The organism is Bittarella sp. HCP28S3_D9, assembly GCF_052065655.1.
Classification (GTDB): domain Bacteria; phylum Bacillota; class Clostridia; order Oscillospirales; family Ruminococcaceae; genus Bittarella; species Bittarella massiliensis.
The window spans coordinates 1-57,671 of the sequence record NZ_JBQHTP010000006.1; the positions used below are offsets into that span (position 1 = coordinate 1).

49 protein-coding genes, 3 tRNA genes, 1 pseudogene and 1 riboswitch (1 of these 54 running past the window's edge) are annotated in these 57,671 nt (G+C 58.8%); of the genes and pseudogenes, 23 read left to right on the forward strand and 30 right to left on the reverse strand.

All coding sequences use genetic code 11. The features are described 5' to 3' along the window. Window positions 1-82: 82 nt before the first annotated feature. From ACTNAU_RS04780 to ACTNAU_RS04790, 3 genes are all read right to left on the reverse strand, one after another. Window positions 83-3,469 (reverse strand): YDG domain-containing protein, encoded by a 3,387-nt coding sequence (locus ACTNAU_RS04780; protein ID WP_441097731.1) that lies wholly within the window; start codon window positions 3,467-3,469, stop codon window positions 83-85. 480 nt (window positions 3,470-3,949) lie between these two features. Further along, window positions 3,950-4,366, reverse strand: coding sequence for an NUDIX domain-containing protein (locus tag ACTNAU_RS04785; protein ID WP_207721259.1), 417 nt, complete (start codon window positions 4,364-4,366; stop codon window positions 3,950-3,952). A 118-nt stretch (window positions 4,367-4,484) separates the two neighbouring features. Next, the gene (locus ACTNAU_RS04790; protein ID WP_441097732.1) at window positions 4,485-5,414 is read right to left on the reverse strand and encodes a nucleoside hydrolase; all 930 of its coding nucleotides are present in this window, start codon (window positions 5,412-5,414) and stop codon (window positions 4,485-4,487) included. A 208-nt stretch (window positions 5,415-5,622) separates the two neighbouring features. On the opposite strand from ACTNAU_RS04790, the gene metG reads away from it, so the two are divergent. The 3 genes and pseudogenes from metG to ACTNAU_RS04805 all read left to right on the forward strand — a co-directional run bounded on the left by metG (window position 5,623) and on the right by ACTNAU_RS04805 (window position 8,430). Continuing rightward, on the forward strand, window positions 5,623-7,578 hold the full coding sequence (metG, locus tag ACTNAU_RS04795; RefSeq protein WP_441097733.1) for a methionine--tRNA ligase: 1,956 nt from the start codon (window positions 5,623-5,625) through the stop codon (window positions 7,576-7,578). Window positions 7,579-7,655: 77 nt separating this feature from the next. Next, window positions 7,656-7,769: pseudogene (locus ACTNAU_RS04800) on the forward strand (TatD family hydrolase); the annotation flags it as partial. A 100-nt stretch (window positions 7,770-7,869) separates the two neighbouring features. Then, window positions 7,870-8,430 carry a TatD family hydrolase gene (locus ACTNAU_RS04805; RefSeq protein WP_441097734.1) on the forward strand — a complete coding sequence of 187 codons (561 nt, stop codon included), beginning with the start codon at window positions 7,870-7,872 and terminating at the stop codon, window positions 8,428-8,430. A gap of 94 nt (window positions 8,431-8,524) precedes the next feature. Here ACTNAU_RS04805 and ACTNAU_RS04810 read toward each other — a convergent pair whose 3' ends face one another. The 7 genes from ACTNAU_RS04810 to ACTNAU_RS04840 form a co-directional block, all read right to left on the reverse strand. Next, a complete protein-coding gene (locus tag ACTNAU_RS04810; RefSeq protein WP_185915581.1) occupies window positions 8,525-9,349 on the reverse strand; it encodes a hypothetical protein in 825 nt (274 codons plus the stop codon). Between the two features lie 11 nt (window positions 9,350-9,360). Then, window positions 9,361-10,611: a glutamate-5-semialdehyde dehydrogenase gene (locus ACTNAU_RS04815; protein ID WP_185915580.1), complete on the reverse strand. Its 1,251-nt coding sequence runs from the start codon at window positions 10,609-10,611 to the stop codon at window positions 9,361-9,363. Then, window positions 10,608-11,399: a glutamate 5-kinase gene (proB, locus tag ACTNAU_RS04820; protein ID WP_185915579.1), complete on the reverse strand. Its 792-nt coding sequence runs from the start codon at window positions 11,397-11,399 to the stop codon at window positions 10,608-10,610. Before proB ends, ACTNAU_RS04815 begins: the two co-directional genes overlap by 4 nt. A gap of 370 nt (window positions 11,400-11,769) precedes the next feature. Then, window positions 11,770-12,123 (reverse strand): thioredoxin family protein, encoded by a 354-nt coding sequence (locus ACTNAU_RS04825; protein ID WP_216400819.1) that lies wholly within the window; start codon window positions 12,121-12,123, stop codon window positions 11,770-11,772. 11 nt (window positions 12,124-12,134) lie between these two features. Further along, the gene (locus ACTNAU_RS04830; RefSeq protein ID WP_441097735.1) at window positions 12,135-13,097 is read right to left on the reverse strand and encodes a permease; all 963 of its coding nucleotides are present in this window, start codon (window positions 13,095-13,097) and stop codon (window positions 12,135-12,137) included. 32 nt (window positions 13,098-13,129) lie between these two features. Beyond that, window positions 13,130-13,417, reverse strand: a complete 288-nt coding sequence (locus ACTNAU_RS04835) for an ArsR/SmtB family transcription factor (protein WP_441097785.1) — start codon at window positions 13,415-13,417, stop codon at window positions 13,130-13,132. A gap of 1,546 nt (window positions 13,418-14,963) precedes the next feature. Continuing rightward, window positions 14,964-15,040, reverse strand: a tRNA-Arg gene (locus ACTNAU_RS04840). A 282-nt stretch (window positions 15,041-15,322) separates the two neighbouring features. Between ACTNAU_RS04840 and ACTNAU_RS04845 the strand changes: the two genes are divergently transcribed. Then, complete coding sequence (locus ACTNAU_RS04845; protein WP_185915576.1) at window positions 15,323-16,702, forward strand: TrkH family potassium uptake protein; 1,380 nt, start codon at window positions 15,323-15,325, stop codon at window positions 16,700-16,702. 56 nt (window positions 16,703-16,758) lie between these two features. Here the strand turns inward: ACTNAU_RS04845 and ACTNAU_RS04850 are convergent, their stop codons facing one another. Further along, window positions 16,759-17,187, reverse strand: a complete 429-nt coding sequence (locus ACTNAU_RS04850) for an RNHCP domain-containing protein (protein ID WP_441097736.1) — start codon at window positions 17,185-17,187, stop codon at window positions 16,759-16,761. A gap of 323 nt (window positions 17,188-17,510) precedes the next feature. Here ACTNAU_RS04850 and ACTNAU_RS04855 point away from each other — a divergent pair, with 323 nt between their 5' ends. Next, window positions 17,511-18,137 (forward strand): hypothetical protein, encoded by a 627-nt coding sequence (locus ACTNAU_RS04855; protein WP_441097737.1) that lies wholly within the window; start codon window positions 17,511-17,513, stop codon window positions 18,135-18,137. 78 nt (window positions 18,138-18,215) lie between these two features. Beyond that, a complete protein-coding gene (locus tag ACTNAU_RS04860; RefSeq protein ID WP_154668936.1) occupies window positions 18,216-18,368 on the forward strand; it encodes a hypothetical protein in 153 nt (50 codons plus the stop codon). Between the two features lie 442 nt (window positions 18,369-18,810). On the opposite strand, the gene ACTNAU_RS04865 is transcribed toward ACTNAU_RS04860, so the two are convergent. The 5 genes from ACTNAU_RS04865 to ACTNAU_RS04885 form a co-directional block, all read right to left on the reverse strand. Continuing rightward, on the reverse strand, window positions 18,811-19,386 hold the full coding sequence (locus tag ACTNAU_RS04865) for a flavodoxin family protein (RefSeq protein ID WP_441097738.1): 576 nt from the start codon (window positions 19,384-19,386) through the stop codon (window positions 18,811-18,813). A gap of 31 nt (window positions 19,387-19,417) precedes the next feature. Beyond that, window positions 19,418-20,752, reverse strand: coding sequence for an amidohydrolase (locus tag ACTNAU_RS04870; protein WP_441097739.1), 1,335 nt, complete (start codon window positions 20,750-20,752; stop codon window positions 19,418-19,420). 171 nt (window positions 20,753-20,923) lie between these two features. Next, window positions 20,924-22,240, reverse strand: coding sequence for a glycoside hydrolase family 10 protein (locus ACTNAU_RS04875; RefSeq protein WP_441097740.1), 1,317 nt, complete (start codon window positions 22,238-22,240; stop codon window positions 20,924-20,926). A gap of 94 nt (window positions 22,241-22,334) precedes the next feature. Next, a complete protein-coding gene (trxB, locus tag ACTNAU_RS04880; protein ID WP_441097741.1) occupies window positions 22,335-23,258 on the reverse strand; it encodes a thioredoxin-disulfide reductase in 924 nt (307 codons plus the stop codon). 201 nt (window positions 23,259-23,459) lie between these two features. Further along, complete coding sequence (locus tag ACTNAU_RS04885) at window positions 23,460-24,182, reverse strand: Crp/Fnr family transcriptional regulator (protein ID WP_441097742.1); 723 nt, start codon at window positions 24,180-24,182, stop codon at window positions 23,460-23,462. Window positions 24,183-24,323: 141 nt separating this feature from the next. Here ACTNAU_RS04885 and ACTNAU_RS04890 point away from each other — a divergent pair, with 141 nt between their 5' ends. The 4 genes from ACTNAU_RS04890 to ACTNAU_RS04905 all read left to right on the forward strand — a co-directional run bounded on the left by ACTNAU_RS04890 (window position 24,324) and on the right by ACTNAU_RS04905 (window position 27,978). After that, window positions 24,324-25,856, forward strand: a complete 1,533-nt coding sequence (locus ACTNAU_RS04890) for a YjjI family glycine radical enzyme (RefSeq protein ID WP_441097743.1) — start codon at window positions 24,324-24,326, stop codon at window positions 25,854-25,856. Then, window positions 25,850-26,695, forward strand: a complete 846-nt coding sequence (locus tag ACTNAU_RS04895; RefSeq protein WP_441097744.1) for a YjjW family glycine radical enzyme activase — start codon at window positions 25,850-25,852, stop codon at window positions 26,693-26,695. Before ACTNAU_RS04890 ends, ACTNAU_RS04895 begins: the two co-directional genes overlap by 7 nt. 104 nt (window positions 26,696-26,799) lie before the next feature. Beyond that, the gene (locus ACTNAU_RS04900) at window positions 26,800-27,756 is read left to right on the forward strand and encodes a D-2-hydroxyacid dehydrogenase (RefSeq protein ID WP_441097745.1); all 957 of its coding nucleotides are present in this window, start codon (window positions 26,800-26,802) and stop codon (window positions 27,754-27,756) included. Between the two features lie 133 nt (window positions 27,757-27,889). After that, a tRNA-Ser gene (locus tag ACTNAU_RS04905) sits at window positions 27,890-27,978 on the forward strand. A 54-nt stretch (window positions 27,979-28,032) separates the two neighbouring features. On the opposite strand, the gene ACTNAU_RS04910 is transcribed toward ACTNAU_RS04905, so the two are convergent. The 9 genes from ACTNAU_RS04910 to ACTNAU_RS04950 form a co-directional block, all read right to left on the reverse strand. After that, entirely contained in the window at window positions 28,033-29,106 is a 1,074-nt protein-coding gene (locus ACTNAU_RS04910) for an N-acetylneuraminate synthase family protein (protein WP_185915566.1), read from the reverse strand. A gap of 79 nt (window positions 29,107-29,185) precedes the next feature. Further along, window positions 29,186-30,829 carry a cytidylyltransferase domain-containing protein gene (locus ACTNAU_RS04915; protein ID WP_216400809.1) on the reverse strand — a complete coding sequence of 548 codons (1,644 nt, stop codon included), beginning with the start codon at window positions 30,827-30,829 and terminating at the stop codon, window positions 29,186-29,188. A gap of 28 nt (window positions 30,830-30,857) precedes the next feature. Beyond that, entirely contained in the window at window positions 30,858-32,276 is a 1,419-nt protein-coding gene (locus ACTNAU_RS04920; protein WP_185915564.1) for a lipopolysaccharide biosynthesis protein, read from the reverse strand. A gap of 55 nt (window positions 32,277-32,331) precedes the next feature. Continuing rightward, window positions 32,332-33,423: an alpha-2,8-polysialyltransferase family protein gene (locus tag ACTNAU_RS04925; RefSeq protein ID WP_216400808.1), complete on the reverse strand. Its 1,092-nt coding sequence runs from the start codon at window positions 33,421-33,423 to the stop codon at window positions 32,332-32,334. 17 nt (window positions 33,424-33,440) lie between these two features. Then, entirely contained in the window at window positions 33,441-34,961 is a 1,521-nt protein-coding gene (locus ACTNAU_RS04930; protein WP_441097746.1) for an O-antigen ligase family protein, read from the reverse strand. Window positions 34,962-34,972: 11 nt separating this feature from the next. Next, window positions 34,973-36,130, reverse strand: coding sequence for a UDP-galactopyranose mutase (gene glf / locus ACTNAU_RS04935; protein ID WP_185915561.1), 1,158 nt, complete (start codon window positions 36,128-36,130; stop codon window positions 34,973-34,975). Window positions 36,131-36,149: 19 nt separating this feature from the next. Beyond that, window positions 36,150-37,145 (reverse strand): glycosyltransferase family 2 protein, encoded by a 996-nt coding sequence (locus tag ACTNAU_RS04940; protein WP_185915560.1) that lies wholly within the window; start codon window positions 37,143-37,145, stop codon window positions 36,150-36,152. 10 nt (window positions 37,146-37,155) lie between these two features. After that, the gene (locus ACTNAU_RS04945; protein WP_441097747.1) at window positions 37,156-38,157 is read right to left on the reverse strand and encodes a glycosyltransferase; all 1,002 of its coding nucleotides are present in this window, start codon (window positions 38,155-38,157) and stop codon (window positions 37,156-37,158) included. 14 nt (window positions 38,158-38,171) lie between these two features. Beyond that, window positions 38,172-39,014, reverse strand: a complete 843-nt coding sequence (locus ACTNAU_RS04950) for a glycosyltransferase (protein WP_441097748.1) — start codon at window positions 39,012-39,014, stop codon at window positions 38,172-38,174. Between the two features lie 610 nt (window positions 39,015-39,624). Between ACTNAU_RS04950 and ACTNAU_RS04955 the strand changes: the two genes are divergently transcribed. Then, window positions 39,625-41,040: a LysM peptidoglycan-binding domain-containing protein gene (locus ACTNAU_RS04955; protein ID WP_441097749.1), complete on the forward strand. Its 1,416-nt coding sequence runs from the start codon at window positions 39,625-39,627 to the stop codon at window positions 41,038-41,040. Between the two features lie 147 nt (window positions 41,041-41,187). Here the strand turns inward: ACTNAU_RS04955 and ACTNAU_RS04960 are convergent, their stop codons facing one another. Next, complete coding sequence (locus tag ACTNAU_RS04960; RefSeq protein WP_441097750.1) at window positions 41,188-41,328, reverse strand: hypothetical protein; 141 nt, start codon at window positions 41,326-41,328, stop codon at window positions 41,188-41,190. 145 nt (window positions 41,329-41,473) lie between these two features. On the opposite strand from ACTNAU_RS04960, the gene ACTNAU_RS04965 reads away from it, so the two are divergent. The 5 genes from ACTNAU_RS04965 to ACTNAU_RS04985 all read left to right on the forward strand — a co-directional run bounded on the left by ACTNAU_RS04965 (window position 41,474) and on the right by ACTNAU_RS04985 (window position 46,207). Then, window positions 41,474-42,679, forward strand: coding sequence for an amidohydrolase (locus ACTNAU_RS04965; RefSeq protein WP_369680672.1), 1,206 nt, complete (start codon window positions 41,474-41,476; stop codon window positions 42,677-42,679). Then, complete coding sequence (gene eno, locus ACTNAU_RS04970) at window positions 42,672-43,958, forward strand: phosphopyruvate hydratase (RefSeq protein ID WP_185915554.1); 1,287 nt, start codon at window positions 42,672-42,674, stop codon at window positions 43,956-43,958. The genes ACTNAU_RS04965 and eno overlap by 8 nt, the downstream gene beginning before the upstream one ends. A gap of 92 nt (window positions 43,959-44,050) precedes the next feature. After that, window positions 44,051-44,716: a manganese catalase family protein gene (locus ACTNAU_RS04975; RefSeq protein ID WP_185915553.1), complete on the forward strand. Its 666-nt coding sequence runs from the start codon at window positions 44,051-44,053 to the stop codon at window positions 44,714-44,716. A 362-nt stretch (window positions 44,717-45,078) separates the two neighbouring features. Then, the gene (locus ACTNAU_RS04980; protein ID WP_441097751.1) at window positions 45,079-45,411 is read left to right on the forward strand and encodes a hypothetical protein; all 333 of its coding nucleotides are present in this window, start codon (window positions 45,079-45,081) and stop codon (window positions 45,409-45,411) included. Further along, the gene (locus tag ACTNAU_RS04985) at window positions 45,365-46,207 is read left to right on the forward strand and encodes a nuclease-related domain-containing protein (protein WP_216400803.1); all 843 of its coding nucleotides are present in this window, start codon (window positions 45,365-45,367) and stop codon (window positions 46,205-46,207) included. Before ACTNAU_RS04980 ends, ACTNAU_RS04985 begins: the two co-directional genes overlap by 47 nt. 192 nt (window positions 46,208-46,399) lie before the next feature. On the opposite strand, the gene ACTNAU_RS04990 is transcribed toward ACTNAU_RS04985, so the two are convergent. Then, window positions 46,400-46,840: an EamA family transporter gene (locus ACTNAU_RS04990; protein WP_207721257.1), complete on the reverse strand. Its 441-nt coding sequence runs from the start codon at window positions 46,838-46,840 to the stop codon at window positions 46,400-46,402. Window positions 46,841-47,024: 184 nt separating this feature from the next. Between ACTNAU_RS04990 and ACTNAU_RS04995 the strand changes: the two genes are divergently transcribed. Next, window positions 47,025-47,098, forward strand: a tRNA-Gly gene (locus tag ACTNAU_RS04995). A gap of 113 nt (window positions 47,099-47,211) precedes the next feature. On the opposite strand, the gene ACTNAU_RS05000 is transcribed toward ACTNAU_RS04995, so the two are convergent. After that, window positions 47,212-47,583 carry an iron chaperone gene (locus ACTNAU_RS05000; protein WP_441097752.1) on the reverse strand — a complete coding sequence of 124 codons (372 nt, stop codon included), beginning with the start codon at window positions 47,581-47,583 and terminating at the stop codon, window positions 47,212-47,214. A 189-nt stretch (window positions 47,584-47,772) separates the two neighbouring features. Continuing rightward, window positions 47,773-47,978: riboswitch (cobalamin riboswitch) on the forward strand. A 147-nt stretch (window positions 47,979-48,125) separates the two neighbouring features. Between ACTNAU_RS05000 and ACTNAU_RS05005 the strand changes: the two genes are divergently transcribed. The 5 genes from ACTNAU_RS05005 to ACTNAU_RS05025 all read left to right on the forward strand — a co-directional run bounded on the left by ACTNAU_RS05005 (window position 48,126) and on the right by ACTNAU_RS05025 (window position 55,617). Further along, window positions 48,126-50,576, forward strand: coding sequence for a hypothetical protein (locus tag ACTNAU_RS05005; protein ID WP_441097753.1), 2,451 nt, complete (start codon window positions 48,126-48,128; stop codon window positions 50,574-50,576). A gap of 97 nt (window positions 50,577-50,673) precedes the next feature. Then, a complete protein-coding gene (locus ACTNAU_RS05010; protein ID WP_441097754.1) occupies window positions 50,674-52,014 on the forward strand; it encodes a DUF4430 domain-containing protein in 1,341 nt (446 codons plus the stop codon). After that, window positions 52,011-52,910 (forward strand): energy-coupling factor transporter transmembrane component T, encoded by a 900-nt coding sequence (locus tag ACTNAU_RS05015; protein ID WP_441097755.1) that lies wholly within the window; start codon window positions 52,011-52,013, stop codon window positions 52,908-52,910. Before ACTNAU_RS05010 ends, ACTNAU_RS05015 begins: the two co-directional genes overlap by 4 nt. Then, entirely contained in the window at window positions 52,883-54,589 is a 1,707-nt protein-coding gene (locus ACTNAU_RS05020; protein WP_441097756.1) for an ABC transporter ATP-binding protein, read from the forward strand. Before ACTNAU_RS05015 ends, ACTNAU_RS05020 begins: the two co-directional genes overlap by 28 nt. Next, window positions 54,508-55,617 (forward strand): ECF transporter S component, encoded by a 1,110-nt coding sequence (locus ACTNAU_RS05025; RefSeq protein ID WP_441097757.1) that lies wholly within the window; start codon window positions 54,508-54,510, stop codon window positions 55,615-55,617. The genes ACTNAU_RS05020 and ACTNAU_RS05025 overlap by 82 nt, the downstream gene beginning before the upstream one ends. Window positions 55,618-55,677: 60 nt before the next feature. Here ACTNAU_RS05025 and ACTNAU_RS05030 read toward each other — a convergent pair whose 3' ends face one another. Further along, window positions 55,678-55,938 (reverse strand): zinc ribbon domain-containing protein, encoded by a 261-nt coding sequence (locus ACTNAU_RS05030; protein ID WP_185915545.1) that lies wholly within the window; start codon window positions 55,936-55,938, stop codon window positions 55,678-55,680. A gap of 363 nt (window positions 55,939-56,301) precedes the next feature. Here ACTNAU_RS05030 and ACTNAU_RS05035 point away from each other — a divergent pair, with 363 nt between their 5' ends. Continuing rightward, complete coding sequence (locus ACTNAU_RS05035) at window positions 56,302-56,766, forward strand: hypothetical protein (protein ID WP_441097758.1); 465 nt, start codon at window positions 56,302-56,304, stop codon at window positions 56,764-56,766. 660 nt (window positions 56,767-57,426) lie between these two features. Here the strand turns inward: ACTNAU_RS05035 and ACTNAU_RS05040 are convergent. Continuing rightward, window positions 57,427-57,671: the 3' portion of a hypothetical protein gene (locus ACTNAU_RS05040; RefSeq protein WP_441097759.1), read on the reverse strand. The gene runs 46 nt beyond the window's last position; the window shows 245 of its 291 coding nt (coding positions 47-291); the start codon falls outside the window, past its right edge — the gene reads right to left on this strand; the stop codon is at window positions 57,427-57,429.

The window sequence follows — 57,671 nt, forward strand, 5'->3', positions numbered from 1 at the left end:
CCCCCGCGCCCCCCCCCCCCCCCCCCCCCCCCCCCCCCCCCTCTCTCTTTATCTGCAAAAAGCGCTATTCAGATCCCTTCGCCTACGCCTCGCGGCGGCGCTTGCCCGCGACGGCCATCACCAGGCCGCCCAGGGCTGCCAACAGCCCCCAGCCCAGGGGGGAAGAGGCGTCGCCGGTGTACACCACCAGGGCCTCGATCCTCTCCCGCAGGGCCGGGTCCATCATCTCTTTTTGGTGCTCGCTGAGCTGGCTGTACCGGTCCAAAATGTCCTTCTGCTCCTCTGAAGTGGCGTCGCGCAGGTCCTCCGGCAGCTGGCGAACATCTTCCTCCAGCTGCTCCACCTCCTCCACTTCACCGATGGCGTCTTCCAGCTGGTCGACCAGGTCCTCCAGTTCCTTTCGCTCCTCCTCGGTCAGGTGGCTGTCCTCTTCGTCCAGCAGGTCCTCGATCTTGTCCACCACCTGCTGGGCGTCGTCCTTGTTCTCCTTGTCCACCGCACCGGGGTCCAGAGGCTCGCTGCCCCCGTCCGGCTTCTTGACCTCTTCGATCTTCTCCTTCACCTCGTCCAGCTTGTCCAGCAGCTCGTCGCAGTTGTCGATGATCTCCTGCAGCTCCTTCTTCTGCTCCTCGCTGGCGTCGGGGTCGTTTTTCACCTCTTCGGCCTTCTCCTTGACCGACTCGATCTCCTCCCGGTCGTCGCCGGTGACGGTGTCGACGGTCACGTCCTCGATGGGGGCTGGGATCTCGCCGATGGGGCGGGTGGACACCTTGTACTCGGTCACGTGTCCGGCCTTGTCATAGGCCAAAACGGTGTAATCCGCCGGCTCCTCGCCGCTGGGCAGGGTCAGGTCGACCCGCTCCTGTCCCTGGCCGGCCGTCGCCTGGTGGACGATCACCCCGTCCTGGATGACGATCACCTGCTGCAAGTTGAAATCGCTCACCTGCAGGTCTTTTTTCACGTAGTAGATGCCGCCGTTCTGCGCGCCAGAAACTGCCGGCGGGGTCAGGTCGACGAGCAGCGGGCAGGCCACAACCGTCTCGTTGCCGGCCACGTCCACCGCCTTCAGGTAGACGATCCCCCGAAAGTCGCTGGTAAAGGGGATGGCGATCTTTCCACTGCCGTCGGGGGTCAGGTCGCTGCGCCACTCCTGGGCGGCGGGGGTGTAGACCTCCGCCGGGTCGGCGGTGGCGTGCAGCGCGTACTGGATGGAGGCCAGCCCGCTGGTGGCGTCGGCGGCGTGTACCAGCAGGTCGATGGGGGTGTTGTACACCCGCTCAAACCCGTCCATGGGGGGCAGGACCGGATGGCTCTTTCCGTCCCGGTAGGCAGTCGAAATGTCCCGGTCTTCATCCAATACAGGGGCGGTGGCGTCGATTTTCACCACCTCGTCGGCCGGGTCGGTCACCGCGCCGGTGTCCTCTTTTTTCAGCTGCAACTGCAGCTGGTGAAGGCCGTCTCCCGTGATGATCTGCTCGCTCCCCCAAACGGCGGGGCTCCCCGCCAGCAAGTCGGCGATCTGCCGGTAGTCGCTCTCGGCGGTGGGGGCAGCGGTCACCGGGCCGGTGAACCAGCCGCTGTTATTTTTGCGCTCGCCGGTGATTTGGTACTCGCCCTGGTCCTGGGTGACCACCACGGTGGCCGGGTTGACCAGGTGCACCTGGTAGTTGGGGTTTTGCCAGATGTCGCTTCCGTCGGTAAAACCCACCACGCAGAGGTAGTAGGTGCCGGCCGGGCTGGTCTCGCTCAACTCTACCCCGGCGCTGTTCTGGCAGGTGAAGGAGGGGGTGCCCAGGTCGCTCACCGGGCGGGCAAAGGGGTCTGCCGCGGCGGTGCGGGCACTCGGCTTTTGCAGCCACTGCACCCCGTAGCGGGGGATGGCCTCCCCCACCTTTTTCTCGCTCGGGTCGGCAGTGGGGCCCACCCACACCTCCCGCGGGGTGATGGAGCCGGTCACCTCCAGGCGGTCGGGCTCCAAGGTGTAGTTGCCCGCGTCCGCCCCGGCCAGGGTCAGGCCGGTGAGGGTGATGGTGTCGGCGTCCGCCACCTCGGGCGAGTTGTAGCCCGAACTGCTGTCAAACTGGACGGACAGCTCGTCCCCCGCCACGGCGGCGGAGATGCTCACCGACCCCAAAAACTGGTTGGTGCCGTCATAGGGCTTGACGGTGGGGGAGATGCCCAAATCAGCGGCGGTGATCACCTTGGGGTAGATGGTGAAGGTCTTGCTGGAGCCGGTGTAGGTGGCGTCGTCCGGCTTGGTCACCTCCACCTTGTAGGTGCCGGCGTCGCTGGGTGCCCCATCGATCTTGGCAAAGCTGCCGTCCGGCTGCTTTTTATAATAGGTATAGATTACCTCTTCCTCAAAGGGCTTGCCGTTGACGTTGGTGCTGGGGACGACCGCGCCGCCGTAGGTGATGTCGGAGCAGTTGACCCCCAGGGTCTTGCCGGTCATGTCCAGGGCCATATCGGTGGTGCTGGAGGTGTCGGTGATCCCCTCGCTGTCCCCCTCCAGCCCGCCGAACTCCACCACATAGGCGCAGTTGGTGTCTTTGGAAAAGTCGTTCCATTTCCCCTGCTGGCTAGAGTAAAAGTGCATGCACTGCTCGCCACCTGAATTGTTGGGCTCACCGGTGGACCAGTTGGTGTACATCTTCGAGCTCTCCGGGTTGTTGGAGTTTGTCTGCTTATACGCACCCGACCACATCAACTGCCCGGCCTCCGGCCCGGTGACCCAGTAGTAGTCCGCCTTGGCAGACCCGTAGCTGCCCGGGTGGCCGGTGTACTGATCCAGACAGGTGGCGCCGGTCCAACAGTTGGTGCCGATCAGGGAGTAGACAAAGTCGTGCTCGGCTTGAGAGGTGACGGTCACCAGGTACCCCTGCCGCCCCAAATAGCTCTGCTGGGAGGCCAGCTGATAGGCGGTGGGCCAGTTGACGGCGGTGGGCACGGCCAGGTAGTAGTGGCCGTTGTCCTCGTTGTAGTGGTAGACGCTGTTGAGCTGCTCCACACTCACCGAGAAGCGAAGGCTGCGCACCACGGCCGAGGTGTTGGTCAGGCGCACCTGCAGGTTTTGGCGCAGGTAATCCTGCCACTGCTGGGCGGTCAACCCGCTGGCGCTGGTGAGGACGCAGTTGGTCACCCAGCCCCCGGCGCTCACCGAGGTGATGCCCGCCGCGGCCGGGTTTGCCGCCTGGATGGCGTCCCCGGACTGGATGGCCCGCGAGAACTGCACCACCACGCTCTTGATGGGCTGGTTGCCCGGCTGGGTCACCTCCAACTCGGGGAAGGTGTAGGTGTGGTAACCGTTTTGGTACCCGCTCTCGCCCTGCTGTATCTCGTTTGCGTAGCCCGGCTCGATGCCGATGGTGGAGGTGACCGAAGGCTCGCCCTCCGCCAGGACAACCGGCAGGTTGCCCACCGCCAAAACCAGAGCCAGCGCGATGCAGAGCAACCGCTTTTGCATCTTCATGGCAAATTCAACTCCTCAATTCAAATTTTCCAGTTTGAAAGGTGTGCTTTTTCGTTCATTTCAATTTTTTGAATTTGTGCACAAAAAAAGCAGGTCTGTCCTAGACAGACCTGCTAAAAAACCGTGCTCTTTTCTCGATTTCATCCGCGAATGAAAAGCTACGCCTTAATTTGTTAATAGTATAACGCGCTTTGTAAAGAATTGCAACAAATATATCTCAATTGAGCCAATCTTTTACCGCTTTTGCGCTATTTTTCCTTCTTTTGCCCATCCCCGCCGCGGAATTGGGGCATCCTCTCCCCATCTACGGCCTGCACAAAAAAAGGGCGGGGGAGGGCCGTTTCCCCTGCTCTCCCCGCCCTTTTCACCGCAGGGGGCCGCGCCGGACGCAGCCTCCCCTCCCGAAAAGCCGTTCAAACGGGACACGTGGCACGCAAGATGAAGCCCGCCCCTCTTTGCGCCTCCGCCCCTCTCTGAAATTCAGGCCAGTCCCAACCGATCCCAGACGTCCCAGCGCTCCAAATCGGCCAGGATGGAGGTGGGCAGCAGCTCTCCCAGCTCCTCCCGGGTGGCCCAGCGGGCCTCCTGGTGCTCCTCCGACAGGGCCACCTCGCCCCCCGTCCAGTAGCAGGCATAGCTGAGCAGCACGATCTGCCGGTGGGGGGCTGGGTGGAAGGTGGTGGCGTAGAGCAGTTCCCCCGGCTCGACGGCCAGGCCGCTCTCCTCTTCGATTTCCCGCAGAAGGGCCTCCTCCAGCTCCTCCCCAAAGCGGATCTTGCCGCCGGGGAACTCCCAGGTCCCCGGCCCGATCTCGTCGCTGTCCGAGCGGCGGAGGACGAGTATCCTCTCCCCCCGGCGCACGATCCCCTTCAGCGCAGTGCGGATCTCCCATTCCACAGCCATTTCCTCCCTCTATCCGTTTGTCGCGGCATCCATCCGCCGGTCCCAACTTGTTCGCAGCGATCGCAGGGGCGAAGCCCGGCGACCAGCGGGTCAAGCCCCCGCCCGTTCTCTCTCACGCGATGGCCTCCAACAGCCGCCGCTTCATGGCGGGGATGTGGATGGCGCGCACCACCGCGGCGTTGGCGGGGCGCTCGGCGGCGCCGGTCCAGTCGAATACCAGCTGGCCCCTGTCCAGCCCCTCGCCGGTGTTGACATAGGAAAAACAGGGCAGACTCTCCTTGACGAGCTCCGGCCAGAGGGCCACCGCCATGGCCACCGGGTCGGCCATGTCCAAACAGGGGGAGCCAAAGCGGCGGGTGTTGAGCTCCATCAGGCAGCGGTTGCAGCGGATGCACAGCTGGGCGCAGGGGCTGCCCTCCGCCAGCACCCCCTCGATCTCCCCCTCGGTGAGGACGGCCTCGCCGCAGCAGAGGTCCCACCCGGCGTAGAGCTGGGGGATGCCCGCGCGCAGCACCACGGCACAGGCCTCGGGATCGGCCCAGATGTTGAACTCGGCCGTGGGGGTGACGTTGCCCGGGCCAAAGCCGGCCGAGCCCATCACCGTCAGCTGTTTGATCCAGCCGGCCACCCGCGGCTCCCGCAGCAGGGCCAGGGCCAGGTTGGTCAGCGGCCCCAGGGCCACGATCTCCAATTCCCCGGCAAAGCGCCGGGCCAGCTCAATGATGACGTCGGCCCCGTGGCCGGCGGCCAGGGGCATCTGCGGGTCGGGGATGCCGATGTCCCCCATCCCGTCCCGGCCGTGGGTCTCGTAGGCGTAGGTCAGCTCCCGCAGCATCGGCCCGCCGCAGCCCAGGTAGACCGGCGGCCGGGCCGGGCCCGCCCACTCCACGGCGATGCGGGCGTTGCGCCCGGCCTGTTCCAGCGGGACGTTGCCCGCCACGGCGGTGATCGCCTCGACCCGGACCCCCGGGCAGTGCAGGGCCATGACGATGGCCACCGCGTCGTCGGAGCCGGTGTCGGTGTCAATGAGGATGTGTCGCACGGCATTTCCCTCCTCGCTCGTTTTTTCCATCATATCACCCCCGGGGAGATCCTGCAATCGGCCCGCCCAAAAGGCGGGCAAATCCGCCCCCATTTGCAAATTGCCGCGCTTTTTCTGCCCGATACACCTTTCTTGCCCGCCCAAATTCTGCTATAATAACAAATTAGACACACATCAAATCCATTACACATCTAAAGGAGGATATAAAATGAGTCAGAAGAACACATTTTATATTACAACGCCCATCTACTACCCGTCCGACAAACTGCATATCGGACACAGCTACTGCACCGTCGCCACCGACGTCATGGCGCGGTACAAGCGAATGCAGGGGTTTGATGTGATGTTTTTGACCGGCACCGACGAGCACGGCCTGAAAATCGAGCAGAAGGCCAAGGCCGCCGGGGTCACCCCCCAGCAGTATGTGGACGAGATCGTCGCCGGGATCCAGGACCTGTGGAAGCTGATGAACATCTCCAACGACCGCTTCATCCGCACCACCGACGACTACCACGTGGAGTCGGTGCAGAAGATCTTCCGCAAGCTCTACGAGCAGGGCGACATCTACAAGTCGGTCTACAAGGGCAAGTACTGCACCCCCTGCGAGTCCTTCTGGACCGAGAGCCAGCTGGTGGACGGCAAGTGCCCCGACTGCGGCCGGGAGGTGGTGGACGCCGAGGAGGAGGCCTACTTCTTCAAGCTGTCCAAGTACGCCGACCGGCTGGTGAAATACTACGAGGAACACCCCGACTTCATCTCCCCCGAGTCCCGCCTCAACGAGATGGTCAACAACTTTATAAAGCCCGGGCTGGAGGACACCTGTGTCTCCCGCACCACCTTCAGCTGGGGCGTCCCGGTGGACTTCGACCCCAAACACGTGGTCTACGTCTGGATCGACGCCCTCTCCAACTACATCACCGCCCTGGGCTACGGCAACGACAGATACCACGACTTTGACAAGTACTGGCCCGCCGACGTGCAGTTTGTGGGCAAGGAGATCACCCGCTTTCACACCATCATCTGGCCGGCCATGCTGATGGCGCTGGACCTGCCCCTGCCCAAAAAGGTGTACGGCCACGGCTGGCTGCTCATCGACGGCGGGAAGATGAGCAAGTCCTTCGGCAATGTGGTGGACCCGGAGATCCTCTGCAACCGCTACGGGGTCGACGCCCTGCGCTACTTCCTGATGCGGGAATTCCCCTTCGGCTCGGACGGCAACTTCACCAACGAGCTGCTCATCAGCCGCATCAACGCCGACCTGGCCAACGACCTGGGCAACCTGGTCAGCCGCACCGTGGCCATGGTCGAGAAGTACTTTGGCGGCAAGCTGCCCGCCGGGCGGCAGGCCGACCCGCTGGACGACGAGCTCATCTCCCTGGCCACCGGCCTGAAGGCCGCCTATGAGGAGCAGATGGAGCAGTACGCCTTCCAGTCGGCCCTGATCGAGGTCTTCAAGGTGGTCAGCCGCACCAACAAGTACATCGACGAGACCGCCCCCTGGGTGCTCTGCAAGGACGAGGCCAACCGGGACCGGCTGGCCACCGTCATGTACAACCTCCTGGAGTGCATCCGCATCTGCGCCCAGCTGCTGACCCCCTTCATGCCCCAGACGGTGGAGAAGATCTTCGCCCAGATCGGCGCGGGCGAGGCCGAGACCAGCTACGACAAGGCCGGCGTCTTTGGGGCCCTGCCCGCCGAGGTGCAGGTGCACAAGGGCGAGACCCTCTTCCCCCGCATCGACGCCAAAAAGGAACTGGCCGCCCTCGAGGCCGAGCAGAAGGCCAAACAGGCCGCCGCCCCGGCGGAGGAACCCGCCGCGGAAAAGGGGGAAAAGGTCCCCGGCGTCATCACCATCGACGACTTTGGCAAGGTGCAGCTGCTGCCCTGCAAGGTGCTGGACTGCCAGCCGGTGAAGGGGAGCGACAAGCTGCTGAAATTCCAGCTGGACGACGGCGGCAAGGGCCGCCAGGTGGTCTCTGGGATCGCCAAGTGGTACCGGCCCGAAGAGCTCGTCGGCAAGACGGTGCTGGTGGTCGCCAACCTCAAACCGGTCAAGCTGCGGGGCGAGATCAGCGAGGGGATGATCCTCTCGGCGGAGAAGGGCGACTCGATCCAGGTGCTCCTGCTGGGCGACAACATCGCCCCCGGCTGCAGCGTCTGCTAGCAACTAACACCCCAGAACGGGGGGCGGGCGTTGGTGCCCCCCCCCTTCTCTTGCAACAACTGTCTGGAGGATCGACTGTGCAACCGATTTTTGATTCACACGCCCACTACGACGACGAGCGCTTTGATCCCGACCGGGAGGAGCTCATTGCCTCCCTGCCCGGCAGCGGGGTGGAACTGGTCCTCAACGCCGCCTGCGACCTGCCCTCCTGCGAGAGCTCCCTCGCCCTGACCCGCCGCTGGCCCTTTTTCTACTGCAGCGTGGGGGTGCACCCCCCACCCCGCGCAGGAGGTGGCGGGGAGCGACTACCTGCGCTACCTGGAACGCGCCGCCCGGGAAAACGAAAAGGCGGTGGCCGTCGGGGAGATCGGGCTGGACTACCACTACGACTTCTCCCCCCGGGCGGTGCAGAAGGCCGTCTTTGAGGAGCAGATGGCCCTGGCCGAGGCGCTGGACCTGCCGGTGATCATCCACAGCCGGGAGGCGTCGGCCGACACCCTGGAAATCGTCCGCCGCCACCGCTGCCGCGGGGTGGTCCACTGCTTCTCCGGCTCGGCCGAGACCGCCCGGGAGTACCTGAAGCTGGGCTACCACATCGGCTTCACCGGCTCGGTGACCTTCAAAAACGCCAAAAAGCCGGTGGAGGCGGCGGCCCAGGTGCCCCTGAAGCGGCTCCTCGTCGAGACCGACTGCCCCTACATGGCCCCGGTGCCCCTGCGGGGCAAGCGCTGCGACTCCCGGATGATCCCCCACACCGCCGCCCGGCTGGCTGAAATCAAGGGGGTGGAGGTGGAGGAAATCCTGCGGGTCACCAACGAAAACGCCCGTCGCCTCTTCGCCATCCCCGAATAAAAGTATAAGTTATATACTTTAATACAATTTGTAATATTCAATTGTCAAAAAGAGCAGGGCCCGCCGGATCGGACCCTGCTCTTCTATTCCTCTGTCAGGCAGCGGCAGGGGCTGCCGCCTCCCCGCTGGTGGTGTCCTCCTGGGGGCTGTTCTCGGTGCCGGGGGCGGGGGTGGTGCCATCCCCCGCGGCGGGGGCGCTGGAAGAGGCGCTGCTGCTCCCCTTCTTCTGCTCATTCTTGACCGCCTCATCCTCGGCCGCCTCGGCGATGGAGTGGATGACATAGCTGCCGTCGCTGGTCTTGGCGAGGGTGTAGATCATGGTCTTGTCGACCTCGGGCTGGTAGATGTTTCCGTCGGCGTCGCCGGTCCAGGCGCTGCCCGCAGCCACATAGCCCACCGTCAGGCGGATGATCTTCCCCCGCTTCTCCATCTTGGAGACCAGGGGGGTGTAGTAGCCCATCAGGCCGGTGGCGGGCAGCCGGTAGCACTGGGTGGCGGTGTCGTACTGAAATTTCATGGTGTCGTCGCCAAAGCTCTTGTGCTCCAGCTTGATGTCGCTGCCGTAGAGCTTGGCGCCGTAGAGGTCGACGTCGGCCGCCGGCAGCAGCACAGCGCCGGTCTGGTCGGTGGCGTAGCGGCTGGTGTCCTCGTTTTTTAGCACCGCCCAGACCGCCGACTGTAGCAAAAAGTCGGGGTTTGCTTGGTCGGGGGAGTCAAAGGGGACCGGGTCGAGCATGACCACCGGCTCGATGAACTTCTGGTACTCCAGCCGCTTGTCGCTGTCGTCTAAGAGGAACTGCACCCCTTTGGTGCCCAAAAACACCAAAAAGGCAACCCCCAAGACCGCCAGGCCGAGGATGGTGTACCCCGCCAGGCGGGCTTTTCCCTTCTTGGAAAGCTTGTGTTTGCGTGCAGACAAAAGATCAGCTCCTATCGAATTTGGCCGTCACCCTGCAGGATGTACTTGTGGGTGGTCAGTTGTTCCAGCCCCATGGGCCCACGGGCGTGCAGCTTCTGGGTGGAGATGCCGATCTCCGCCCCCATGCCGAACTCCCCGCCGTCGGTAAAGCGGGTCGAGGCGTTGACGTAGACCGCCGCCGCGTCGATCCGGCGGCAGAAGGCCCGGCTCTTCTCGTAGTCCCGGGTGACGATGCACTCGCTGTGGCCGGTGGTGTATCGCTGAATGTGGGCGACAGCCTCTTCAAAGCCGTCCACCACCTTGATCGCGACGACGTAGTCCAAAAACTCGCGCTCCCAGTCGCTCTCGACGGCAGGAACGGCCCGCTCGCCCAGGATGGCGCAGGTCTCGGGGCAGCCGCGGATCTCCACCCGGGGGGAGGCGTCCATCCGCCCGGCAATCATGGGCAGCCACTGGGCGGCCACCGACCGGTCCACCAAAAAGGTCTCGGCCGCATTGCAGACCGAGGGGCGGGAGACCTTGGCGTTGTAGGCAATGTCGGCGGCCATCTCCAGGTCGGCCGTGCCCTCCACGTAGATGTGGCAGTTGCCGGTGCCGGTCTCGATGACCGGGACGGTGGCGTTCTCCACCACCGCCCGGATCAGCCCCGCCCCGCCGCGGGGGATCAGCACGTCCAGGTAGCCGTTTAGCTTCATAAAGGCGCTGGTGGTCTCGCGGGCGCTGTCCTCGATGAGCTGGACGAAGTCGGGGTTTTGCCCCGCGACGGCCAGAGCCGCCCGCACCGAGGCGACGACGGCCCGGTTGGAGCGAAGGGCCTCTTTGCCGCCCTTGAGGATGACCGCGTTGGAGGACTTGAGGCAGAGGGCCGCCGCGTCCAGGGTGACATTGGGGCGGGCCTCGTAGATGATGCCGCAGACCCCCAGGGGGGTGGAGACCTTGGTCATCTCCAGTCCGCTGGGCAGCCGCTGGCCCCCCAGCACCCGGCCCACCGGGTCGGGCAGCGCCGCGACCTGCTCGGCCGCGTCGGCCATGGCCAGTACCCGCTGCTCGTTGAGGAGCAGCCGGTCGATGAGGGATTCGCTGATCCCCGCCTCCCGGGCGGCGGCCACGTCTTCCCCGTTTGCCTGTAAGATGGCGGCGCAGTCGTCGCGCACCTGCTGGGCCACGGCGGCCAGCAGCCGGTTTTTCTCCCCGCTGTCCAGCAGGGCCAACTCGCGGGCAGCCGCCTTGGCGCGGCCGCCGAGGGCTGTCAAATCGGTCATTTCTCTCCCTCCTGTCCCACAAAGGTGGTGCCCACCGGCTTGCCGTCAAAGACGTCGTAGAGGAGCCGGGGGTCGCCGCCGTTGATGATGACCATGTCGCCGCCGGTGGCGGTGAAGATCTCGGCGGCGTGGATCTTGGTGATCATGCCGCCGGTGCCCCGGCGGCTGCCGGCCCCGCCGGCCATGGCCCGCACCCGCTCGTCGATTTTCTCGACCCGGCGGATGATTTGGGCGGTGGGGTCCTGGCGGGGGTCCTTGTCAAACAGCCCGTCGATGTCGGACATGATGATCAGCTTGTCGGCGCCCACCAGCTCCCCCACCATGGCCGAGAGGGCATCGTTGTCGCCGAACTTGATCTCGTCGGTGGAGATGGTGTCGTTTTCGTTGATGATGGGGATGACGTCCAGCTCCAACAGCCGGTTCAGGGTGTTGCGGGCGTTGTGCCGGCGCTCGTCCTGGTCGATGATGTCCCGGGTCAAAAGCACCTGGGAGACCACGTGGTTGTAGACGGAAAAGCGCTTGTCGTACATGTACATCAGCTCGCACTGCCCCACCGCGGCCGCCGCCTGCTTGGAGGGGATGTCGGTGGGCCGGTCGCGCATCTGCAGCTTGCTCATCCCCACGCCGATGGCGCCGGAAGAGACCAAGATCACCTGTTTGCCCGAATTTTTAATGTCGGAAATGGCCTCTACCAGGGCCTCGATGCGGCGGATGTTCAGGTGGCCGGTGCTGTATGTAAGGGTGGAAGTCCCCACCTTGATGACCACGCGGTCGGGAATGCGCTGCACGAAAACTCCTCCTTTTAAAAGAGAGCGGTGTTGGAATGGGGCGGACCCGCCCCCCGCCTCCCCCGGCAAGCGGGCGCTGGGGCGGCGGGCCCCGCCAATAAATTGCCATCATTATAGCATACCCCCTGCCAAAAAGCAAAGCGCCACCGGCCAGGGTGGGGCGGCGCAAGGCCGTTTGTTAGGGGCGGCTGCGGGCGCGCAGCCCACGAAAAAAGCCCCGGGGCAGACCGGGCCCCAGGGCTTTTAAAGGCAGTGCGTGATTTCCCCTTTGGGGGAGGGAACATGCCCCCTTTGCGGCAGGGCGCCGCCAGGTGCAAAATCCTCCGCCGGGGCAGGCCGGGCCGTTTGGGCCGGCGGGCGACAGCGCTCCCTACCGGGTGGGCCCTCCCCTCGCCTCTTTCAAAAGGGCAATCACCTCTTCGGTTTTCAGCACCTTGCCAAAAGAGACCACCTTTCCATCCACCACAAGGGCGGGGGTCGTCATCACGCCGTACGCCGCGATCTGCGCAAAGTCGGTGACGTGGTCGATCGCCGTGTCCATGCCGAGGGCCTTTAGCGCCTCTAGCGCGTTCGCCTCCAACTGGTTGCACTTGGCGCAGCCCGAGCCGAGGATTTTTACGCCCGCACCGGCGGTCTTTCCGCCCTGCGCCGGCCGCGCGGCCCGGCCGTTGCAGCCACCCCCACAACAACCGCTCTCCTTCTTCTTTCTTCCAAACAAATGCACGGTGATCCCTCCTAAATAAATAGATACTGAAAGATGTTGAACAGGTAGCCGACCGCGATGATCCCCCCTGTGCAGATGCCGATGAAGAGCGCCAGCAATTTGGACTTCACCGCTTTTCGCAACATGATCAGCGAGGGGAGGGACAGCGTCGTCACCGCCATCATAAAGCTGAGAACGGTGCCCAGCTGCGCCCCCTTGGAGAGCAGTGCTTCCGCCACGGGGATCGTCCCGAAGATGTCCGCGTACATCGGCACGCCGATAATCGCCGCAAGGACCACGCCCAAGGGGTTGCCGCTCCCCAAAACGGCCTCGACCCAGTGCTCGGGGATCCAGTTGTGGATGACGGCGCCGATCCCCACCCCTACGAGGATGTAGGGGAACACCTTTTTAAAGGTGGCGAGCATCTGGTCCCTCGCGTAAATCAGCCGCTCTCCCTGCGTCAGCGAGGGGGCTTCAATGTCGACCGCGCCCGCAGTTTTGATAAAGGACTCCACATACCTCTCCATCTGCCATTTTTCGATCAATGTGCCGCCCACAACGGCAATCACCAGGCCGACCGCCACATAGGCGAGGGCGATTTTCCAGCCGAAAATGCTGGAGAGCAAGAGGAGACTCCCGAGATCGACCATCGGGGACGAAATCAAAAAAGAAAAGGTCACGCCGAGGGGGAGCCCGGCGCTGGTGAACCCAATAAACAGCGGGATGGAGGAACAGGAGCAGAAGGGGGTGACCGTCCCCAACAGCGCGGCGACGACATTCGCCCCTATCCCGCGAAATCGCCCCAGGATTTTCTTGCTGCGCTCCGGCGGGAAGTAGCTCTGAATATAGCTGATGAGAAAAATCAAAAGGCAGAGCAGCACCGCGATTTTTGCGACATCGTAGAGAAAGAACTGCACGCTGCCGCCAACCCGCCCGGCGGTGTCCACCCCCAGGGCAGAGAGCCCCGCGCCGATCAGTGCATTCAGCCACTTCATGCCGAGAAGCTGCTCCTGAAAAAAAGTCCAAACTACCGACACCCGCAGTCACCGCCCCTCGTGCCGTTGAGGCCCCCAATAAAGGCCTGGAATGCGGACAGCGTCTCACCGCTTAGGGAGTAGTGCGACCACCGGCCCTCCCGGCGCGTCTCCACCAAACCGCACTCGCACAAAATTTTCATGTGGTGGGAGAGCGTCGGCTGGGTGATTTCAAAGGCCTCCAGCAGCTTGCAGCCGCACTTCTCCCCGTCCGACAGCATCTTGACAATCTTTAATCTGTTGGCGTCGCCAAGCGCCTTGCAGATCAAGGCCATGTCCATCTCCTGCACTGCATTCACCTCACATAGATTTCCGTCTATATGTTATCACATCCATAGACATTTGTCAATGTGTTTTAGGGCCGAGTGGGGGGACAGGCCATCTGGAAACAGGGGCCGGAAAATCAAAAAATCCCAACTTGCAAAGGGCGACAGCGAGTCAAAGGCCAAAAGGGTGGGGAGAGCCCCCCTTGCGGGAGAGGCGCCGCAGCAAAGTGGACGTGGCGCCCCTCGCAAAAAAAGCGGCAAGAGGTGCGCGGTTCACAGCGCCGACCCGTGCTGCCAAAAGGGCATCTGCCCCCGCGCAGGCACAAAAAGGGGGGAGAGCCGCCGAAGGGGGCGCGGCTACCTGCCGCTGGGAAACGCCCGTCAAACAGCCGCCCACTCCAAACCTCGGCGGCAAAACCACAAAAAGGGCGGGCGCAAACTGCTTCGCCCACTGCCGGCGCGGGTTTGCACCATAAAAAGGTCCCCAACAAAGACATCGGCGCAAAAAACAGAGCGCACCCGCCAAGCGAGGCGCGCAATTGGGGGGCAGGCTCAGCCCGCCCGGGAGGCGCTGGCGAACAGGACTCCCGCAGGTTGCCGCAGCGCTGACCCGCAAAAGGTCGGCGGTGCACCAAGGCCATCGCGAGCATGTCCTCCATGCGAGAGAGAAGAAGCAGGCGTATGGCTTGGTTCCCGCCGAAGGCAAAAAGTGAGTCGGAACAAAGCGGACTTTGTCCTGGCGGCGGAAACCCTTGGCGAGCAGGATAGCCGCAGGTTGCCACAGAAAAGAAAGTCCGCACAAGGTCGGCAGCGCCGCAGAGGCGTTGTGGGCGCGCTTGCGAACGGCCGTGGCAAGCGCGGCCCTTTTCGGGAAGGAGGAGCGGCGGCGCACGCCGACAACTTTTTTAAGAGAAAAGTCGCCACAAACGGCAGAAGGTCCGCGGCGCTGCAGGAGATGTTGACAAAAAGAGGCCTGCCCCGGCGCGGGTACAAGAGAAAACACACACCACAGGGTGAGATATACGATACGACTTAGGTGCAGCAACTTGCTGCTGGCGGAAGCGTTGAAATCCTACCCACAGGCTAAAAGACGTGCTTCCAGCACATTTTTCCGCTCTGTGAAACGTCGCCCTGTTTTCATCTCCACCTTCTAGCCGTAAAAGGGAAAAGCCTTGACAAAATAGGAGCCCCCCTCGGCGCGGGCGCAAAAGCCCCCCTAAGTGAGTGTGCGACTTGGGCGCGGCAGCCCGCCGCTGAGAAGTGCTGACAAGATGGGTGCCCACTGAAAACGCGGGCAAAAACAAAACGGCTCCCCACGATCGGGAGGAGCGCGAATTGCGTGCGAGCCCAGCCTGCCAAGAAGGGTCGACAAAATAGGTGCCCATTAAAGACGCGGGCACTATCGAAAAACAATAGAAAAAAACCTGCGGCGCGCGTCTTGCCCACCGCAGGTGCGGAAAGCGTTGACGAAATAGATACCCGATACCCGTTTCAGCACAGGCGCAAAAGAAAACACACCCCACAAAGTGAGGTGTGCAACTTGGGTGCGGCAACTTGCCGCTGGCGCGCTTGAAGGGATTCGAACCCCCGGCTTCATCCTTAGGAGGGATGCACTCTATCCAGCTGAGTTACAAGCGCAGATGCAAAGGGGCCTCTCCGGCCCGCGCTGCGAGTCGGTCGGCTGTCCATTATTATAGCAGACTCCCCTTTCAAAAGCAATGCCCGCCCCGCCCCGAAGGGGGGTATTAAGAAAGCGTTAAGAGAGGAAAAAGAAGCCTAAACTTGTTGTAAAGAAAATGGGGATTTGCTATACTGATAGGCAGTTCGCTCCGGCGCGGCAGGCCCATCGCCTTCCGTGCCCGGAGCGCCGTTTCAGTGGTTCGATAGGCAAAAATTTAAAAGAGAAGAGAGATTGCTGTCATGTCGGAACAAACGGTAGAAAAAAAGGTCAAAAAGCCCCTCTCCCCCACCCAGATCATCGTCGCCAGCTTCCTGCTGGTCATCACCGTGGGGGGGCTGCTTCTCTGTCTGCCCCTCTCCTCGCGCAGCGGGGAGTTCACCCCTTTTTTGGACGCCCTGTTCACCGCCACCTCGGCCACCTGCGTCACCGGGCTGATCGTGGTGGACACCTACCTGCACTTCAGCTTTTTCGGGCAGCTGGTCATCCTCTGCCTGATTCAGATCGGCGGGCTGGGGCTCATCACCTTCGTCACCTTTTTCAGCGTGGCGGTGGGCAAGAAGATGCGCTTCAAGAACATGTCCCTGGCACAGGAGTCCATCAGCGCCTCCTCGGTCAGCGGGCTGCCCCACCTGGTGCGAATGGTGGTCAAGGCCTCGCTGCTCATCGAGGGCTGCGGCACCCTGCTGCTCTGCCTCAGCTTTATCCCCCGCTACGGCTTTGTGCAGGGGCTGTGGACCGCCTTCTTCCTGGCGGTGTCGGCCTTCTGCAACGCGGGCTTTGACATTCTGGGCCACGAGGGGGCCTACAGCAGCCTGATCCACTACACCGGCGACCCCATCGTCATCGGCACCATCAGCGCCCTGATCGTCATCGGCGGCCTGGGCTTTTTGGTCTGGGCCGACCTCTACGGTCTCCGCCACACCAAAAAACTGCGGCTGCACACCAAGATCGTCCTCTTCATCACCGCCCTCCTCATCCTGTTGGGCACCCTCCTCTTCTGCGTGTTGGAGTGGAACAACCCCTCCACCATGGGGCCCCTCTCCGTCCCCGAAAAGCTGGGGGCCGGGCTCTTTCAGTCCATCTCCTGCCGGACGGCGGGCTTTAACTCCATCGACCTCAACGCCATGTCGGGCTTTACCAAACTGGTGGCCAGCATCCTGATGTTCATCGGCGCGGGCCCCGCCTCCACCGGCGGCGGCATCAAGGTCACCACCTTCGCCGTCATCGTCATGACCATCCTCAGCTTCTCCTCTGGGCGGGAGAACACCGTCATCCTCAAGCGGCGCATCGACCACAAGACCGTCTACAAGGCCCTCACCATCTCTGCGCTGGCCCTGGTGGTGGTCTTCATCACCTCCTCGGTGATGTTCTACTCCATCCCCCGCAGCGAGTTCAACACCCCCATCAACGCCATCTTCGAGGCCTGCTCGGCCTTTGGCACCGTGGGCCTCTCCGACGGGCTCACCGGCGAGGGGAACGCCCTCACCCACATCATCACCATGCTCACCATGTTCATCGGCCGGGTCGGTCCCGCCTCCCTCGCCATCTCCCTGGCCTCCGGCCGGGGCGGGCGCAAAAAAAACCAGGTCATGCCCGAGGGCAAGGTCCTGGTGGGCTGATTTGCCAAGAGACGCCAAAAGCGGCGAGCACGCGCTCGCCGCTTTTTTTGCAATTTCTACCCCTTCAAGCTGCCCTCGCCGCCCATCAGGGCGATGAGCTCCTCCACCCGCTCGAGGGGGAAGGGGGGCAGCGCCAAGGGCTTGAGGGCGATGGACATCAGCTTCATGGGGTTGTCGTCGGCCGCCACCCGGTTGGACGAGAGGTGTCCGCAGCGCCGGCAGCGGTGGATGATCGCCCACTCACCGCCTGCCCGCACCCAGACGCCCACCGGCTCCATGATCCCGCCGCAGCAGGCAGCCCGGTCGCCGGGCCGGTCGTCGACGTGCAGGCTGTGCAGACAGTTGGGACAGTGGTTGCGGTGGCCGCTGCCGGCCCCCTCGGGCACCACCTGCCGGCCGCACACCTTGCAGGTAAAGACCTCTTGGCAGCGGTGGGTCCGGTAATACCCTGGGTCTTTTTGTCTTCTCTTGTTTTCGCGATTCACGGAAAGTCCTCCTAAAAGCGGGGTCGCTCTGTCGGGAGGATCGCGGAGATCAGTTTGCGCAAACCTCCCGGTTTGGCGCAATCTCCGACTGGTTGGAACGCTTCAAAAGGCAGCTCTCCTCTTTTTTGTGATGGGCAGGGGGCAAAGCCCGCTGGCCGCCCCCATCATACCACGCAGAGGCGGGAAAAGACAACCGGTTTTTTTGTATCCACCGCGGCAATTTCCCCCTTTTCAGCGAAAATTGTGCTATACTGTAAGGGTATTTGCGGCGCGGGGAAGGCGCTCCCGCCGCTCCAAAATCGCGCAAAGGGGGACTTTGCCCTGTGAAGATCACCGCCGTTTTGCAGGACTCCATGCCGGCTTTCGACATGCTGCCCGCCGTTTATCCCACCGACTTTCCCCAGGAGAAGGGCTCTTTCAAGCCCTTTATGCACACCCGCCTGGCTGCGGTTGCAGGGGTCGGCCTCTACGTCAACCACGCCGTCTTTGAAAATCCCGACCTGATCCCCATCCAGCGGGACGAAGGGGACATCTTCCAAAACTGCTGCGCCTCCTTCTCCCTTGACCCCTTTCCCCAGGCCAGCCGCTACTACATCAACGTCACCTGCGACATCTACGGCGGGTTCCTCGCCACCCTCTGCGACGGGGCCGAGATCGTCGACGACCTGACCCGGGAGATCTGTGCCGACTTCACCCCCCTCACCCAGGGCGGCTACAACGAGATCGGGGTCTACTGGGGGTGCACCTTCCTCCTCTCCGAGCGGCTCTTCGAGCGGCTCTACGGCGCTCACCAGCTGGACGAGACCACGGTGATGAAGGGGAACCTGTACATCTGCTGCCAAAACCCCAAGATGGCCCATTTCGGCACCGTCTCCCCGGTGGAGGAGCGGGAAAACCTCTCGGTCTACCGCACCGACGGCTTCTGCGATATTGAATTTTTGCGCCTCTAGGGTGTATACTGGACCAAACGGCGCGACTCAACCGCCCCGGGCGCTCTGCCGCCCAGGGCCAAAAGGGAGGACATACCTGTGAAAGGCCTGCTGAAACTGCTCATCGTCATCGCCCTGGCGGCTGTCGCCATCGGCCTGATCAACGACCGGGAAAACGACAGCTACCGCGACCTGTACCGCCACTACGTCAAACTGGACCTGGACGGGGAGGACGAGCCCGAAACCGTCTGACCGCCCCCACAAACAGGCGACCGGCCCCCGCTCTCTCGCGAGCGGGGGCCTTTTCTATTTCTCCGAAACCGGCCGCTTTTTCTCCGAAAATGACGAAGTGATGAAGTTTGTTTTGCGCCCCTCTAACGATTGCCCTTCCCCCCTTGTCGGCCGCCCCCTGCCCGGGTATGATAGGGGTGAACAGAAGACTTCGCCCACATTTGGGCCAGCGCCGTAGAGGAGGGATTTTTATGGTACTTGCCGCCCGCTCTGTCTCCGCCCTGTCTGTCCTGGGCTTTATCGGCCTGGCGGCTGTTCTCATCGCCCTGCTGAGCGTGATCTCCTTTCTCTTCTACCGAAAGAGAAAATAGCCGCCGGTCAGATCCGTCAAAAAAGGGAGCGCTTCCAAAGCGCTCCCCTTTCTATTTTTCGGCCTTTTCCCTTCGCCCCTCGCCCTCCCCGGTCAGAGCGACCTGCCAAAGGCATAGGCCTCTTCCAGGTGGCCGGTCTGCGCGATCTGCGGCGCCCCTTCGGTGGGGCCGCACCCGCCGGCCAGCACCATCCCCCGGTCGCGAAAGCCGATGTAGTTGACCAGGGCAAAGCGGTAGTAGGACACCGCCTGCTCAAAGGTCCAGAAAAGGTCGTCCGCCGCCGTCATCAGCAGGGCGCACTCCTTGTCCGGGTACCGCTCGTACCGGCCCAGGGGCGGGTTTTCGTCGGCCTGCGCAAGGGAGTAAAACCGCTCGATCAAGGCCTTGATGCGGGAGGAGAGGGTCCAAAAATAGAGGGGCGAGGCAAAGGCGATCAGGTCGGCCCCCTCTATTTTGGGGACCAGGTCGGCAAACCCGTCCCGAATCATGCAGGGGCGGCCGCGGCGGCAGGCGTTGCAGCCGAGGCAGCCCTTCACCTCGGTTTGCAGCAGGGAGACCCGCTCCACCTGACACCCGGCCTCCCGGGCCCCCCGCACGAAGGCGTCCACCAGCTGGGCGGTGTTCCCGCCCGGCCGGCCCCCGCCGACGACGACCAAGACCCGCTTCATCCGCTCTCCCCCTCTTTCCCCGTCAACGCCGTCATCCCTCCGCCAGCGCCCGGTCCAGCTCCGCCGCCGTCTGCCGGATCTGCTCCTGGTAGCTCAGCAGCCGGGCCTTGACCGCGCCAAAGTCCATGCTGCGCAGTTGGCGGCGGTGCATCACCAGCTCGCCGTCGACGATGGTGCTCTCCACGTTGCCCGGGTTGGCGCTGTAGACAATGACCGAGTAGGGGTCGTAGAGCGGGCTCATGTTGACGCTGTCGGTCTCGAAGATGGCGATGTCCGCCTTCTTCCCCACCTCGAGGGAGCCGATCTCCCCCTCCATCCCCAGGGCGCGGGCCCCGCCGATGGTGGCCAGCTGCAAGATCTCCCGCGCGGGGAAGAGAGTGCGGTCGCCGTTAAAGAGCTTTTGGATCTTCCCCACCAGGGAGAGCTGGGTCACAATGTCGATGGTGTTGCCGCTCATGGCCCCGTCGGTCCCCAGGGAGACGGGGATGCCCCGTTCCAGCATCTGCCGGATCTTGGCCACCCCCTTGGCGGACTTGGCGTTGGAGCCGGCGTTGTAGGAGACCTTGACCCCCCGGCGCTGGTAGATGTCCAGGTCGGCCTCGTCCATGAGGATGGAGTGGGCGGCCAGGAAGTGCTCGTCCAGGATGCCGATGGAATCCAGGTAGGCCACCGGGCTCAGGCCGTAGCGCTCGAGACAGCCGGTGTGCTCGTAGGCCATCTCCGCCACGTGCATACTCATCAGCAGCCCCTCCCGCCGGGCCAGGTCGTGGGCGGCCACCAGGTGCTCGGTGTCGTTGGAATAGGGGGCGTGACAGTTGACCGAGGGGGTGATGCGGGGGTGGCCCTTCCACTTCCCCACAAACCACTTGGTGTACGCCCACTCGCCATAGGGCTCCTTGGCGCTGGGGCTGGGCCCCTCTAAAATGGTCTCGGCCAGCACCGCGCGGATGCCGCAGGCCTCGGCCGCCTGGGCCACCTCGTCCTCAAAGTAGTAGGCGTCGTAGCAGGTGGTCACCCCGCCGAAGAGCAGTTCGGCAAAGGCGTAGTCGGCCCCGGCGCGGACCATGGGGGCGTCCAGCGACTCGTTTTCCAGCGGGAAGAGGTAGCGCTTGAGCCGGTCGGCCACATCGTCGCCCAGGCTGCGAAAGAGGATCATCGGCAGGTGGTTGTGGGTGTTGATCATCCCCGGGATGACGATCTTTCCGCTGCAGTCCAGCACCTGGTACCCCTCTTCAGAAAAGGGCGGTTCCCCCTCGCCCAGGGCGGCGATGCGGTCGCCGCGGATCTGCAGGTATCCCCTCTGCACCGTCGTCAGCGCCTGGTCCATGGTGAGGATCAGGGCGTTTTTCAGCAGTAGATTGGCCACGACAAATTCCCCCGTTTTTTGTAGACTCGCCCGGCAAAAGCGCCTGCTGCCGGGCTGTTTTTTTCCAGTATAGCACGGCGGGGCCCCGTTGCCTACCGCCCCCGGCGGAAAAGCGCCCCTTTCCCACCCCATAAAAAAGGGCGGGGACCCCGTCCCCGCCAAAAGCGCCCTCTATTTTTTCAACAGGGCCTTCAGGTTGCCCACCTCTTTTTGCGCGACCTCACCGCCGTCCACCAGGTTTTGATAGCGAAAGAGGATGAACCCCCGATAGGCCGATTTTTTGCGGGCGTCGGCCACCATCCGCGCCATGTCGTCGCCGTTTTGGGAGAAGCCGGTGGCCTCGTCGCCCATCCGGTAGGCCGCCAGCCCGATGTAGAGTTTGACCGACGGCTCTTTGCAGTAGCTGTTCCACTCGCTGATTTTTACATCGTAGCGGGCCGACGCCTGGGGGTGGCTGTACCCCCAGTAGATCTGGGGGGCTATGTAGTCCACATACCCCGGCTGCGAGGCCCACTTCTTCACGTCGGCATACATGGAGCGGTAGCAGTTGTCCACGTTCCCCTGGGGGCTGATGCCAAAGACCAGGGCGGGGTTTTTGGCCTTTACCGCCCGGTGGACCCGCTGCACCAGCGCGTCCACATTGGCGCGGCGAAAATCGCCCAGGGAGAGCTGGCCGCCCCCGTCCCGGTAGCGCCGGTAGGCCGCCGCATCAAAGCTGTCGTCGGCGCCGGAGGGGTAGAAGTAGTCGTCAAAGTGGATGCCGTCAACGGCGTAGTTCTGCAAGATCTCCTCCACGCCGGAGACGATCAGGTCCTGCACCTGGGGGATGGCCGGGTTGTAGTAGAGCCCCTCGCCCACCTGCACCACCCAGTCGCCCTTGGTGGCGCTGTCGGCAAACCACTTGGCGCCGGGGCTCTCGGCGCAGGGGGCCGAGTCGGCCGCCGAACTGATGCGGTAGGGGTTGATCCAGGCCTCGATCTTCAGCCCCTTCTGGTGGGCCGCCTCCACCATGATCTTGAGCGGGTCAAACCCCGGGTCCTGCCCCTGCTTCCCCGCCGCATACTTGGAGTAGGGGAACAGCTTGGAGGGGTAGAGCGCGTCGCTGTAGGGCCGCACCTGGACGATGACGGTGTTGAGCCCCATCTCCGCACAGTTTTGAAATTCTCTGTTTATACTTTCAGTAAATTCCGTTTCGCCCTTTCCGGTGAGGATGTCTGCCAGATCCAGGTAGGAAAACCAGACGGCCCGGTACTCGCCGTCCGGGGCCTCGCTGCTCTCCAGGGCGCTCAGGCCGCCGCTGCCGCCGGAGGCAGAGGGGGCGGCAGAGGACTGCCCTCCCTCCCCCCTGCCCGAGAGGCGAGGCAGCAGCCAAAAGGCGCCCGCCATCAGGGCAGCGGCCAGCAACACCGCCAAAAAGCGGGTGCCGCCACCGCCCGCCTTTCTGTTCCGGCCGTCCCGGTACGGCCGGCGGTAAGGAGGTCTCGCCACCGCTTGCCACCCCTTTCTCTCTGCGGAATAGAAAGGGGCCGCCCAGTCCCCAGGGGACCGGGCGGCCCGCTTGTCCCAGTATTGATTCTATGAGCTAGAGGGAGAAGATATAACCGCCGGCCATGACGGCCGCCACCGCGCCGTCGGCCGCCGCCGTCACCAGCTGCCGCACCAGCTTCTGGCGGGTGTCCCCCGCGGCAAAGACGCCGGGGACGTTGGTCTTGGTGTCCTCGCCTGCGGCGACAAAGCCGCTCTCGTCCATCTCGACCGTTCCGCGAAAGAGCTCGTTTTGCGGGATCTGGCCCACCGCCACAAAGACCCCGTCTACCGCCAGTTCGCTCTCTTCGCCCGTCTTTTTGTTCTGCACCTTCAGGCCGGTGACCTGCTGGCCGCCGAGCACCTCCAGGGGGACGGTGTCGTAGAGGATGTGGATGTTCTCCCGCGCCAGCACCGCCTTGACGTTGTGGGCGTCGCCCCGGAACTCGTCCCGCCGGTGGATGAGGGTCACCTCCTCGCAGAGGTTGGCCAGGAAGAGGGCGTCTTCCAGCGCAGTGTTCCCCCCGCCGACCACCGCCGTCTTTTTGCCGCGGAAGAAGCCGCCGTCACAGGTGGCGCAGTAGGAGACGCCCCGGCCCTGGAACTTCTCCTCCCCGGGCACCCCGAGCTTGCGCTTGACCACCCCGTTGGCCAGGATGACCGCCTTGCACTCGTAGCGGCCCTCGTCGGTCTCCACCACCTTCACCGGGCCGGAAAAGTCAAAGCCGGTGACCTTTTCGTAGCGGATGTCCGCCCCGTGGGAGGTGGCCTGCTCGTAGAGGTTGCCGGCAAACTCCACCCCGGAGATGCTGAGGATGGCGGGGTAGTTCTCCACCTCGCCGGTGTTGACGATCTGCCCGCCGTGGACGTTCTGTTCCAGCACGATGGCGCTGTTGCCCCCCCTTGCGGCGTAGACGGCGGCGGTCATCCCCGCAGCGCCGGCGCCAATGATGACGATATCGGTCTTGGTGGTCTCACTCATGTCCTCGCCCTCCTATAACAATTCGTATATTATATAACTAGAAATACTATATGTCTTTTCTCGATGGCGCCCGCAGCGCACACCTGCTGGCGCTCTATTTCAGTGTATCCAAATTTCTGGAAGAATGCAAGGGAAAAGGGCGTTCCATCAGGTAAGCCGCCAGCATCCCCCAAAAACAGCCATACTCTCCCTGCCGCTATGCTACAACAATCTAGACGCCGCCTCCTCCAACCTTCCGCTCTCCCGCTCCCCGATCCATATCTTTCCCCCCACCCGCTGGATGAGTCCCTCCCCCTCTATCGCGTCGAGCTGCCGGTAGAGGGTGCGCAGGTTCATCGCCAGCTCCTCCGCCAGGGCCCGCTTGCTCTTTTTGAACACAAAGGGGAGGGGTTGTCCCCGGCTGTACCGGTAGAGGCAGAGCAGCACATTCTCCCGGTTGGTGTACTGGGCCAGTTCGTTGACCCGATCGATGCTGCCCCCGGCGAAGGAGGCCAAAAACCGGAGGATCTTCAGCGTCAGTTCCCGGTCAGACAGCACCGCCTCCAAAAACAGTTCCCCCGGAAAGGTCAGGTACCAGCATTCGTCCAGCGCCGACACAGTGGCCAGCACCGCCGGCTGTCCCCCCAGGTACTCCAGCAACCCCAGCAGGATGGCCTCCTCGTGGACCGCGTAGGAGAGGTTGTCCCCCTCCGCGCTGTACCGGCTGACCGCACACCGCCCGCAGAGAAAGAGCACCACCCGGTCCGCCGGGTCGCCGTTCAGCAGCAGCACCTCCCCCCTCTTGGCCCGCCTCAAAAAGGCAGTCTGCCCGCAGAGCGGCGCCAGCTCCCGCCGGACCGACCCGTCTGTGTGCTGGCGCCCCATCCCCCCTGCCACAATGGCGGCGACCTTCCTCTTCTCCCCTTCGCTGTACCCCACGGCCATCTCTGCAAAACCTCCCCCAAACAGTGACAACTGTCATTGTTTTTAGTATACACCCGGCGCTACAATAAGGCCATAGACAAACTGCGAAGGGGCGTCTTTCCCGCCGGACCGGACCGCCCCCGCCATAAGGAGGATATCGCCGTGGAAGAAAATGCCAAATACAGACAGTTTCAAGAGGCCGTTCTGCGGGTGGTCAGCGACACCCACCTGACCCATGAACAGGCCATGATGCAGCTCTCCCGCCTGGCCGAGAGCTATACCGAGGGCTTCCCCATGCCGGAGGGCTTTTTGGAGCTGCAGGACGAACTAGACGAGATGAGCGCCATGGGGGAGGGCTTTGTCCCCTACGTCCCCCGCTACATCCTCCCCGACTACGACAAGCTGATGAGAGAGGGCTGCCAGTTCCTCCGCCTCGATCCCCCCACCAACCTGCGGGAGGCCATCAACACCCTGGAGATTTTCTATCACCACGTCCCCTCCACCACCCACTTCCCCGTCTTCATCGGCAAGCTGGACCGCCTGCTGGAGCCCTTCATCGAGGATGAGGCGGAGGCCAAGGTCCTGATCAAGGACTTCATGCGCTTTATCGACCGCACCATCTCCGACTCCTTCTGCCACGGCGACCTGGGCCCCAAGGCCACCACCGCCGGTCGGCTCATTCTGGAGGCGGAGCGGGAGCTGCAGGACTCCACCCCCAACATCACCCTCCTCTACGACCCAGACAAGACGCCGGACGACTTTGCCTGTCTCTGTGTACAGGCGGCGCTGGACTGCGCCAAGCCCTCCTTTGCCAACCACAAGATGTTCTCCGCCGACCTGGGCGAAAACGAGTACGGCATCGCCAGCTGCTACAACGGGCTGCTGCTGGGCGGCGGCTCCTACACCCTGGCCCGGCTGCTGCTCAACAACATCGCCTTCCACTCCGAGGGCAAGGAGGACTTCTTCCAGAACCGCCTGCCCCGGGCCATCGATGTGCAGTGCGCCATCATGGACGCCAAAATCGACTTTTTGGTCAACAAATCCGCCTTCTTCCGCTCCAACTTCCTGGTCACCGAGGGGTTTGTCCACCCCGACCGCTTCACCGGGATGTTCGGGATGGTGGGGATGTGCGAGTGCGTCAACGACCTGCTGAAAAAAGAGGGCGTGGACGGGCGCTACGGCCACGACGAGGTGGCCAACGCCCTGGGCGATGAGATCATGGCCTTCATCGACCAGCGGGTCAAGGCCCACCACAACCCCTACTGCCCACAGACCGGCGGCCGCTTCCTCCTGCATGCCCAGGTGGGGGTGGACAGCGACAGCCAGTGCTCCCCTGGTGTGCGCATCGCCATCGGCGACGAGCCCGACCTCTACGACCACCTGCGCCACTGCGGCCGCTACGAGAAGTACTTTGTCTCCGGCGCCGGCGACATCTTCCCCTTCGAGTCCACCGCGGCCCGCAATCCCGAGAGCGTGCTGGACGTCATCAAGGGCGGCTTTGCCGCGGGGATGCGCTACTTCTCCACCTACTCCAGCGACAGCGACGTCATCCGCATCACCGGCTATCTGGTCAAGCGGAGCGACATGGAAAAATACGACAGCGGCAAGGCCGTCCAGCACGACACAGTGGCCCTGGGCGCCAACTCCATGCGGCTGCGCCACTTTGACGACCGAAAGCTGAGGAGCTTATGCTGAGAGCGCCCGTCAACAAAATCATCCCCCAGAGCAGTGTGGACGGCCCCGGCAACCGGACGGCCATCTTCTTTCAGGGGTGCAATTTCAGCTGTCACTACTGCCACAACCCGGAGACCATCCACCTCTGCCAAAACTGCGGGACCTGCGTGGCGGACTGCCCGGTGGGCGCCCTGCAGAGGGATGCAGCGGGAGCCGTCTGCTGGGACCCCGCCCTGTGCGTCGGCTGCGACACCTGCATCAAGGTCTGCCCCCACCTCTCCTCCCCCAAGGTGCGGCTGCTCACGGTGGAGGAGGTGCTGGCCGAAATCGAGAAGGGGGTGCCCTTTATTCGGGGGATCACCGTCTCCGGCGGGGAGTGCACCCTCTACCGCGACTTCGTCGTCTCCCTCTTCGAGCGGGTCCACGCCCTGGGACTGACCGCCCTTCTGGACTCCAACGGGAGCCGGGACTTCTCCGCCGATGCCGAACTGCTGGACGCCAGTGACGGGGTGATGCTGGACATCAAGTGCTTTGACAGCGCCATCCACCAAAAACTCACCGGCCAGCCCAGTGAACAGGTGCGGGAAAACGCCGTTTTTCTGGCAAAAAGGGGGAAACTCACCGAGATCCGCACGGTGGTCATCCCCGACTATCTGCCCAATGAGGAGACGGTGCGGGGCTACTGTGAATTGCTGGCCCCCTACCTCTCCACAGGGCCCATCCGCTACAAGCTGATCCGCTTTCGCCCCTTTGGGGTGCGGGAGCCATACAACCAGCTGGAAACCCCGTCAGAGGAGTATATGGAGCAGTTGGCGGAGATCGCAAAGGGGTATGGGTTTGCGGATGTCATCAGCGTTTAGCGATAGAAAAAGAGGGCCACAAAGGGCCCTCTTTTCTTGCGCCATTCTCCCCCGCTGTGTTACAATTGCCTTACACCCGCACCATTTGAAAGGAAGTGCTCACCGTGTTTCAAACTGCCGTTATCCCGTCTTTTGGCCCCTTCAGCCCCGCTCAAAAGGAGCGGCTGAAGACGGCCCATCCCCGCCAGGAAGTCCACTTCTTTGATCACCTGCCCACCCCAGCCGAACTCGCCGGGTTTGACTGCATCATCGGCAATCCCCCGGTTTCGCTCATAAAAGAGCTCCCCGACCTCAAGCTGCTGCAGCTCTGTTCGGCCGGCGTGGACGTCTACGTCAACGACCACGACTACCCCCGCCAGGTCATTTTGGCCAATGCCAGCGGCGCCTACGGAGAGATCATTGCCGAGTTCACCATTGGCATGCACCTCTACCTGCTCAAGCAGCTCGGCCAGTACCGAGACGCCATGGCGGAGGGCAGATGGGAGATGCTCGGCCAGGTGAGCCAGCTGGCCGGAAGCACGGTGGTCTGCCTGGGAACCGGCGATTTGGGGGCCAGCTACGCCAAAAAAGCCCAGCTGCTGGGCGCCCATACCATTGGCGTCAAGCGCACCCCCGCCGCAAATCTGCCCGGCTTTGACCGGGTGGTGACGATGGACCAGTTGGAAGAGATCCTGCCCCAGGCCGACGCCCTGGTCCTCTCCCTTCCCGACACCCTCGAAACGCGCCAAATTCTCAATGCCCACACCCTCTCCTGCTGCAAGGATGGCGTCTTGGTCATCAACATCGGGCGGGGGACCGCCGTCGACACCGAGGCCCTCTGTCAGGCGCTGGACGCCGGCAAAGTCGGCGCCGCCGGGCTGGACGTCACCGCCCCAGAGCCCCTTCCCCAAGAACACCGCCTTTGGAAATATCCCAATGTGCTGATCACCCCCCATGTCACCGGAGGCTCCTGCAACGCCGTCAGCAGGGAGCGGATCGTCGAAATCGCCAACCGCAACATCTCCGCTTTTATCGAGACTGGGGCTGTCCCTCACGCAATCGATATCGACCGAAAATACTAGCGCCGTTCCTCCCTGCATGAAGGGGCGAAAAAGAGCAGGCCGTGAAAGCAATTTTTTGCAGGCTATTGCCTTTTGTAGAGCGATTTGTTATAATAATTGGGCTGTGACAGGTAGTCACAGCCCAATTGAATAGGGAGCGGTATCGAAGTGGTCATAACGGGACTGACTCGAAATCAGTTGAGCCGCAAGGCTCCGTGGGTTCGAATCCCACCCGCTCCGCCAAATTTCCCCGAAAGATGTGCTTATATTTTTCGGGGAAATTTTTTTGCCTAAAAATCACTTTTTCAACATATCCATTTGCAAAATAGTATCATTAGCTATTGCTGTTGCAGTAACAGCACCCACGATACTCTCTATTTCTGCTGGTGAAATGCCACTTCCCGGTCGTTTAAAGGTGAGCATTTCTCGAGTCAAAATCGTTCCTTGAGGTATGTCACATGCTGCTACAATTGATCTTCTTGCATTGTGCCGTGCCTTTCGTTCGCTATCAAGACACTTTATCTCATAACTCCCTCTAATTTGGTTGATAAACTCGATACTATCTAAGATTTTATGAGCATCATCCGGATCCATAGCGTGGTAATGATCGTTCCCCTTTAGCTTCTTATTAAGAGTGAAATGTTTTTCTATTATTTGTGCCCCCAGGCAATACGCAGTTTTAATTACATCATAACAGGCATCGGGCTTTGTATGATCCGAGTAACCTATGAACACATTTGGATAACGCTCTTTTAGCGAAATAATTTTATTTAAATTTGCGTGTTCATAGGGAGTCGGATACTCAAGGACACAGTGAAGCAAAACAAGGGGGCATTTATTATACTGTCGAATAGTCTCAACTGCATGGTCAATTTCATCCAAATTGGAAGCCCCCACAGACAATAAAATAGGCTTATTTTTTTTGGCTTGATGAATGATAAACGGAAGATTGCTGAGATCAGACGATGAAATTTTGTAGATATTCATCATGGAGTCTAAATAATCTGCAGATTCGAAATCAAAAGCCGTAGAACAAAACTCAATACCCAGTTCATCACAGTATTTGGCCAATAGTTCATACTCTTCTCTGCCAAATGCATCAAATTTTTGAAACAGTTCAAACTGAGAGCGGGTTGGTTCCTCAGTTATGTCCCAATAGTAAGGGGATGCCTTGGCAGCTAATGTTTCAGCTTTGTAGGTTTGAAATTTAACAGCATGAATACCCGCCGCCTTTGCTTCTCGCACCATCAGCTTGGCAGCATCCATAGGGGAGATTCCTCGCTCCGTGGCTATATCATAATAATTTACACCAATTTCAGCAATAAGTACAAACTTACCTTCCTCAAGTCTGCGAACTACTGTACTCTCCATTGTAACACCAGCCTCTCTTTTCTACACACAAATAGCAAACAAAGCATTTTTCGGGAAATGCTGAACCAATAAATTGATTTTATCTTTCATCTAAAATAAGTCTAATTTCATTTTTTACTCCATTTTTTAGGCGCTGACGGTGGGATAGCATTAGTTGACGCATTTCATCGCGAAGTTGAGGTGTGTTGACTAAAAACTCAAATGTGCGTTCTAATGTTTCATCCTCTAAATGAGACCCCAATCCTAAATTAAAGAAGCCATTCTGCATTTGCGCAAAAATGTGAAGTTGCTCTCTCTCATTCTGTGCCATGACAACTGCAGGAATACCTAAAGCTGCTAGTTCATACACAGTACGCCCTTGTGACGTGAGAGCTAAATCGGCCCGCTTCATGTAAGCACTAACAAACTTTGCATTTTGTATAACTGTTATATTACATCCCTCGCAAGAAATCACCCCGTGGGCTTTACTGTCATAACCAATCCCTACAATAAAAGTAAAATGCATATGGGGATATTGTGGGTGAATTTTCTTTGCCAAACGATATGCCTTTTCCGTCAAATTTGATGGATCTGTCCCACCGAAGAGAACCACAACCTCCCGAACCTCTTGAGACAATGGCTTAGGCTCAGCCACTAAAAATTCATCTCGCAGGCAAATATAGTCTTCACCGCAGTATACATTTTTCCAAACCGCCACCTTCTCATCTGCATACAAAGCATTAATTACTACATCGGCATAGCGAGCTCCTTCCCCCATATCTTCAATGGTAACCACGCGCGGACAAATTTTTTTCAATTTTTTCATATACTCTTCAGAAGTGTCAAGACAATCATTAACCACCACATCCGGACAATATTTTTCTAAAAATCGAAAAAACTCCTCGTCATTTTCCACTATCATTATGGGCATAAAGGATTCTTGGAGTTTTTCTATCCCCTCTCGATATCTTGCTTTTGTTACAAACATTACTTCGTGGCCAATCAAATTATAAGCTAGAGTTAAACAATGATAAATGTGTCCCATGCCAAGTGTTTGATGACCATCAGCACGTAGAACAATCTTCTTGCGCCCTAAAATAGCTTCACAAACTATCCAATCGTTAGCTGTGTCAATATCTACTGCCTCTTGTTCAGGAATTTCATATACCGAAATTTGACTTCCCATACGGCTGTTCTCTGTAATAAACTCTCTACGAGTGATAAAAAAAGCTCCTGCCTCTAAATAATTGGGGGGAAGTTGTTGACGGTTTAGACGTTCCTTATATAGGGGGTAGTAGCCTTTGTCAGACTTAGACCAGGATAGATGAGGCTTATTAACAGCACTGATATATGTATCAGCAGCATCTTCTATAAATGCTTGTAATGCCTTTTCAAGTGTTTGCGCACGCAAAACGGGTGATGTAGGTTGTAGCGTAATAACTATATCATAATGCTGGTTTCGCATTTTCTCCATTTGTAACACCGCATCGCAAATCACTGGATCTAGTGTTACAGAATCTTCTGCTAAATAGGCAGGCCTTTGTAAGGCTTCGGCACCATAGGTTGCAGCAATACCTAAAATCTCTTCATCATCGCTGCTAACTGCTACGTCAGTAATTAAACTGCACAGCTGTGCATTATGAATGGCATAGTAAATTAAAGGCTTACCATTCATTAATCGCACATTTTTTCGTGGGATTCCCTTTGAGCCACCTCGAGCAGGGATAATAGCTAAAACCTTCATAAAAATCCTCTCTTCACCTTAGAAGCACTTAGAATACACTTTTTTGTTTAATGATCCGCCATAGCAAAAGGACTCCAGTCACCAATGCTAAAATCCACCGAATATACCAAAAATCAGAAGTAATATAATAAATAACAGCAGCAAGAGTTAAAACTGCCAATCCTGGCAAAAACATCATTGTTCTATAATGATAATCTCCTTGACCGATATAGTTTGCTAATATCTGATGAAAGCAGAAAAGAAGCACATAGGCAGCCATAGTAGCTAATGCAGCCCCCATTGTACCCCAAATAGGAATCAATAAGAAATTGAGCACAATGTTTAAAATTGCTGCGCCACAAGTGCCTACAGCAATAACTGATGTTTTTTTATGAAAGAATTCAAAATTCACTGGAAAGCTATACAAAAATACCATGTAAACAGAAATAACCATAATTGGGATTAAATCCATGCCAGACCAAAAATCCCTTGATGCAAATAACATAGTAAATTCAGGCGCTACCAATATAAAGCCAACACAAAGAGATGTAAAAAGAAAAATATAATTTCGGCTTCTGCGTATAATTACTTTTGTATCTTTTTGAGATAAATAATCATAGTAAAAAGGAACCCAGGTATTATTGAGAGCACTCCAGATAATCGACAAAATATGAGTTAAAGTAAAAACAAAACTATAGATGCCGACAGCACCTGTATCTTGAAGCTGTTGCTGCAACATAATACGATCCGATTGACTTAGTACAATATGGGATAAACCATGAAAAACTAGGGGAAGGCACAACGGCAAACAAAACTTCCAATATTGCTTATCAAAGAAAGTTTTCCCTCGCAATAAAAAGAAAGCAAGTATACTGATACCAACAACCCCTGCTGGTATCGCATAACCAATAATTCTTCCCCAATATCGATCTTCAAAAGAGCTAATACAAGAAACTAAAACTAAGGACAAGGCCACAGAGATGATAGCTACGCTTGTGGATATAATAAAATTGGAAAATGCCTCTTTATGGTATGTAAACTTAAGTGAAGCAAAATTAATTATATAGGTACCAAAAGACTGAAGTAGCATGACGAAAACCAGCGCTGGTGAAAACTTCATAAACTTAGATATTGGTCCTATAAATACGACAGTTAAAACAGCTATTGCTATTGAAGATAGACATGACAAAGATATAATACTAGAATAATATCTGTCCTGTTCTTTTTCTTTCAGATGAGCACGGGAGACGGCAATCGTTCCTCCTGTTTGGATACCCATAATAATAGAAAACACTTGAACCCATGTTGTATAAAGGGAGACAATTCCATAGTTATCTGTCCCCAACAATCGAGTAAAAATTGGGACCGTAAAAAAATTAATACCATTGAGCACAACTGGCCCCAAAATATTAAATATAGCCAAAACATTTTCGTTTTTTGAACTAATAATGCGACGGATTTTAGACATAAATACACTTCACCGTTCTTTAAACATCTAGTTACGCTACAAATGCAATTATACTCTATTGTACCTCTTTACTTATGGATTCCAACACATTATGAAGCTCGTCAAAAGTCTTTGGAATAAAAAAGCGTTCCGGGTTTCGATAAGAACACCGAATTTTTTCAAAAAACATTTTCATTGTTTTTCCTCCATCTGCGTGAAATGCCATACATTCAGGTACAAGTTCATATAGCAAAATGACAAACGGTTCTTGATCAAAAACCATTTTAGAAGTAATACACGCGGTCGAATTAATGGATATAAACACTTTATTTTGTAAATCCATATTCAACAGGAGGACTTCCCAAGGAATATCGACAGCAGGTGCAACCTCGACGCTATTACCTGAATATTCTTGATCATCAGGCATTCGTGTAGGATGTAATCGTAAAGTAATCTGACTTTTACAAACTACTCTGCAAATTTGTGTTAGTAACTTGCCATTATCAATATCGATATTTAGCTGCTTTTTATATGCTTGATCTAAATAGACAAAAGTTTTATCTTTATAAAACTCGGCTTCACCACTATAAGCAAAAATACAATTAAATAACTCCTGTCTCTCTAAAGATACTGCAGGAATGCAGTAGCCCGGGAATTGCCTGTTAGTGAGTATTGCCTCTGGCATATAAGCATACAACCCAGAAATTGACTCAAAATAATCTCTTCCTCCTATACTTCTTATAAAAAACTTAAGCTTAGTGCTAGCCTCAATAAGTGGAGTACAGTAAATACCTATTCCTTCATCATAATAAAAAAATCGCAAATCTGGATTATTTTTATAAAGTTTAGAGTAAAAGACGGAATTAATAACACCTATACATGTCCCCAGTAGTATCTTGTAGAACTTTTTATTTAGAACATTTGACAAGCTTTTGTCTAAAAACAGAAAGTCCTTCATCGTATTCCACATATTTGATGGATGGCGAAAAGCATTGATAACATATATATTTGAAAACATATGCGAAGCTTTTAATCTCGAAAAATACATTGAAATATCACTGGTATGCGTGAGAAGGTATAAGTCCGCCTTTTCATCAGAGTATAATGTTGTTTTCAAAGCCACGCAGTTAAATATTTGATAGGGGGTCGCACATAAAAAAGCGATCACGTTGCTCGTTCCTCTCCCTACAGAGTATTTCCAATCAGCCCTGCTTTTCTAATGCCAACAAAGTATCCTAGCACTAGCCAAAACATTACTGTAATCCCCGATTGGCACATATATACAGTAGCCTCAACCATATTATTGGCAAGCATAAGAGCAATCAATCCAAACAGAAGAATGTCAATAATAGAAATAGAATATTTTCCTTTTTTAATATCTCGGACAAAATCCACAAACCCATAAGCAAAGAAGGACAAAAATAGAATAGCCCCTATCAATCCATTGCTTACTGCTACCTGTAAATAAATATTATGCATTCCGGATGCTGTCCTAGCAACGATATTTTGATTCAGTCCGTAGCTGTTTTGCTGTGCATAATCTAAAATATTTGCTTGTCCAACACCCCAAACAGGCTTTTGCTTTAAAATGCGTAAACCAACCCGCCAAAGCGTGATACGTCCAGATCCACCCGGATCGTCCTCATACTGACGTTCTGTTTTTTCTGACCACAGGCGCAAAGGCTTAGACTCATTTGCAGGTTTTGAAGACTGAGAGATTGCCTGCTTTGATGATGAAGATTCTGGAAGGGGTTCTTTTTCCTGGTTACCATTCGATGTAATATCATATGGTATCACACTTTCAGACTTATTGGTTTCACTCTGATCTTGCACCACATATACTATTGAAGGTAAATAGCTTACAACTTTAGCAATACCCTTAAGCAAACTAAAACAAAGGAAAGGGAATATAAGCACATACAGAAAAACTAATAAATATTTTTTCCAGAAACAAAATGTATATTTCCTACATAAAATAAATTTTGCAACCATAAAGCCAACTATAGCAGAGCCTATAATACAGGAAACAAAGGTTCCATAAGAATCTGTCAGAGAAATATACACAAACTCGATAATAATATTAAACCAATAGAAAAATTGCCATGTCCTTTTTGCTTTTATGTTTTGATAAATTAGGGAAAAGATAGATACCAAAGATAAAATTATTGAAATAGTTGCAGTAATTCCTCCCGCATTAGGGCTAACATATACTCCCCATAGCCTGCCCAAATAAAATCCAATACGATATTGATTAAAAACTACAGTATATCGCAACGAAAACATCACTAAAGAAATAGCTGACGCAATACATGTGATCATGCAAAAGAACCTGTTGTAATGCTCAAAATCTAATTCACAGCGTTCCCTTGACTTCCCATAATAGTCTGTAAAAACAATTAGTAACAGCACCAATGAATACGCAAAGTTCTTTAAATTTTCAATCAAGTTAAGCCGATAATTTACAATAATTGTAATGACTGAACAGGCAATAAAAGCAAGTAGTATTTTTCCTCCAAACACTTTCGTGATATCTCTTCTTTGTACAATATCCACACAGCAGATTAGCGCTGCCCACACTAATAGTACTTTTGTTATCGAACCAGTATAGTAATGAAGAAAGGGGACTGTAACTGCTGTCATAGCAAAAATATAGCAGTAGATAAATAGAGTTCTGCTTTTTGCAACAATATGCAGTACTTTTTGCATATTAGTTCTCCTTATTTTAAATGCTCTTCAAAAAAATCTAAGGCTCTGCTAATTGTATCTTCCATATTGTAATATTTATAATCTGCCAAACGCCCTACTCCTAATACAGATGGAAACTGTTTTAGTTTGTCTTTATACCTATTGTATATGGCCAAGCATTCTTCATTGGCAATAGGGTAATATGGCTCCCCAAACTCTTTTGAATCTAACTCATATGCCCCTGGAAATTCTGTAATTGTAGTCGTTTTACCAGGGAGCACCTGTTGTGTAAGCCGCTTCATCTCTGTCCGTCGGGTAGCGCTACGTGAATCAGGCCAGTTTAAGACAGATGTACTCTGTATATAATCTACATCAAATGTATTGAACTCGAACTTTAAAGAGCGATACGGCAACATGCCAAACTCATAAGCAAACAGGGCGTCTAAAGCACCTGTATAAACAACTTTCCCTTCAAACCGTTCATTATTGTACCAAACTACATGATTTGCCTCATCCAGCCGCAACACATTCAGTGCATCTGTATTTAATTTTACACAAATTGAAGGATGATTAAGCATCCTTTCAAAAAGCACCGTAAAGCCATCTTTGGGCATAACTTGGTATTTATGAAGAAAATGCTGGTCATCATAAGAAAGGCGTATTGGAACTCTCCCGGTCACAGCCGGATCAATTTTATCAGGGGAGAGACCCCACATTTTAATAGTATAGTGTAAAAAAACTTTTTCAAAAACAAATTGTGCCAGTTCCTGTATCAACGGATTTTCACATTGTAAAAGGGTCAAAATTGGCACACTTTTCCCTATCCCATATTCATCACAAAGAGCTTTTTTATATGCTGATGCTTTTTCTGATGAGAAGAGTCGATCTATCCCATTAAGATTAAAAGGCAATGGAACTTCGATTCCATCAATTTCTGCATTTACATGATGAATATATGGCACCCACTCTGTAAATCGAGAAAGAAAATTAAAGACTTCTTCTTTATTCATCACTGAAATATGTGGACCAAATTTGTGAACTAAAATTCCATCTTTATTATAAAAGTCAAACATATTACCTGCTATTTGCCCACGTTTTTCCAAAACAGTGACAGAATATCCATTCTCTGCAGCTAATCTTGCAACGACAGCCCCTGCATATCCACATCCGACAACTATTATATTTTCCATAAATAGCGCACCCCATTTTTTATTGTTTTATTTTTTTCGCCTGTTTTATTTTTAGATACAAGGATTTTCGATTTTTAAAGTGATTTAATAACCAAAACAAAACAAATTTTTTTCTAACCGCTACAGCTAATCGTATATTTATTTCTTTCATCTCTTTATAAAACTGCACTGCATTTTTACGGCCGTGAAGTGAGTCTTCATCATAAATAAAAGAAACTAGGAAAACTGATTCAATAGCTCCTTTTACCTTATAAAAGCAATATTGATAATTGCTACTTACAGTCTGATTTTCTACTAAATATTTTGCTAATCGCCGAGTTACTTTTTTCTTGTCTTCCAACCGGCGTATTTGATTCTGCATAAAAACACTTTGATTGCTATTCCCTATCAAATAATTATATATTAAAAGACTGGACACAAAAATCTTTTGTATGTACACAAAAGGAAGTACATCAAACTCTTCATCTACATAAAAAGTTTTTTCTTGAAGCCGAATATTATTTTTCTGTAATATATCAGTCCGATAACATAATGTTGCCATTGGAAAGAGAACACCTGACTGTAAAATCGCTTCAACTGTATATTCCTGGTTTCTTTCCAAACCATTAAATAAATATTTTTGCACTTCACCTGTTTCCATGTGAACAGTTTGATAATCCGTAAGAACCAGCTCTGCATTGGTCATCATTAGTTGAGACAAAAAGCTTTCCAGATTTTCTGTCTCAATCCAGTCATCGCCGTCAACAATTTTAAAATATTTTCCGGTAGCATGTTTAATACCAGCATTGACAGCAGAGCCATGTCCCCCGTTTTCTTTACTAATTAGAAAAAAAGTTTGAGGGTACTCATTTACAAACATTTCGGCAATCTTTGCTGTCTGGTCCGATGAACCATCGTCTACAATTATGACTTCTAGATACTCCATTGCTTTTGCGCTTATAAAGGATTCTAGACCTTTTTTTATGTAGTTTTCAACATTATAAGAAGGCACAACAACCGATAATATTTTATTCATTTTTATCCTTTCATCGTCCCAACAAATGATTTTTAAACAATTTCCTTAAGTCGGAAACTTTTCTAACTACCCAAACCAATCTACTTTTTAGCGCCAACCTGTACAACAAAAACGCCCCATTCGCTGAGGCACTATTTTGAATCGCTATAGAAGTATAAGGATGGTCAATTATCTGTTTTATAGTCTCTTTGTCCTGATAATATCTATCTATACTTTGAAAACAATCTCTTAAAAAGACACTGTAAATAGAACAATATGAATGTGAATCCGAGAAATGGGTTTGACAAAATTTAGAGACGGCTTCAAAAAGATAAATTTTATTTTTGAAAAAGCTCGGATCACATCGGTGAGTTAAAGAATCCCCTCGCCTTTCTACATAGTGGTATAATGCTTGATCCAATACTACAACTTTTTGTATATGGGCAAAGTAAGAAAGGTTAAAAATCAAATCTTCCCCATTGTATATGTCCGTTTGAAATAAAATATTATAATTCTCGATTACTTCCTTTTTATATATTTTGTTCCAAAGGACGTTGAAATAATTTTTATAGTACCATTCATCGAAATATTGCCGCCAAGCTTTTTTAGAAACCTCTGCACTTTCAGTTGTTACCTTCTTACATGCCGAAAGGTGTTCGCCTTTATAATATTCTCGTATATATCCACAGATAGCAACATCTGCATCTGTAGAACACAGTTTTTCAAGGAGTATATCATACATTTCATTTTCTATATAGTCGTCGGCATCTACAAATGCAATATAGTCTCCTTTCGCATTTTGCAAGCCAGTATTTCTTGCTGCCCCAGGCCCACCATTTTCCTGATGAATTACTTTAATCCGTGTGTCTTTCTTTTCATACTCTTTGCATATTGTTAACGATCCATCTGAAGAGCCATCGTCTACTACAATTATTTCTATATCATCCCATTTCTGTACCAAAACACTCTCAATGGAATATCCTACAGTTTTTTCTGCATTATAAACGGGTATAATAATACTTAGGAAAGCCAACGATATCCCCACCTTTAATTTGCATCTACATTTTTGTTAGATTTGCGCAAAAAATGCATATAAATCCAGCGGCGCAAGCTGCTAGGAACCAAACATACTATCCCTTGCCCACATATTCCAATTATATATTGCAAAAAAGTGCAAAAATGCATTTTCCTTATTCTAGTGCGAAAGGCTGCCACCTTTTTTAGATAGCTCCAGCCGCCTCGGCGATTATACAACCCACTATCTGCCCGCATTAGACAAAGAGTTTCAGGAAAATTATAGGCTTTTGCTCCCCTTATAAGCATGCGTACCCATAAATCATAATCCTCATATAAAGGGACCTCTTGGTACCCACCTGCACACAACACTGCAGATTTGCGATACATAACTGCCGGATGATTAAATGGGCAACGCATTTTCGCGTATTCATAAATATCTTCATGTTGTTCTGGTAAAATCTTAACTGCTGTGATATGTTCAGCACTGCCCATAAATTCTTTAACGGTACCACTGACCACTGTTAACTCAGGATTTTCTGCAAATTTACGCATCTGCATAGAACAGCGTTCTCTCACGCTAATATCATCAGAATCCATTCTTGCCACAAGCTCATTTTTACAATGCCTCAAACCGACATTTAGCGCATGCCCCAAACCCTGATTAACTTTCAAACGAATTACATTAAAAATCGTTGGATACTTTTCGGAAAAGCAGGCAATAACTTCATCTAACTCCTCCGTAAGTGGTCCATCACAAACAAGTACAAAGTTATCTGTTTGTACTGTTTGATCTATCATGCTGTATATACTTTGACGAAGAAACTCTGGGTTTTCCTTATAATAAACTGACATCAACACACTATAACTCTTCATAACACCATCACACAACTTTTTAGTCTCATCGGCTAATATTACAAACATTATACTGTACTAGGACACTTTTTTCAATTAGAGCTTCTAGGCTACTCATGCCAAATAGCCATTATTCCTTTCTATTCTAGCTTTAAAGCTTCACGTTGTAAGCGTTTAACCCTAATAATTTTACATCTTCTTGAAATTTTCCTCACACTGCAAACCCGCCATATGTTTTTCAATTTCTTTTTTAGCCTTGTCGTATAAATTATCTAATAGTATATCAGCCTTCTCCTTTTAATCAGTTACTTGTTTTACGATTGCCTCTAGTTTATACGGAATACTGACCTTTTTACCAACTCTTACAAGTTCTCAGGTATTCTCCTTTTTACCAGTTTGGTAATTTGTTGCAGAAATATTTTCAATAATGCTCTTTTTCTAAAGCTTTACTCATATGGTCACAACAATCTCTCTTCTTTTTATTGACAGCCCACCAAAAATTACTGCCGAGCATTCTGTACTTGTATATAGCCCCTCCTCCCCCAAAACACCCGCCTCTCCCCCCGCTCATAAACTGGTGGTGTGCGCCGAGCGCGCACCTCAAATCTACACCCAACGGGAGGGATCAACCGTGTTTGACCGCCCTTTACGCAAATGGGCCGTCGCCCTGCTCGCTGCGCTGCTCTGTCTGGGCTGCGCGCTGCCCGCCTTTGCCCTGGACCCGGCCCCCGGCCGGGAATACCGCGGCATCGACGTGAGCGGGTGGCAGGGAGACATCGACTTTTCCGCCGTCCGCGCCTCCGGCGTTGAGATGGTCTATATCCGCGCCGGGGTAGGGGGCGACTACCAAGACCCCCTCTACCGGCAAAACTACCGCCGGGCCAAGGATGCCGGGCTGCTGGTGGGCCTCTACCACTACGTGACCGCCCGCACCCCCGACCAAGCCCGGCAGGAGGCCCGCTACTTCGCCTCGCTGGCCGGGGGCACCCAGCCGGACTGCCTGCTGGCCATGGACTTTGAGGCCTTTGGCTCCCTGAGCCGTGAGGAGATCGGCGCCGTCGGTCTGGCCTTCCTGGAAGAGCTGGAGGAAGTCACCGGCAAACCCTGCGCCATCTATGCCGACGCCTCCAACGCCCGGGACGTCTTCGACAGCCGCTTTGCCTCCTACCCCCTGTGGGTCGCCGAGTACGGGGTCGACCGGCCCAATGCCGGCAACGTCTGGGCCTACTGGGCCGGCTGGCAGTACGCCGACGACGGCCAGGTGCCCGGCATCTCCGGCCGGGTGGACCTAGACCGCTTCACCCAGGCCCTGCTGCGCGGCGACAGCGATCCCCTGCCCACCGTCACCGCCCCCGCGCCAGTGCCCGCCGGTGGCAGCTATACCGTGCGGCGGGGAGACACCCTCTGGGCCATCGCCCACCGCTTCGGCACCACTGTGGGGAGGCTGGCCTCCCTCAACGGCATCTCAAACCCCAACCTCATCTATCCCGGGCAGGTGCTGCGCCTGCCCGGCCACGCCGGCAGCGGCACCGTCGGCGCCAGCGGTGGGCCCATCACCTACACCGTGCGCCGGGGGGACACCCTCTGGGCCATCGCCCGCCGCTTCGGCACTACCGTCTCGGTCATCGCCAGCGAAAACGGCATCCAAAACCCCAGCCGCATCTACCCCGGGCAGGTGCTGCGGGTGGGGGCCGCCTCCTCCGGCGCTGCGGTCGACCGCTCTTCTGTATCCGCCGCCACCTACACCGTGCGCCGGGGCGATACCCTCTGGGCCATTGCCCGCCGCTTCGGCACCACCGTCTCGGCCATCGCCAGCGAAAACGGCATCCAAAACCCCAGCCGCATCTACCCCGGGCAGGTGCTGCGGATCTCCGCGGGCCAGGCGAGCGCCGCCAGCGGCGGGGCCATCACCTATATCGTACAGCGGGGGGACACCCTCTGGTCCATTGCCACCCGCTTTGGCACCACCGTCAACCGCCTCGCGGGGATCAACGAACTGAAAAATCCCCGCCTCATCTATCCCGGGCAGGTGCTCAAGCTCAACTGAACCGGCGGCAGAGACGAGCTGACAGGGGGGCGGACCTCCGCCCCCCTACATACCCATCTCCCCTTTCAAAAGACACAAAAATAGCCAGAGCCCTGAGCCGCCCTACAAAAAGCGGTTCAAGGCTCCGGCCTTCAAAACATCAGATCGCTAGTCGTTGTTGTTCTGACGCTGGTTCTGCTGGTTCTGCTGATTCTGCTGCTGCTTTTTCTGCTGCTGGTTCTGCTGGTTCTGGCGCTGCTGTCTCTGCTGCTGATTCTGCTGGTTCTGCTGCTGATTCTGCTCGTACATGGATCGACCCCCCTTTCCATTGAAAAGTACGCTGTTAGTATCCGCCCTGCGCCGCCTTTTTATGCAGCCGTCACCGCATAAAAGAGGGGGAAAAAACCATGCTAATACTGCCAAAACAAGGAATCACTCGAAGGGCGGCGAAAGCGTGCTGATCATTGAAAACGGGCGGGTCTTCCCCATGTGCGAAGACCCCATTGAAAACGGATGTGTCCTTATTAAGGAGGGCAAAATTTTGCGGGTGGACACCCACTGCACCCCAAAGGAGCGGGCGGGAGCCACCGTGTTGGACGCCGGCGGCGGCTGGATCCTGCCGGGCATCATCGAGGCCCACTGCCACCTGGGCATCAGCGAGGAGAAGACCGGTCTGCAGGGGGACGACTGCAACGAGACCACCGACCCCATCACCCCCTATCTGCGGGCCATTGACGCCATCAACCCCATGGACGCGGCCTTTCACAACGCCGTGCGGGCGGGCATCACCGGCGCCATGATCGGCCCGGGCAGCTCCAATGTGGTGGGGGGGCAGTTCGCCTTTTTAAAGACCGACGGCCGCAGCGTGGACGAGATGGTGGTGCTGGCCCCGGCGGCCATGAAGGTCGCCTTCGGCGAGAACCCCAAGACCAACTACAGCGGCCAGGGCAAGATGCCGGCCACCCGCATGAGCATTGCCGGGATGCTGCGGGAAGAGCTCACTGCCGCCCGGGCCTACCTGGCCAAAAAGGAGGCCGCCCAAAAAAGCGGCGGCGAATTTGAGGAGGACTTTCGCAAGGAGTGCTGGCTGCCGGTGCTCCGCCGGGAGATCCCCCTCAAGGCCCACGCGCACCGGACCGACGACATCCTCACCGCCATCCGCATTGCGCGGGAATTCGACCTCCGCCTCACCCTGGACCACTGCACCGAGGGGCACCTGATCGCCCGGCAGGTCAAGGAGTCGGGCTTCCCCGCCATCGTCGGGCCCTCCATCGCCTCGCGCAACAAGGTGGAGGTGCAGTACGCCGATTTCAAGACCGCGGGGATCCTGGCCGACGAGGGGGTGACGGTGGCCATCACCACCGACCACCCGGTCTCCCTTCTCCAGTATCTGCCCATCTACGCGGGGATCGCCGCCCGGGAGGGACTGGGCGTCATGCGGGCCCTGCGGGCCATCACCTGCGACGCCGCCGCCATCTGCGGGGTGGACGACCGACTGGGCACCCTGGAGCCGGGGAAGGACGCCGACATCGCCGTCTTTTCCGGCAACCCCATGGAGGTGTTCACCGAGACCCTCTACACCCTCATCGGGGGCGAGGTGCTCTACGACCACCGGCGGGAGCGCCAGGGCGCGACACAAGGAGGGCAAAAAAATGGATGAAAAAACTTGTTTTCCCACCGCCATCTGCGGGGTGAGCGGCCGACAGGTCTTTGACTCCCGGGCCAACCCCACCGTCGCCGCCCAGGTGCGGCTGCGCTGCGGCGCCGTGGGGGAGGCGATGGTGCCCTCCGGCGCCTCCACCGGGGCCTTTGAGGCGCGGGAGCTGCGGGACGGCGGAGAGCCCTTTGGCGGCAAAGGGGTGACCCGGGCGGTCTCCCATGTCAAGGGGGCGTTGGCCCAGGCCCTCACCGGCCTGGACGCCGACGACCAGCTGGCGGTGGACCGGGCCATGCTCGACGCCGACGGCACCGAGTCAAAGTCCCGCCTGGGGGCCAACGCCATTTTGGCCCTCTCCCTGGCCAGCGCCAAGGCCGCCGCTGCCGCGCGGGAGCTGCCCCTCTACCGCTGGCTGGGCGGGGCGGCCGCCTGCACCCTGCCGCTGCCGATGATGAACATCCTAAACGGCGGCGCCCACGCCGGCAACAACCTGGACGTACAGGAGTTCATGATCGTGCCGGTGGGGGCAAATCGGTTTTCCCAGGCCATGGAGATGGGCGTCGCGGTCTACCACAGCCTGGGCCGCCTGCTGCGGGAGCGGGGCCTCTCCACCGCCGTGGGGGACGAGGGGGGCTTTGCCCCCGACCTGCCGGGGGACGAGGAGGCCCTCGCCCTGCTCTGCCAGGCCATCGAGGCTGCCGGCTACCGCCCGGGGCAGGACCTGTCCATCGCCCTGGACGCGGCGGCCAGCGAGTGGAGCCAGGGCGAGGGGTACCGGCTGCCCAAGCGGGGCCAGCCCTTCACCCCCGGAGAGCTGGCCGAGTACTGGTGCGGTCTCTGCGGGCGCTGGCCCATCGTCTCCCTGGAGGACCCGCTGGGGGAGAGCGACTTCACCGGTTTTGCCGCCCTCACCGCCCGCCTGGGCGGCCGGGTGCAGATCGTGGGGGACGACCTCTTCGTCACCAACCCCGCCCGGCTGCGCCAGGGCATTGCGGCGGGGGCCGCCAACGCGGTGCTGGTCAAGCCCAACCAGATCGGCACCCTCAGCGAGACGGCGGAGACGGTGTCCCTGGCCCGCCAAAACGGCTACCGGGCCATCCTCTCCCACCGCAGCGGCGAGACCGAGGACACCTCGATCGCCGACCTCGCCGTGGGGCTCTCGGCCGGGCAGATCAAGACCGGCGCCCCCGCCCGCAGCGAGCGGGTCTGCAAGTACAACCGCCTGCTCGCCATTGAGGAGGAGCTGGGCCGCCGGGCGACCTTTGGCCGCCTGGGCCGCTAAGCTCCCTCTTTCCCCGGCAGCGGGGGGTCGGCAGAGCGGACCGCCCCCCGCTAAAAACAGCTGCGCCTCTGGCGCCAAAGGAGGAAGAAACGTTGTTCAAACACGAGAAAAAGTTGCTCCACGAAGTAAAGGTGGACAGGCCCAACCCCAACTACGCCGCCATGCTGCAGGAGCAGTTGGGCGGGCCCCAGGGCGAGCTGAAGGCCGCCCTGCAGTACCTGTCCCAGAGCATGCGCATCAAGGACCCGGAGATCAAAGACCTGTTTTTGGACGTGGCCGCCGAGGAGCTCTGCCACATGGAGATGGTGGCCACCGCAGTCAACCTGCTCAACGGCCATGACCTGGACGCCGCCCACGCCACCGTGGGGAACGTGGAGGCCCACGTCCTCACCGGGCTGACCCCCATGCTGGCCAATGCCTCCGGCTACCTCTGGACAGCCGCCTACGTCAACGAGACCGGCGACCTGGCAGCCGACATCCTCTCGGACATCGCCGCCGAGCAGCGGGCCAAGGTGGTCTACCAGTACCTCTACCGCCAAATCGACGACAAGGGGGTGCGGGACACCATCGACTTCCTCCTCAACCGGGAGGAGGCCCACAACACCATGTTCCGCGAGGCCTTCAACCGCATTCAGGACACCGGCAGCCAGAAAGAGTGGGGCACCACGGTGGATTCGCGCATCTACTTCGACCTGTCCTACCCCGGCGGCCAGTCCTTCGACCCGGCCAAAAAGCAGCCGCCCAGCTTCAACATCTAGTCCGCGAAGGGCGATCCTCTCGCGAGAAAATGCCCTTCCCCAAAAGAGAAACGGCACCGCCAAAGCGGTGTCGTTTCTCTTTTTCCCGCCGCACGGCGGTCGGCGCGCCCTCACCTTTCAGCCGCACCCAGCCACAAGAGGGGATACAGGGAACACGGGAATAGCGCAGCGGCCAAAACTCTGCGAGATCTTTCCCCTTTTCACTTGCGCTCCCCCGCAGGACAAACCTATAATATAGGGGGAAGGGAGATGAAGAAGTGGAGAATGCGAGAAGATGGCCCAAGTGCGGTTCGCAAAACACCGTCCGCGTCCCAGACGCTCCGAATCGCCATGCCAGCGGCAGCAACATCTCCCCCTCGTCCATGACCCCGATGGGGAAGATCCCCGTCATCCGCTATGTCTGCTGCGACTGCGGCCACGCGGAAAACTGGGTGGAGACCAGGGGAGAACTCGAAAAAAACAGGTCCCCTTTGGTCAATAAAAACCCTGTCACAGCAGCGGCAAGCCCCTGTGGACCGCCGTTTTTCCGCCTCTGGGGAAGGCCGGCAGCACTGCTTTTCGGCAAAAGCGGAAATGCGGCGAAAAGGGCGATCGAACAGCCGAAACAGCGCGCTGCAGCACAGCAGACAGACGCACAGGGGGGAGCCTATGATATTGCTTTTGGCCGTCGTCGCAACCGCCTTTTTGGCCTGTGAGATCGCGCGAAAAAGATACGAAAAGACGGCGTATTTCAAACAAACCCGCAACCCCTACTGGCGCGTCCGAAGGGACAAGGGGCTGCTTGGCGAGTTTTATACTTACCGGTGCCTGCGGCAACTGCCGGGTTACAAGCGCTTCCTCTTCAACTGCTATTTGCCAAAGCAGGACGGGGGAAAAACAGAGATAGACGTCATTTTCCTCCACGAGTCGGGCATATATGTCTTTGAATCAAAAAACTACAGCGGGTGGATCTTTGGCACCGAAACCAACTCATACTGGACGCAGACCCTGCCCGCGGGGAAGGGCCGTGCAAAAAAAGTTTCATTTCTCAACCCGATCGTGCAGAACAAGGTGCATCTGAAATGGCTGAAGGCGTTTTTACAGGAGGATTTTGTCCCCTTTCTCTCCTATATCGTCTTTAGCGATCGCTGCACATTAAAAGACATCCGCCTGACCAGCCGGGAACACCGCGTCGTCAACCGATACGACGTCCTGTCCGATATAGCCCAGACGGCAAGAGGGCTGGGCAGCCAGCTCAAACCCCAAAAAATCGATGAGCTGTACGACCGGCTGGCCCCACTGGCGCAAGCGGGCGATTCCGAAAAGCGGTCGCACATCGAAAATATACACAAAAAGCACCATTCACCCGCCAGTCCGTCGGCCAATAAAGTCTGCCCGAGATGCGGGGGCAAACTCGTCCTCAGAACGGCCACCAGAGGGGCGCATGCGGGAGAGCAGTTTTGGGGCTGCTCCCATTTCCCCAGGTGCCGATATACGCAAAACGCCGATTGACGGCGGGGGAGGGCGCGGTCCCTCTCTGCCCCCTGGGCGCAGTTTGCGGGGAGAGGGCGCCCCCCTCCAGCGCCCAAAGGGCGCAGAAACAGGCGGGGGAGAAGGCATCCCCTCTCCCCCGCCTGTTGCCGCGGTCCGCTCGCCCGCCTTCGGCGCCCCCGACGGGGTCCGCCCCTCGTCCGCCCGGCCGGATCACAAAATCATGACAAAGGTCCCAGCGGTGATCAGCACCCCGCCCAGGGCGGTCTTCAGGGTGATTTTTTCGTGCAAAAAGACAAAGGCCAGCACCATGGTGATGACCACGCTGAACTTGTCGATGGGCACCACCCGGGAGACCTCCCCCATCTGGATGGCCTTGTAGTAAAACAGCCAGGAGGCCCCGGTGGCCAGCCCCGACAGCACCAAAAAGACCAGGCTGCGCCCGCCGATCTGCCGCAGCCCCGCCTGGGCGCCGGTGAGGAAGACGATCCCCCAGGCCATCACCAGCACCACCGCCGTGCGGATGGCGGTGGCCAGGTTGGAGTCGATCTTCTCAATGCCCACCTTGGCCAAAATCGAGGTGAGGGCGGCAAACACCGCCGACAGCACCGCGTACAAAATCCACACCCGCTTCTCCCCCTTTGCCTCTTTCATCTCGCGACTCCCCTCTTTCTCCCCTCTAAAATAGCACCTTTTTCACCCAAGTACAACGCCCTTTTTTCCACAGTTGTCCCACGCCCTGTCGAAGGGGTGGGGATCGGGAATTTTTTTGTAATTTCTCGCCCGGGGCTTGACGTTTGGGGCCAAGCCGTACTATAATAGTAAAGCACTTACAGGTGCAGGCGTAGTTTAGTGGTAAAACATCAGCTTCCCAAGCTGAGGTTGTGGGTTCGATTCCCATCGCCTGCTCCAAACAAAAAAGCCCTGGCGCGTCTGCGCCGGGGCTTTTTTCTCTACCCCTGCGCGGGTCGTCCTCCCCCCCCCACCCCGGTGGGGGAAACCGGCGCGCAGGGGCAGAGGGCGGTTTACCCCCGCCAAAATTTGGTGCAGTCCCGCTTGTCCTCCCGGTTGAAGCGGATGATCTCCCCCAGCAGCGCAAAGTCCACCGCCTGTCCCCAGGGGATGCGGATGAGCTCCTTGCTGTGGCGGTACCCCGCCCGTTCGATCGCGCCGGAGAAGCGGAGGATTCCGGCCCTCTCCGGGGCGACCGCCAGGTGGGCCTTGGCGGCGCTAAAGCCGATGATGAAGGTGCCGTGGTCGGTGAACATCGGCTGGCTCCAGGCAATTTTGGGGGTCAAGTCGGGAAACGTCTCCCCGACCCAGCGCAGGACCCCGCCGAGGACTGCCCGCTGCTGCACCGTCTCAAGCCCCTCCAGATACGCTGTGAATGCGTCCATTCGTTTCTCCCCCTCCCTTCCTCCTCCTTATTTTTCACAGCCGCCCCGCCGTTATCCAGCCGCCGCCAAAGACCGCCCGCCCAGCGGGGAAAAATGGACCGGCCTTCCCGCGGCCGGGCGCACATCTGCGGCAAAATCCCCCCTTCAATTGACTTGTGGGCCCGGGCCGTGGTATAGTGGTCTCATCAAAATAAAATGGTTTGTTGTGGTCCGCCCCTTCTGGGGCGGAGCAAAAGGGAACACGGTGAAAATCCGTGACAGTCGCCGCTACTGTGAGGATGGCGAAATCCAACGGCAGCTTTGCTGCCGCCACTGGGTCTTTTGGACCTGGGAAGGCGGGTTGGAGAGTAGGGAGACATCCGAGTCAGGAGACCTGCCGCAACAGGGTGTATGAGTAGTTCCGGCCGAGGACAAAAGTGCCAAAACAGGCTGGGCTGCCCTGCGCCCGCCCCTTTTTGCACGAGAGACCGTCGGACGACGGTCTTTTTTTGTTGTCCTCCCCGGCCGCCCATCCCCCGCAACCATCGAGAGGAAGAGAAAAAATGGGAAACATCTCTGTAAAAAAGCGGGCGGCAGCGGCGTTGCTGGCGCTCTGCCTCTGCGCCTCCGGCAGCCTGCCCGCCCTGGCGGCAGAACCGTCGGCGGAACTGGGCTGGCCCCAGTTTTTGGGAGCCGACGGGCTCAAGGGCGTCTCCGACGCCAAGGCCCCCACCACCGCCGCCGAAATCGAGCTCAAGTGGGAGAAGCAGACCGGCGACTCCAGCACCTGGACCGACTCGTCGAGCACCCCCGTCATCCTGGGGAACTACGTCTACTGCTACAGCTTCCAGCGCCTGCGCAAGTACGAGCTGGGCAGCGGCAAGGAGGTGGCCAGCGCCCCGGTCTTCGGCGCGGCCCACAACCAGTACACCATGATCCTGGGCGCGGGGGACGGCAAGATCTTCGTCCCCTGCGAGATCAACAACCTGGACGCCGACGCCACCGGGGTGCAGAAAAACTTCCTGCGCGCCTTTGACGCCGAGACCCTCGAACAGCTCTACGTCACCCAGGAGCTGCCGGGTTCGGCCGTGCAGAGCCCGGTCACCTGCCACGACGGGCGGGTGTTCACCGGCTCCTACCGCACCGGCGGGGTCTACGCCTGTTTTGACACCGCCGACGAAAACCCCGCCAGCTCCACCGAGGTGAAGGCCGCAAACTGGACCGTCGCCTCCCCCTCCGACGCCGGCTTCAACACAAACGGCGTGGCCTTTGCCGGGGACTACGCCCTCTTCACCGACGCCAACTACGCCGGCTCCAGCACCGTCTGGTCGGTCAACTACAAGACCGGCGCGGTGGCCGACACCTTCTCGCTGCCCAGCGGCTACAACGCCCGCTCCACCCCCTTTTACTATGAAAAGGACGGCCGCGTCTACCTCTCCTCCGGCCACCCCACGGCGGGGGCGGCGGTGCGCAGCTACAAGCTGCTCGCCGACGGCAAGCTGGACCAGGCCAGCCTGCGGGAGTGGACGGCCGGCATCTCGGGGGGCGACACCCAGTCCTCCCCGGTCATCTACAACGATCGGCTCTACCTGGCCGGCCAGAGCTTTGGCGCGCAGATGCCGGTCTTTGTCGTCGACACAAACACCATGATCACCCTCTACCAGACCGACGCGGTCAACAGCGCCGGCTCCGCCGCCCTGACCACCGCCTATGCCAGCGCCGAAAACGGCAACCAGGTCTATCTCTACTTCGTGGCCAACGAGTCTTCCGACAACCTCTTCATCTTAAAGGATAAAGAGGGCCAGACCGCGCCCCAGGTGGAGGTGGTCCCGGGCATCGGCCGCCGCCAGTACTGCACCCAGAGCATCGCCATCGCCCCCAACGGCTCGCTGGTCTGGTACAACGACGCTGGCTACCTCTACTGCTACGGCAACAAGGGGGATACCGCCATCACCGCCGCCGACGTGCAGCGCCAGATCGAGCGGCTGCCCGACGCCAGCTCCTACCGCTACGTCAACCTGGCGGAGGCCCGGCGGGTGGAGACCCGCTACCGCGCCCTCTCCGCCGCCGAACAGGCCAAGGTGACAAACCACGGCAAGTTGGAGGAGATCTTGGCCCTCTCCACCGCCGACCCCATCGCCCGCATCAACCAGAGCATCGCCTCTCTCGACCTCCCGTCCCTCACCCTGCAAGACGCGGACAAGGTGAGCGCCCTGCTCTCGGCCTACGAGGCCCTCGCCGCCCAGGAGCAATCGCAGATCGCCGGCGCCGACACCCTGCAAAGGGCGGCGGCCGCCATCGAGGCCCTGCGCCAGGAGGCGATCGTCCAGAAGCTGGACGAGGACATCGCCGCCCTGCCCGCCCTTTCCGCCCTCACCTCCGGCGACCGCGCCGCGGTGGACAGCCTGCAATCGCGCTATGAGGCCCTCCCCGACGCCCAGCGGGAAAAACTGGCCAACTGGCAGCGGCTGGCCGACAGCCGCGCCCGGGTGGCCGCCATCGAGGAGCAGATGGCCGCTGCCGCCCAGTTGATTTCCGACAAACTCGGCGGGGCGGAGATCACCCTGGAGAGCCGCCCCCTCATCCAGGAGCTGGACCGGGCGCTGGAGGGGCTGCTCCCCGCCGACCTGGCCAAAATTTCCGAGATCGAGCAGCACCTGAGCCCGGCCAAGGTGGACCTGGTCAACCTGATGACCGCCCAGCTGCTGATGAAGGACGGACAGCCCATCCCCGTCACCGCCGAAAACGCCGCCGAGCTGCTGGCGATCGCTCGGGAGATCCAGGGCTACCGCGACGGCATCCTGGAAGGGGACCTAAAGTACCTGCAAAACGGCCGGCTGGCCGACGAGGTGGCCCAGCAGGCCGCCGCCCTGCTGGATGAGTCCGGCGCAGAGGGGGGCAATGGCGACGCCAGCGCCAACACCGCCGACGCCTCCGCTCCGGCAGCTCTGCTTGCCGCCGCGCTGGCCGCCCTTTCGCTGGCCCTCGCCTGCAAGCGCCGCCGGCGGGTCTGACCGCCTTATCTGTTCGCACCCACCCGCTGAAAAGGGCGACCGGCCCCGTCGCCGGTCGCCCTTTGCGTGCACGGACCAAACCAAGGGGGAGATGCCGATGAGCACCTGGAAAAAAAGGGCCCGCCTGTGGGCCGTTGTGGGCATTTTTGCCCTCCTCGCCGCGGCGGGGATCTTCAAACTGACCACCATCGAACCGGCCGAACGCGGCGGGGAACTGGGGGCGCAGATCGAGGCCGCCCAGGCCCTTCTCGACGGCGCCCAGGAGGGGAACGCCGCCGGCGAATACTCCTGGAACGCCCTGGGCGCCCTGCGCCATGCGCTGGAGAGCGCCCAGACCCTGGCCCAGAGCGACAGCGCCACCGAGGAGGAGCGGGCAGCCGCCGCCCAGGCCCTGGCGGAGGAGGGTGCCCGCTTTGCCGAGGGCGCCAACCAGACCTGCCTGACCCCGCAGGAGCTGCAGGCCGCCGCCGAGAGCGGCGCGCCCCTGACCCGCACCCTCTCCGTCGAGGGGGCGGGGGAACTGACCTGGTCCCTCCCCTGCGACCAGCTGGGGGAGGCGGCCCCCGTCAACCTGCAGGTGGTCGCCGGCGGGTCGGAGGGCGATGAGATCGCCCAACTGCTGGCAGCGCAGGCGAAAGAGGGCTCTTCCTTTGCCCTCACCCTCGCCTTTTGCCACAACGGGGCCCTGCCGGTGCAGGCCGACCTCTCCCTGAAAACAGGGGGGGAGACGGCCTACGCCGCCCTCTACCGCTACACCGGCGGCGCGCTGGAATACGCCGGCCCGGTGCAGGCGGAGGAGGGGGCCCTCTCCTTCTCCCTGGGGGAGGGGGGGAGCTGGGTCCTCCTCCCCGCGACAGGGGAGGAGGCTCCCGACCAGCCCAGCAGGGAGGGGGAGCAGCCCGAAGCCCCCTCCGCCCCCTCGACCACCCCCGCGGGCGGCAGCTCCTCCACCCCCGCCGGCCCGTCGGGCCCCAGCAGCGCCGGCAGTTCCGCCGGCTCGTCGCAGGGCGCTCCGTCCGGGGGGAACAGCACCCCCCAGACCTCCACCGTCACCGTCTCCATCGTCTGCACCGCCCTGCTGGACAAACTCGACCAGGTGGACGACAACCTCCGCCCCTACATCCCCCAAAACGGGGTCATCCTCCCCCCCACCAAGGTGGAGATCCAGGAGGGGGAGAGCGCCTTTGAGGTGCTCAAGCGGGTGACCCGCAGCCACCGCATCCAGATGGAATTTCAGAGCCAGTCGGGCTATGGCAGCGCCTATATCGAGGGGATCGGCCACCTCTATGAAAAACAGGTGGGCAGCGGCAGCGGGTGGATGTACAAGGTGAACGGCACCTTCCCCAACTACGGGTGTAGCCAGTACCCGCTCAAGGACGGGGACACCCTGGTCTGGTGCTACACCTGCGACTTCGGCAAGGACGTGGGGGGCAGATGAGGGCCCCCCCGCGGGAGGGCGGCTTTGCCCGCTACCACCCCCTGGTCACCTTTGCCTACTTTGCCGCCCTGGTGGTCGCCTCGGTCTTCTCCCTCCACCCGCTGCTGTTGGGGCTGACCTTCTGCTCGGCCCTTCTCTACGCCCTCTTGCAGCGGGGGGCGGCCGCCCTGCGGCTGGCCCTCCTCTTCCTCCTGCCGGCGGTGGTGCTGACGGCGCTGATCAACCCCCTCTTCAACCACCGGGGGGCCACCGTCCTCTTTTACCTAGCCGACAACCCCATGACCGCCGAGGCCTTTCTCTACGGGCTGGCCACCGGCGTGTTGATGGGGGGCATCCTCCTCTGGTTTTCCTGCATGGGGCCCCTCTTTCGCTCCGACAAGGTGGTCTACCTCTTCGGCCGGGTCTCCCCCGCCCTCTCCCTCACCCTCTCCATCTGTCTCCGCTTTGTCCCCCTGCTCAAAGCCCGGTTTGGGGAGGTGTCCATGGGGCAGCGCTGCCTGGGCAGGGGGGGACAGGGCGGCCCCCTGTCCCGGCTGCGGGTCTTTGGGCGGGAGCTGTCCATCCTCCTCTCCTGGTCGCTGGAGGCGGCCATCGCCACCTCCGACTCGATGGAGGCCCGCGGCTACGGCCTCAAGGGCCGCACCAGCTTTCACACCTTCCGCTTCACCCGGCAAGACGGCGCCCTGCTGGGGCTGATCGGGGGGCTCTTTGCCGCGGCCTGCACCGGCATCTTCAGCAGCGCCTGGGAGGTGGCCTTCTACCCCAAGGTCGTCTTTCCCCCCACAAGCCCCCTCTTTGTCTGTTCTGCCGCCGCCTACGGGGCGCTGCTGTTGCTACCCCCCCTGATCGACTGGAAAGGAGAGCGCCAATGGAAGAGATCCGCTGTGAGCGATTGAGCTTTTGCTATCCCGACCGGGAGGAGGACGCCCTGCGGGAGGTCAGCTTCTCCCTCTCTGCCGCCTCCTTCACCGTCCTCTGCGGCCGCTCGGGCTGCGGCAAATCCACCCTGCTGCGCCACCTCAAGGCCAGCATGACCCCCTACGGCGACCGCCGGGGGGAGGTCCTCTACCGCGGCACCCCCATCGACCGGCTCGACCCCCGCACCGCCGCCTGCGCCATCGGCTTTGTGCAGCAGGACCCCGACGCCCAGCTGGTGACCGACAAGGTGTGGCACGAGCTGGCCTTCGGGCTGGAAAACCTGGGGCTGCCCACCCCCGAGATCCGCCGCCGGGTGGCGGAGATGGCCAGCTTTTTCGGCATTCAGGACTGGTTCCACCGGGACGTCTATGCCCTCTCCGGCGGGCAAAAGCAGCTGCTGAACCTGGCGGCGGTCATGGCCATGCAGCCGCAGGTGCTGGTGCTCGACGAGCCCACCTCCCAGCTCGACCCCATCGCCGCCTCGGAGTTTCTCGCCACCCTCGCCAAAATCAACCGGGAGCTGGGCACCACCGTCTTCCTCTCCGAGCACCGGCTGGAGGAGGCCTTCCCCCTGGCCGACCGGGTGATGGTGATGGAGGGGGGCCGCATCGCCGCCTTCGACACCCCCCAAGCCGTCAGCGCCCAGTTGAGCCGGGCCGGGCAGGCGCACCCCATGTACCTGGGCCTGCCGGCGGCGGTGCGCATCTGCGCCGGGGTGCAGCCCCAGGGCCCCTGCCCCGTCACCGTGCGGGAGGGGCGGCTCTGGCTGGACAGCCTCTTTCCCCAGGGGGTCTCCCGGCCCGCCCTGCCGGAGAGGGACACCGCCTCCCCGCCCCCGGCGGAGCCCGCCCTCACCCTGGAAAACGTCTGGTTTCGCTACCGGCGGGGGGAGGACGAGGTGGTGCGGGAGCTCTCCCTGACGGTGCGCCGGGGGGAGTGGTACTGCCTGCTGGGGGGCAACGGGGCGGGCAAGAGCACCGCCCTCAAGCTGATTGCCGGGCTGCTCAAGCCAAACCGCGGCCGGGTAAAGGTGGCCGACGGGCTGGCCCTGGGGGTGCTGCCCCAAAACCCCCAGGCCCTCTTCACCGAGCTCAGTGCCGAGGAGGAGCTCTTCGACGCCCTGACAGACCTCCCCGGCACCGATCGCGCCCGCCGGGAGGGGGTGGAGGAGATGCTCGCCCTGCTGGAGTTGACCGACCGGCGCGCCGCCCACCCCTACGACCTGAGCGGGGGGGAACAGCAGCGGCTGGCCCTGGGCAAGATCCTCCTGCGCCAGCCCCAGATCCTGCTGCTGGACGAGCCCACCAAGGGCCTCGACCCCTTCTTCAAGGCCTCTCTAGCCAAGCTGCTCAAGTCTCTGCTGGCCCGGGGGCTCACCCTCTTCATGGTCTCCCACGACATCGAGTTCTGCGCCGAATACGGGGACACCTGCGCCCTCTTCTTCGACGGCTGCATCGCCTCGCAGGACCCGCCCCGCCGCTTCTTCGGCGGCAACAGCTTTTACACCACCTCCGCCAACCGGATGTCCCGCCACCTGTTTGCAGAGGCCGTCACCTGTCAGGATGTGATCACACTGTGCGCAATGAATTTGACCGCCAACAGCTCCGGGCCAGAAAGCGACGCACCCTCCTCTCCGCCGCCATCATCTTTCTGCTGATCCCCCTCACCATCTTCGCGGGGGTGGCGTTGCTGGACGACCAGCGCTATCTCCTGGTCAGCCTGCTGATCGTCTTTTACACCTCTCTGCCCTTCTTCCTCGTCTACGAAAAGCGGCGGCCCAAGGCGCGGGAGATCGTGATGGTCGCCATGATGGCGGCCCTGGCCGTCTGCGGCAACCTGCTGGGCTATCTGGCGGGCCCCCTGCAGCCGGGCACCGCCCTGGTCATCATCGCCGGCATCGCCTTCGGGCCCGAGGCGGGGTTTCTCACCGGGGCCCTGGCCCGGCTCTGCGCCAACCTCTTTTCCATGCAGGGGCCCTGGACCCCCTGGCAGATGTTTTGCTGGGGGCTGCTGGGCTTTCTGGCGGGGTTGGTCTTCAACCGCGCCGCCGCCAACCGCACCAACTCCCGCCAATTCCAGCTGGTACAGGGGCCGGTGGTCTGCACCCTCCTCTCGGTGGCGGCGGCCCTGGCGGTCCACCTGCTGGGCACAGGGGCCCCCGCCGGGGGTCGCCTGGCGCTGCTGGCGGCCGCCCTCACCGCTGTCGCCGCCCTCGGCCTGGGCGTTTGGCAGTGGCGGCGGGCGGGGGACGCCCTCCCCCTCCTCGCCGCCCTCCTCTGCCTGGGGCTGGCTGTTCCCCTGGCCCTTCTGGCCAAGCGCTGGGACGGCGGGGGCGGCTTTCTCGGCTGGCGACTCTACGCCTTCGGCGCCCTGGGGCTCCTCTGCGGGCTGGTCATCCAGCGCAGGCGGCTGCCGCTGGACGGGCTGACCCTCGCCTCCTTCGGCTTTCTCACCACCTTCATCGTCTACGGGGGGATCATGAACGCCGCCGCCCTGGTGATGGCCAGCGCCCTCCCCGCCTCGGGCATGGGGCTCACCCTCCCCTCCCTGGGGCTCCTCTACCTCTCCGGCGTCCCTTACGACGCCCTCCACGGGGCGGGGACCGCCCTCTTTCTCTTCCTCTTTGGCCCCTCCCTCATCCAAAAGCTCGAGCGCATCAAGGTCAAGTACGGCTTCTACCGCTAAACCGGCAAAAAAGGGGAGCCCCGGGACAGACTGCCTGTCCCGGGGCTCCCCCTTTTTGTCTCAATCCCGCTTCCAGCGCTTCAGTTGGGGGAAGACCGCCTCCATCTGCCTCCTGGCCTGGCCGGCGTCCATCCCCGACTGGGCCATGAGGGGGACGCAGAAGTCGATCATCTCCTCCATGGTGCAGTCGGCCAGAAACCGGCCCTTTTCGTAGCAGTATTTGCAGTAGTCGCGACTGGGGCTGCCGTCGGCCTCGCTCCCCCGCATCTCTTCACCTTCGCCCAATGGCATCCCGCAGGATTGGCAGTACGCTTCGCTCATTTGATACGCTCCTCTCTCCAAGGGGGTCTTCCCCTTTGCTGCTCCCATCCTACCGCAAAAAAGCTGACAGCAGTCTGTCCACTATCAAAAGGCCATTCCTTTTTTCTTTTGCCGCCGCTCCCCTCTTTGCCAGGGGCGGGGGGACGCCCAGCGGGCGCAAAGGCCGGACCGTCATAAGGCTGCTGCACTGGTCGGGCAGACCCTCCCCCTCCGCCCGACTCGCCGCCAAGGGGGCCATTGTGGCGCTTCCCCATTCGTGCTATACTCAAATCATGCCAATACATCCCCCTTTTGGGGACATCTGCCGGCGCGCGGCCGAAAGGGCCCCTCCCGCCGGCACAGAAAAAAGGAGGTCTACACCCTATGTCAGAGATCAAATGCCCCCTCTGTGGCTTTGCCGAGCAGGCTCCGGACGACGAGGACTGCTGCCCCCGCTGCGGCACCCACCTCGCAGGCGGCGAAGGGGAGAAAAAACTGCTGGAAGCGTCCGGCACCTTCACGACCGAGGACAAGCAGTTTTTCGGGAAGATGAGCACAAGCGCGTCCATCTACCTCACCGACCGGCGACTGCTGGCGATCCCCGAAAAGCTGGAGGGATTCAACCTGAGGACCGGGCTCACCGCCGCCGCTGTCAACAAGATGACCGGCCAGTACGGCGCTATCTCCATCCCGCTGGAGGAGATCCAGGCCGTGCGGGACGGCAAGTTCGGCCTGCTGCAAAAGGCGCTTGTGGTCGTCGCGGCGGACGGCGGGGTGCTAAAGCTCACCCTGCCCAAGCAGGCGCAGTGGAAAGAGGCCATCCTCGCCGCCGCCCCCAACCTCCATTAAAGGGGAAAAACCGGCAGCAAAGGGCGGCTTCTCCCAACGCAGACTCCGCGAAAAGGCCGCCCCCATCTCTCTCCTCGGCCTCCCCCAGCGCAGGTCCCGGGGAAAAGGGCGCACCCATCTCTCCCCCCGACTTCCCCTGCCGCAGGCCCCGGAGAAAAGCCGCGCCATCTCTTCCCCCGGCCTCTCCCGCCGCAACCCCCGGGGGAAGGGCCGCACCCATCTCTTCCCCTGACTTCCCCCGCCGCAGGCCCCAGGGGAAAACTGCGCTCACCTCTCTCCGGCCTCTCTCGACGCACCCCCCGGGAGAAGGGCCGCACCCGTCTCTCCCTCCGGCTTCCCCCGCCGCAGGCCCCCGAGGGGAAAGACTGCGCCCACCTCTATCCCCAGCCTTCCCCCGACCCGCGAACGAAAAAGACGCCCCTGTCCCTGTATCCCCCTTCCCTTTTGCCCCCATTGAACGGGCAGAGTGCGCTTTCGCCCCCTGGCAAAAGGCGATTTTCCCCCATCACCGGCAGAGAAAACCAACAAAAAAGGCCTGTCCCCACTTCCTATCTGGGGGCAGGCCCCTTTCCCTTCCACACAAAAAGGGCGGGTCACCGCCACAGTTGCCGGTGACCCGCTCTTTTCCTTCTCTCAAGCCGCCCGCAGGCGGCCTCCCTTTTAGATGCGCAGCTTCTCCTCCAGTTCCCCCGCCTCTTTTTTCTCCGCAAAGGCGGCGTCGGCCTCTTTCAGCCAACCCTCCAGGGCGGTGCGCCCCTCCTCGTCAAGGGGAAAGGACTGCTCGCCCTCCACCGCGCTCTTGGCCCGGCAAAAGTACCCGTACCAGACCTCCGCGAGCAGCTGTCCCTCCTGGGGCCAGATCCGGTAGTTAAACCCCCTGTGGCTGCCCACATAGTCGTTTCCGC

Bases quoted from the DNA above. Each gene is read 5' to 3' on its own strand.
- ACTNAU_RS05005 (WP_441097753.1), top strand. From the start codon at position 48,126: ATGGGAAACATCTCTGTAAAAAAGCGGGCGGCAGCGGCGTTGCTGGCG.
- ACTNAU_RS04895 (WP_441097744.1), top strand. From the start codon at position 25,850: ATGCTGAGAGCGCCCGTCAACAAAATCATCCCCCAGAGCAGTGTGGAC.
- ACTNAU_RS04940 (WP_185915560.1), bottom strand. From the start codon at position 37,145: ATGAATAAAATATTATCGGTTGTTGTGCCTTCTTATAATGTTGAAAAC.
- ACTNAU_RS04830 (WP_441097735.1), bottom strand. From the start codon at position 13,097: ATGAAGTGGCTGAATGCACTGATCGGCGCGGGGCTCTCTGCCCTGGGG.
- ACTNAU_RS04845 (WP_185915576.1), top strand. From the start codon at position 15,323: ATGTCGGAACAAACGGTAGAAAAAAAGGTCAAAAAGCCCCTCTCCCCC.
- ACTNAU_RS04960 (WP_441097750.1), bottom strand. From the start codon at position 41,328: ATGTACGAGCAGAATCAGCAGCAGAACCAGCAGAATCAGCAGCAGAGA.
- ACTNAU_RS04950 (WP_441097748.1), bottom strand. From the start codon at position 39,014: ATGAAGAGTTATAGTGTGTTGATGTCAGTTTATTATAAGGAAAACCCA.
- ACTNAU_RS04865 (WP_441097738.1), bottom strand. From the start codon at position 19,386: ATGAAGCGGGTCTTGGTCGTCGTCGGCGGGGGCCGGCCGGGCGGGAAC.
- trxB (WP_441097741.1), bottom strand. From the start codon at position 23,258: ATGAGTGAGACCACCAAGACCGATATCGTCATCATTGGCGCCGGCGCT.
- glf (WP_185915561.1), bottom strand. From the start codon at position 36,130: ATGGAAAATATAATAGTTGTCGGATGTGGATATGCAGGGGCTGTCGTT.
- ACTNAU_RS04920 (WP_185915564.1), bottom strand. From the start codon at position 32,276: ATGTCTAAAATCCGTCGCATTATTAGTTCAAAAAACGAAAATGTTTTG.
- ACTNAU_RS04980 (WP_441097751.1), top strand. From the start codon at position 45,079: ATGACCCCGATGGGGAAGATCCCCGTCATCCGCTATGTCTGCTGCGAC.
- ACTNAU_RS04910 (WP_185915566.1), bottom strand. From the start codon at position 29,106: ATGGAGAGTACAGTAGTTCGCAGACTTGAGGAAGGTAAGTTTGTACTT.
- ACTNAU_RS04985 (WP_216400803.1), top strand. From the start codon at position 45,365: ATGATATTGCTTTTGGCCGTCGTCGCAACCGCCTTTTTGGCCTGTGAG.
- ACTNAU_RS05010 (WP_441097754.1), top strand. From the start codon at position 50,674: ATGAGCACCTGGAAAAAAAGGGCCCGCCTGTGGGCCGTTGTGGGCATT.
- ACTNAU_RS04885 (WP_441097742.1), bottom strand. From the start codon at position 24,182: ATGGCCGTGGGGTACAGCGAAGGGGAGAAGAGGAAGGTCGCCGCCATT.
- ACTNAU_RS04915 (WP_216400809.1), bottom strand. From the start codon at position 30,829: ATGAAGGTTTTAGCTATTATCCCTGCTCGAGGTGGCTCAAAGGGAATC.
- ACTNAU_RS04990 (WP_207721257.1), bottom strand. From the start codon at position 46,840: ATGAAAGAGGCAAAGGGGGAGAAGCGGGTGTGGATTTTGTACGCGGTG.
- ACTNAU_RS04930 (WP_441097746.1), bottom strand. From the start codon at position 34,961: ATGCAAAAAGTACTGCATATTGTTGCAAAAAGCAGAACTCTATTTATC.
- ACTNAU_RS05000 (WP_441097752.1), bottom strand. From the start codon at position 47,583: ATGGACGCATTCACAGCGTATCTGGAGGGGCTTGAGACGGTGCAGCAG.
- ACTNAU_RS04780 (WP_441097731.1), bottom strand. From the start codon at position 3,469: ATGAAGATGCAAAAGCGGTTGCTCTGCATCGCGCTGGCTCTGGTTTTG.
- ACTNAU_RS05020 (WP_441097756.1), top strand. From the start codon at position 52,883: ATGGAAGAGATCCGCTGTGAGCGATTGAGCTTTTGCTATCCCGACCGG.
- ACTNAU_RS05015 (WP_441097755.1), top strand. From the start codon at position 52,011: ATGAGGGCCCCCCCGCGGGAGGGCGGCTTTGCCCGCTACCACCCCCTG.
- eno (WP_185915554.1), top strand. From the start codon at position 42,672: ATGGATGAAAAAACTTGTTTTCCCACCGCCATCTGCGGGGTGAGCGGC.
- ACTNAU_RS05030 (WP_185915545.1), bottom strand. From the start codon at position 55,938: ATGAGCGAAGCGTACTGCCAATCCTGCGGGATGCCATTGGGCGAAGGT.
- metG (WP_441097733.1), top strand. From the start codon at position 5,623: ATGAGTCAGAAGAACACATTTTATATTACAACGCCCATCTACTACCCG.
- ACTNAU_RS04835 (WP_441097785.1), bottom strand. From the start codon at position 13,417: ATGGACATGGCCTTGATCTGCAAGGCGCTTGGCGACGCCAACAGATTA.
- ACTNAU_RS05035 (WP_441097758.1), top strand. From the start codon at position 56,302: ATGTCAGAGATCAAATGCCCCCTCTGTGGCTTTGCCGAGCAGGCTCCG.
- ACTNAU_RS04815 (WP_185915580.1), bottom strand. From the start codon at position 10,611: ATGACCGATTTGACAGCCCTCGGCGGCCGCGCCAAGGCGGCTGCCCGC.